The organism is Stenotrophomonas sp. CASM106 (assembly GCF_049384825.1).
GTDB classification, from domain to species: Bacteria; Pseudomonadota; Gammaproteobacteria; order Xanthomonadales; family Xanthomonadaceae; genus Stenotrophomonas; species Stenotrophomonas muris.
The window spans coordinates 227,498-284,526 of record NZ_JBMRFS010000004.1; the positions used below are offsets into that span (position 1 = coordinate 227,498).

The 57,029-nt window shown below is 66.0% G+C and carries 48 protein-coding genes, 1 tRNA gene and 3 pseudogenes (2 of these 52 running past the window's edge); 32 read left to right on the forward strand and 20 right to left on the reverse strand.

Annotated features, from left to right (window positions below):
- The 3 genes from bioH to bioB all read right to left on the reverse strand — a co-directional run.
- Positions 1-756, reverse strand: the 5' portion of a protein-coding gene (bioH, locus tag VG556_RS11550) for a pimeloyl-ACP methyl ester esterase BioH (RefSeq protein WP_032957531.1). 24 nt of this gene lie to the left of the window's left edge; 756 of the gene's 780 nt are visible here — the first part of the coding sequence; the start codon lies at positions 754-756; its stop codon lies off the left edge, out of view.
- Positions 757-774: 18 nt separating this feature from the next.
- Positions 775-1,998 carry an 8-amino-7-oxononanoate synthase gene (gene bioF, locus VG556_RS11555; protein ID WP_423179988.1) on the reverse strand — a complete coding sequence of 408 codons (1,224 nt, stop codon included), beginning with the start codon at positions 1,996-1,998 and terminating at the stop codon, positions 775-777.
- Between the two features lie 67 nt (positions 1,999-2,065).
- Positions 2,066-3,109 (reverse strand): biotin synthase BioB, encoded by a 1,044-nt coding sequence (gene bioB / locus VG556_RS11560; RefSeq protein WP_014648762.1) that lies wholly within the window; start codon positions 3,107-3,109, stop codon positions 2,066-2,068.
- Between the two features lie 160 nt (positions 3,110-3,269).
- On the opposite strand from bioB, the gene VG556_RS11565 reads away from it, so the two are divergent.
- The 6 genes from VG556_RS11565 (at position 3,270) to VG556_RS11590 (ending at position 7,839) form a co-directional block, all read left to right on the forward strand.
- A complete protein-coding gene (locus VG556_RS11565) occupies positions 3,270-3,833 on the forward strand; it encodes a DUF3658 domain-containing protein (protein ID WP_100450755.1) in 564 nt (187 codons plus the stop codon).
- A gap of 115 nt (positions 3,834-3,948) precedes the next feature.
- On the forward strand, positions 3,949-4,509 hold the full coding sequence (locus tag VG556_RS11570) for an HAD family hydrolase (RefSeq protein WP_202909973.1): 561 nt from the start codon (positions 3,949-3,951) through the stop codon (positions 4,507-4,509).
- A gap of 123 nt (positions 4,510-4,632) precedes the next feature.
- Positions 4,633-5,973, forward strand: coding sequence for a chloride channel protein (locus VG556_RS11575; RefSeq protein ID WP_014648760.1), 1,341 nt, complete (start codon positions 4,633-4,635; stop codon positions 5,971-5,973).
- A 93-nt stretch (positions 5,974-6,066) separates the two neighbouring features.
- Complete coding sequence (locus VG556_RS11580) at positions 6,067-6,762, forward strand: ComF family protein (RefSeq protein ID WP_053495196.1); 696 nt, start codon at positions 6,067-6,069, stop codon at positions 6,760-6,762.
- 58 nt (positions 6,763-6,820) lie between these two features.
- On the forward strand, positions 6,821-7,372 hold the full coding sequence (locus VG556_RS11585) for an HdeD family acid-resistance protein (RefSeq protein ID WP_014648758.1): 552 nt from the start codon (positions 6,821-6,823) through the stop codon (positions 7,370-7,372).
- Positions 7,369-7,839, forward strand: a complete 471-nt coding sequence (locus tag VG556_RS11590) for a SecDF P1 head subdomain-containing protein (protein WP_046433045.1) — start codon at positions 7,369-7,371, stop codon at positions 7,837-7,839. Before VG556_RS11585 ends, VG556_RS11590 begins: the two co-directional genes overlap by 4 nt.
- Positions 7,840-7,891: 52 nt before the next feature.
- Here the strand turns inward: VG556_RS11590 and VG556_RS11595 are convergent.
- The 6 genes and pseudogenes from VG556_RS11595 to VG556_RS11620 all read right to left on the reverse strand — a co-directional run bounded on the left by VG556_RS11595 (position 7,892) and on the right by VG556_RS11620 (position 15,216).
- Positions 7,892-9,668: pseudogene (locus tag VG556_RS11595) on the reverse strand (MFS transporter).
- 189 nt (positions 9,669-9,857) lie between these two features.
- A complete protein-coding gene (nagA, locus tag VG556_RS11600; RefSeq protein WP_032957517.1) occupies positions 9,858-10,973 on the reverse strand; it encodes an N-acetylglucosamine-6-phosphate deacetylase in 1,116 nt (371 codons plus the stop codon).
- On the reverse strand, positions 10,970-11,746 hold the full coding sequence (locus tag VG556_RS11605; protein ID WP_014038836.1) for a DeoR family transcriptional regulator: 777 nt from the start codon (positions 11,744-11,746) through the stop codon (positions 10,970-10,972). The genes nagA and VG556_RS11605 overlap by 4 nt, the downstream gene beginning before the upstream one ends.
- 33 nt (positions 11,747-11,779) lie before the next feature.
- On the reverse strand, positions 11,780-13,114 hold the full coding sequence (locus VG556_RS11610; protein WP_032957515.1) for a D-tagatose-bisphosphate aldolase, class II, non-catalytic subunit: 1,335 nt from the start codon (positions 13,112-13,114) through the stop codon (positions 11,780-11,782).
- Between the two features lie 16 nt (positions 13,115-13,130).
- Entirely contained in the window at positions 13,131-14,069 is a 939-nt protein-coding gene (locus tag VG556_RS11615) for an ROK family protein (RefSeq protein WP_046433033.1), read from the reverse strand.
- Complete coding sequence (locus VG556_RS11620; RefSeq protein WP_100450753.1) at positions 14,062-15,216, reverse strand: SIS domain-containing protein; 1,155 nt, start codon at positions 15,214-15,216, stop codon at positions 14,062-14,064. Before VG556_RS11620 ends, VG556_RS11615 begins: the two co-directional genes overlap by 8 nt.
- A gap of 323 nt (positions 15,217-15,539) precedes the next feature.
- Here VG556_RS11620 and VG556_RS11625 point away from each other — a divergent pair, with 323 nt between their 5' ends.
- The 15 genes and pseudogenes from VG556_RS11625 to VG556_RS11695 all read left to right on the forward strand — a co-directional run bounded on the left by VG556_RS11625 (position 15,540) and on the right by VG556_RS11695 (position 32,725).
- Entirely contained in the window at positions 15,540-18,899 is a 3,360-nt protein-coding gene (locus tag VG556_RS11625) for a TIM-barrel domain-containing protein (RefSeq protein ID WP_279923297.1), read from the forward strand.
- Positions 18,900-19,033: 134 nt separating this feature from the next.
- Entirely contained in the window at positions 19,034-22,009 is a 2,976-nt protein-coding gene (locus tag VG556_RS11630; protein ID WP_100450751.1) for a TonB-dependent receptor, read from the forward strand.
- Between the two features lie 65 nt (positions 22,010-22,074).
- Positions 22,075-23,430 carry a Gfo/Idh/MocA family protein gene (locus VG556_RS11635; RefSeq protein ID WP_100450927.1) on the forward strand — a complete coding sequence of 452 codons (1,356 nt, stop codon included), beginning with the start codon at positions 22,075-22,077 and terminating at the stop codon, positions 23,428-23,430.
- A 316-nt stretch (positions 23,431-23,746) separates the two neighbouring features.
- Entirely contained in the window at positions 23,747-24,283 is a 537-nt protein-coding gene (locus tag VG556_RS11640; RefSeq protein WP_238381502.1) for a hypothetical protein, read from the forward strand.
- A gap of 562 nt (positions 24,284-24,845) precedes the next feature.
- A pseudogene (locus VG556_RS11645) lies at positions 24,846-25,413 on the forward strand (RHS repeat protein); the annotation flags it as partial.
- 52 nt (positions 25,414-25,465) lie between these two features.
- Complete coding sequence (locus tag VG556_RS11650) at positions 25,466-25,921, forward strand: hypothetical protein (protein WP_049420889.1); 456 nt, start codon at positions 25,466-25,468, stop codon at positions 25,919-25,921.
- A 262-nt stretch (positions 25,922-26,183) separates the two neighbouring features.
- Positions 26,184-26,561: a DUF6869 domain-containing protein gene (locus tag VG556_RS11655; protein ID WP_134967363.1), complete on the forward strand. Its 378-nt coding sequence runs from the start codon at positions 26,184-26,186 to the stop codon at positions 26,559-26,561.
- Between the two features lie 673 nt (positions 26,562-27,234).
- A pseudogene (locus VG556_RS11660) lies at positions 27,235-27,531 on the forward strand (hypothetical protein); the annotation flags it as partial.
- Between the two features lie 773 nt (positions 27,532-28,304).
- The gene (locus VG556_RS11665; RefSeq protein ID WP_100450749.1) at positions 28,305-28,670 is read left to right on the forward strand and encodes a hypothetical protein; all 366 of its coding nucleotides are present in this window, start codon (positions 28,305-28,307) and stop codon (positions 28,668-28,670) included.
- Between the two features lie 139 nt (positions 28,671-28,809).
- The gene (locus tag VG556_RS11670; protein ID WP_100450748.1) at positions 28,810-29,199 is read left to right on the forward strand and encodes an ankyrin repeat domain-containing protein; all 390 of its coding nucleotides are present in this window, start codon (positions 28,810-28,812) and stop codon (positions 29,197-29,199) included.
- A 28-nt stretch (positions 29,200-29,227) separates the two neighbouring features.
- Positions 29,228-29,647 (forward strand): hypothetical protein, encoded by a 420-nt coding sequence (locus VG556_RS11675; protein WP_100450747.1) that lies wholly within the window; start codon positions 29,228-29,230, stop codon positions 29,645-29,647.
- Positions 29,648-29,662: 15 nt separating this feature from the next.
- Complete coding sequence (locus VG556_RS11680) at positions 29,663-30,259, forward strand: hypothetical protein (RefSeq protein ID WP_238381492.1); 597 nt, start codon at positions 29,663-29,665, stop codon at positions 30,257-30,259.
- Positions 30,260-31,215: 956 nt separating this feature from the next.
- A complete protein-coding gene (locus VG556_RS11685; RefSeq protein ID WP_100450746.1) occupies positions 31,216-31,650 on the forward strand; it encodes a hypothetical protein in 435 nt (144 codons plus the stop codon).
- The gene (locus VG556_RS11690) at positions 31,647-32,096 is read left to right on the forward strand and encodes an adhesin (protein ID WP_100450745.1); all 450 of its coding nucleotides are present in this window, start codon (positions 31,647-31,649) and stop codon (positions 32,094-32,096) included. Before VG556_RS11685 ends, VG556_RS11690 begins: the two co-directional genes overlap by 4 nt.
- Positions 32,097-32,266: 170 nt before the next feature.
- Positions 32,267-32,725 (forward strand): hypothetical protein, encoded by a 459-nt coding sequence (locus tag VG556_RS11695; protein ID WP_100450744.1) that lies wholly within the window; start codon positions 32,267-32,269, stop codon positions 32,723-32,725.
- 77 nt (positions 32,726-32,802) lie between these two features.
- Here the strand turns inward: VG556_RS11695 and VG556_RS11700 are convergent, their stop codons facing one another.
- The 3 genes from VG556_RS11700 to VG556_RS11710 form a co-directional block, all read right to left on the reverse strand.
- Positions 32,803-34,680: an aspartyl protease family protein gene (locus tag VG556_RS11700; RefSeq protein ID WP_111144162.1), complete on the reverse strand. Its 1,878-nt coding sequence runs from the start codon at positions 34,678-34,680 to the stop codon at positions 32,803-32,805.
- 82 nt (positions 34,681-34,762) lie between these two features.
- The gene (locus VG556_RS11705; protein WP_069117967.1) at positions 34,763-35,887 is read right to left on the reverse strand and encodes a helix-turn-helix domain-containing protein; all 1,125 of its coding nucleotides are present in this window, start codon (positions 35,885-35,887) and stop codon (positions 34,763-34,765) included.
- 72 nt (positions 35,888-35,959) lie between these two features.
- A tRNA-Arg gene (locus tag VG556_RS11710) sits at positions 35,960-36,036 on the reverse strand.
- A 149-nt stretch (positions 36,037-36,185) separates the two neighbouring features.
- Here VG556_RS11710 and ubiA point away from each other — a divergent pair.
- From ubiA to VG556_RS11725, 3 genes are all read left to right on the forward strand, one after another.
- Positions 36,186-37,079 carry a 4-hydroxybenzoate octaprenyltransferase gene (gene ubiA / locus VG556_RS11715; protein ID WP_014648747.1) on the forward strand — a complete coding sequence of 298 codons (894 nt, stop codon included), beginning with the start codon at positions 36,186-36,188 and terminating at the stop codon, positions 37,077-37,079.
- Between the two features lie 478 nt (positions 37,080-37,557).
- Entirely contained in the window at positions 37,558-38,982 is a 1,425-nt protein-coding gene (locus tag VG556_RS11720; protein WP_014038818.1) for a short-chain fatty acid transporter, read from the forward strand.
- Positions 38,983-39,255: 273 nt separating this feature from the next.
- A complete protein-coding gene (locus tag VG556_RS11725; RefSeq protein ID WP_005414774.1) occupies positions 39,256-39,420 on the forward strand; it encodes a hypothetical protein in 165 nt (54 codons plus the stop codon).
- Between the two features lie 54 nt (positions 39,421-39,474).
- Here VG556_RS11725 and VG556_RS11730 read toward each other — a convergent pair whose 3' ends face one another.
- Positions 39,475-40,101, reverse strand: coding sequence for a YiiX/YebB-like N1pC/P60 family cysteine hydrolase (locus VG556_RS11730; RefSeq protein ID WP_049408871.1), 627 nt, complete (start codon positions 40,099-40,101; stop codon positions 39,475-39,477).
- A gap of 82 nt (positions 40,102-40,183) precedes the next feature.
- Between VG556_RS11730 and VG556_RS11735 the strand changes: the two genes are divergently transcribed.
- The 3 genes from VG556_RS11735 (at position 40,184) to VG556_RS11745 (ending at position 44,011) form a co-directional block, all read left to right on the forward strand.
- Positions 40,184-40,696 carry a hypothetical protein gene (locus VG556_RS11735; protein ID WP_032958753.1) on the forward strand — a complete coding sequence of 171 codons (513 nt, stop codon included), beginning with the start codon at positions 40,184-40,186 and terminating at the stop codon, positions 40,694-40,696.
- 73 nt (positions 40,697-40,769) lie between these two features.
- The gene (locus tag VG556_RS11740; RefSeq protein ID WP_049408870.1) at positions 40,770-42,608 is read left to right on the forward strand and encodes a M3 family metallopeptidase; all 1,839 of its coding nucleotides are present in this window, start codon (positions 40,770-40,772) and stop codon (positions 42,606-42,608) included.
- A gap of 2 nt (positions 42,609-42,610) precedes the next feature.
- Positions 42,611-44,011, forward strand: a complete 1,401-nt coding sequence (locus tag VG556_RS11745; RefSeq protein ID WP_049408869.1) for a TPM domain-containing protein — start codon at positions 42,611-42,613, stop codon at positions 44,009-44,011.
- A gap of 1 nt (position 44,012) precedes the next feature.
- On the opposite strand, the gene VG556_RS11750 is transcribed toward VG556_RS11745, so the two are convergent.
- Genes VG556_RS11750 through VG556_RS11760 form a run of 3 tightly spaced genes read right to left on the reverse strand, consistent with a single transcriptional unit; the run spans position 44,013 to position 46,659 of the window.
- Positions 44,013-44,684, reverse strand: coding sequence for a VOC family protein (locus VG556_RS11750; RefSeq protein ID WP_049408868.1), 672 nt, complete (start codon positions 44,682-44,684; stop codon positions 44,013-44,015).
- Positions 44,685-44,738: 54 nt separating this feature from the next.
- Positions 44,739-45,818: an alpha/beta hydrolase family protein gene (locus VG556_RS11755; protein WP_049408867.1), complete on the reverse strand. Its 1,080-nt coding sequence runs from the start codon at positions 45,816-45,818 to the stop codon at positions 44,739-44,741.
- Positions 45,819-45,831: 13 nt separating this feature from the next.
- Complete coding sequence (locus tag VG556_RS11760) at positions 45,832-46,659, reverse strand: AraC family transcriptional regulator (RefSeq protein ID WP_049408866.1); 828 nt, start codon at positions 46,657-46,659, stop codon at positions 45,832-45,834.
- A gap of 185 nt (positions 46,660-46,844) precedes the next feature.
- On the opposite strand from VG556_RS11760, the gene VG556_RS11765 reads away from it, so the two are divergent.
- From VG556_RS11765 to VG556_RS11775, 3 genes are all read left to right on the forward strand, one after another.
- On the forward strand, positions 46,845-47,246 hold the full coding sequence (locus tag VG556_RS11765; RefSeq protein ID WP_014648738.1) for a hypothetical protein: 402 nt from the start codon (positions 46,845-46,847) through the stop codon (positions 47,244-47,246).
- A 217-nt stretch (positions 47,247-47,463) separates the two neighbouring features.
- Entirely contained in the window at positions 47,464-49,866 is a 2,403-nt protein-coding gene (locus tag VG556_RS11770) for a TonB-dependent receptor plug domain-containing protein (RefSeq protein ID WP_100450742.1), read from the forward strand.
- Positions 49,866-51,167, forward strand: a complete 1,302-nt coding sequence (locus tag VG556_RS11775) for an aminotransferase class V-fold PLP-dependent enzyme (RefSeq protein WP_100450741.1) — start codon at positions 49,866-49,868, stop codon at positions 51,165-51,167. Before VG556_RS11770 ends, VG556_RS11775 begins: the two co-directional genes overlap by 1 nt.
- 446 nt (positions 51,168-51,613) lie before the next feature.
- Here the strand turns inward: VG556_RS11775 and VG556_RS11780 are convergent, their stop codons facing one another.
- The 4 genes from VG556_RS11780 to VG556_RS11795 are packed head-to-tail and all read right to left on the reverse strand — an operon-like array spanning position 51,614 to position 55,486.
- Positions 51,614-53,128 (reverse strand): PLP-dependent aminotransferase family protein, encoded by a 1,515-nt coding sequence (locus VG556_RS11780; RefSeq protein ID WP_100450740.1) that lies wholly within the window; start codon positions 53,126-53,128, stop codon positions 51,614-51,616.
- A gap of 9 nt (positions 53,129-53,137) precedes the next feature.
- Complete coding sequence (locus VG556_RS11785; protein WP_032958773.1) at positions 53,138-53,737, reverse strand: DUF6436 domain-containing protein; 600 nt, start codon at positions 53,735-53,737, stop codon at positions 53,138-53,140.
- Positions 53,737-54,015, reverse strand: a complete 279-nt coding sequence (locus tag VG556_RS11790) for a hypothetical protein (RefSeq protein ID WP_238381491.1) — start codon at positions 54,013-54,015, stop codon at positions 53,737-53,739. The genes VG556_RS11785 and VG556_RS11790 overlap by 1 nt, the downstream gene beginning before the upstream one ends.
- A 55-nt stretch (positions 54,016-54,070) precedes the next feature.
- Positions 54,071-55,486: a PLP-dependent aminotransferase family protein gene (locus tag VG556_RS11795; protein WP_100450739.1), complete on the reverse strand. Its 1,416-nt coding sequence runs from the start codon at positions 55,484-55,486 to the stop codon at positions 54,071-54,073.
- A gap of 182 nt (positions 55,487-55,668) precedes the next feature.
- Between VG556_RS11795 and VG556_RS11800 the strand changes: the two genes are divergently transcribed.
- On the forward strand, positions 55,669-56,418 hold the full coding sequence (locus VG556_RS11800) for a COX aromatic rich motif-containing protein (protein ID WP_111144160.1): 750 nt from the start codon (positions 55,669-55,671) through the stop codon (positions 56,416-56,418).
- 5 nt (positions 56,419-56,423) lie between these two features.
- On the forward strand, positions 56,424-57,029 hold the 5' end (the start) of the coding sequence (cyoB, locus tag VG556_RS11805) for a cytochrome o ubiquinol oxidase subunit I (protein ID WP_032958781.1). The gene runs 1,371 nt beyond the window's last position; 606 of the gene's 1,977 nt are visible here — the first part of the coding sequence; it begins with the start codon at positions 56,424-56,426; its stop codon lies beyond the right edge, outside the window.

Below are 57,029 nucleotides of genomic sequence, written 5' to 3' on the forward strand. Positions count from 1 at the left end.
CAGGCCGGCAACGAAGTGTTGCAGGGCGGCGGCCACCTCGTCGGCATGGCCGAGGAAGGGCGCATGGCCGCCGTGGGCGATGGTCAGCGCCTGCGCACCGGGGGCCAGTGCCGCGGCGGCCTGCATTGCCGCCGGAGACACCAGCCGGTCACGCTGGCCGGCGATCCACAGGCTGGGCTTGGCCAGCGTCGGCAGTGCGCCACGCAGGTCGGTGCTTTCCAGCAGGCGCAGGCCTTCCAGCAGGGCGCGTTCGGTGGGTGCACCGCGCTCGACCAGGCGCTGGCGCAGCGTGCGCAGCTCCTCGCGGGCGTGTGCCGAGCCCATGACATCCAGCGCCAGGAAGCGTTCCAGGGTGCCACCGAAGTCGGTGGCCAGCTCGCGCCCGAACTGCTCGAACACCGCCGGCTCCACCGCATGCGGCCAGTCGTCGCCACGCACGAAGCGCGGCGTGGCCGCGATCATCGCCAGCCCGCGCACCTTCGGCAGTGTCGCGGCGGCGTGCAGCGCGAACAGGCCGCCCAGCGACCAGCCGCACCACACCGCAGGCGGCGTGGCCGCGGCAATGGCATTGACCACGAACGGCAGGCGCAGCGGCGTGGTGTCCTCGCGGCTGTGGCCATGGCCCGGCAGATCAACCAGATGCAGGGTGAAGTGATCGGCCAGGCGTTGCACCAACGGCGCGAACACGCCGCCCTGCAGGGCCCAGCCATGGATCAGTACCAGGTCCGGCCCCTGGCCGGTGACGTCGATATGCATGGGGAAACGGCAACAGGCTCAGGCAAAGACAGGCAGCGGCGGTGGCGCGGCCTCACGCGCGGCCAGGTCGACGCGATCGCGCGCGCTGGCAATGGCTTCGACCAGGCCACGCACCTGCTCGGGGGTGTGCAGCGCGGACAGCGTGACGCGCAGGCGCGCCTTGCCTTCGGGAACCGTGGGAGGGCGGATCGCGCCGACCAGCCAACCGGCCTGTTCCAACGCCTGGGACATCGCCACGGCGCGATGGTCGTCGCCACACAGCAGCGGCTGGATCGGCGTTTCCGAGGCCATCAGGTCCAGGCCATGGTGGCGGGCTTCGCCGCGGAACAGCGCGATCAGATCGGTCAGTTTCGAGCGCCGCCAGTTGTCACGGCGCGCCAGGCGCACCGCTTCCAGTGCTGCTGCGGCCAGCGCCGGCGGCATCGCAGTGGTGTAGATGTACGGGCGTGCGGTTTCGGCCAGGTGCTCGACCAGGTCGTCGCGGCCCAGCACCAGCGCGCCGGAACCGCCCAGTGCCTTGCCCAGCGTGACCAGCTGCAGCGGCACATCGTCCACGCCCAGCCCGGCGGCGGCCACGGCACCACGGCCATCACCGACCACGCCCACGCCGTGTGCATCGTCCACATAGAACAGCGCCTGCTGCAGGCGTGCCACCAGCGACAATGCACGCAGCGGTGCGATGTCGCCATCCATGCTGAACACACCGTCGGTGGCCAGCATCGCCGCGCCGTCGGGCGCGTGCTTGAGCTGGCGCATCGCGCCTTCGGCGTCAAGGTGCGGATAACGGCGCAGGCGCGCACCCGCCAGCCGCGTCGCATCGAGCAGGCTGGCGTGGTTGAGCTTGTCCTGCACGCACACATCGTTCTCTTCGCTCAGCAGCGCCTGCTGCACGGCCAGGTTGGCGGCGAAGCCACTGCCGAACAGCAGCGCGCGCGGGTAGCCCAGCCACTCCGCCACTTCGCGCTCCAGTGCCTCATGCAGAGCGTGGTGGCCGCAGACCAGATGCGAGGCGCCCGCGCCGGAGCCTTCGCGTGCGGCCGCATCCTGCAATGCGTTGACCACGCTGAACTGCTGGGCCAGGCCCAGGTAATCGTTGCTGCAGAAGCCGGTCAGCCACTGGCCGTCCACCTCCAGGCGGACACCATCACGACGGCTGACCGTGCGCCGCGTGCGGCGACGGCCTTGGGCATCGCGCAGGGCGCGTTGGGCGTGGAGGCGGGCGGTCAGGTCGGGGCGGGCCATGGCGGCTGAATGCGGCGACGGGGCGGCTAGGGTAGCGCGTTGCCGCGGCGCCTGCTTGCGGCCCGTCTCAGGCCGCGTGAGCGCAGCCACAGGCGGGCGCATCGGCGCTGATATCAGCGTGCACGGTGCCGCCGTGGTCGTGGCCCTCGGCATCCACCTGCACCGCCATCGGCTGCAACCCCAGCCGCGCGAACAGGGCCAGGTCGCGCTCGCTCTCCGGGTTGCCGGTGGTCAGCAGCTTGTCGCCGTAGAAGATCGAGTTGGCACCGGCCACGAAGCACAGCGCCTGCAGTTCGTCGCTCATCGCCTCGCGACCGGCCGACAGCCGCACCATCGAACGCGGCATGGCGATGCGTGCCACCGCGATCATGCGCACGAACTCGAACGGATCCAGCTCGGCGCTGCCATGCAGCGGCGTGCCCGCCACCTGCACCAGCTTGTTGATCGGCACCGAATCGGGATGCGCCGGCAGCGTGGCCAGCGCCAGCAGCAGGCCCACGCGCTGCGCGCGCGTCTCGCCCATGCCGACAATGCCGCCGCAGCAGGTTTTCAGACCGGCATCGCGCACGTGCGCCAGCGTGTCCAGGCGGTCCTGGTACTGGCGCGTGTGGATGATCGAATCGTAGTAGTCCGGCGCGGTGTCGAGGTTGTGGTTGTAATAGTCCAAGCCCGCATCCTTCAGCGCACGCGCCTGCTCGCCACTGAGCATGCCCAGCGTGGCGCAGGTTTCCAGGCCCAGCGCCTTCACCCCGGCGATCATCGCCGCCACCTTCGGGATGTCGCGGTCCTTCGGCGATCGCCACGCGGCACCCATGCAGAAGCGCGATGCGCCGGCAGCCTTGGCCTGGCGTGCCTTGGCCAGCACCGCGTCGGTGTCCATCAGCTTCTGCGCGTTCACCCCGGTGCTGTAGCGCTGTGCCTGCGGGCAGTACGCGCAGTCTTCCGGGCAGCCGCCGGTCTTCACCGACAACAGCGTGGACACCTGCACCTGCGCTGGGTCGAAGTGCTCGCGATGGACTGCGGCGGCGCGGAACAGCAGCTCGGGGAACGGCAGATCGAACAGCGCCTGCAGTTCGTCGTGTTGCCAGTCGTGGCGGATGGCAGCAGCCATGGCGGGACCTTGGGTACGAGTGGAGCGAGGGCGGCAGTGTGGGTGGGTTGGTGAGCCCTGTCAACTTGGTTGCTTCCAATATGGTTTACATAGATTGACCGCCATGAATGGGCGCTACGGTGTAAGTTCATTGCTGCATACGGACGCGCGAGCACGTGCCATGAACAGCTACCAGTCCTACCCGATCCGCCGCGACGCGGTGCTGTGCAGCCTTGCCGAGCTGCCCGACGGCGGCCTGCGCGTGGTGCTGGATGATCTGCGCCAGTCCGACACGCCAGGGCAGTGGAAGAACCACGTCTTCGTGACCTTCAAGGACTACCCGGCAGGGCAGTTCGATCCGGCGACGTTGCCCAAGGAGGAACTCGAGGCTTTCGGCCACTATGTGCTGGTTCGCCTGTTGGCCATCAATGGCTGCCTGCGCGATACGGACGAGCGCTCCGACAACGATGCCCATCGCACTGACCAGGCGCGGCAGAACATCGCCGCGCTGACCAGCGAGGACATCGCCTCGATCGATGAGCAGCTGTTCTCCCTCTGCGACGGGCAGTTCCGAAAGATCGCCTACATTGTGGGCATGGTCATGTCGCTGCAGCCGAAGTGCCGATCGGGAATTCCCGATGTGTTCTATGCACGGCGTGTACGCATGCTGGTGGAACGGGGCATGTTGCAGGCGCAGGGCGACCTCACGCGGATGGGCTGTTGCGAAGTGCGCGTCCGGCAGTAGGCTTGCGCCTACCAGGACCTCATTGGAACTGTGCTTACATCTACCTGCTGGAAGGACACATGCTGAAGTCCATCCAGAAGATGGGGGCATCTGAGGCAATGAAAGAAGGATGCGCATGGAACCGGATACGATGCCGCAGGGCGGAAAGCTGCTGATACTCGATCTGGATGAGACGCTGGTGCATGCCAGCGAGCGTGAACTGGAGCGAGCCGCGGATTTCCGCCTCGTCGGCTACCACGTCTACCTGCGGCCCCATCTGCAGGCATTCCTCGACTATGCCTTTGCCCATTTCACGGTGGGTGTGTGGACGTCGTCCGGGCAACTGTACGCCGAACCGCTGGTGGATCGGCTGATGCCGGGGCGTCCGCTGGCATTCCTGTGGTCCGCGCCGCGGTGCAGCACGGCCCGTGATTGGGAAACCGGCGGTTACACCTCGCAGAAGCGGCTGGGCACGCTGAAGCGCCACGGCTTCCGTTTGGAGCAGATGATCGGTATCGATGACACGCCCGGCAAGTACGCCAGAAACTACGGAAATCTGGTCGCGGTGCGTGAGTTCACCGGTGATCCGGCTGATGACGAGCTGGCCCATCTGCAGCTGTATCTGGAGTGGCTGCGGCAGCAGCCCAACGTGCGTGCGGTGGAGAAGCGCCGGTGGCGGGAGCGCCTGCAGGCATAGGTAGCTGCACAGGGCAGGTGCTATCGGCGAGCACCCGCACTCGCGCGTTTCACCGCATCCTGCAAGGCCTGCAGCCACAATAACCGCTGCCCAACGCAAGCGCTGGCGCGCAGACTGTGCCCCATGACCGATCTCCATCGCCTCCGCGGCCGCATCACCGCGCTGGTTCTCAGCGAGGCCTGGCGCCGCCGCGCCGCGCTCTGGGGCGGCGCTGTGGCCGTAGCGCTGGTGGCCATCCTGTTCGCCAAGGCCAGCGACGCGGCCTTCCATCTGTTCCAGCGCATCACCGCGCACTCGCCGTGGTGGGCCCTGCTGCTCACGCCGGGCATCTTCGCGCTGCTGGCCTGGTTGACCAGTGGCGTGCTGAAGCCCACGCGGGGCAGCGGCATTCCGCAGGTCATCGCTGCGTTGGACAAGCCCGATGAGCCATTCCGGAAGACCAATCTTTCGCCTGCGGTCTCAGCCGGCAAGCTGCTGCTGACCTCGTTGTCGCTGCTCGGCGGCGCGTCGGTCGGACGCGAAGGTCCCACGGTGCATGTGGGTGCCAGCCTGATGTATCTGTTCGGCCGCTGGTTCGGCTTCAAGGATCCTCGCGAGCTCTCGCACTTCCTGCTGGCCGGCGGTGCAGCGGGCATTGCCGCGGCGTTCAACACGCCGCTGGCCGGCATCGTATTCGCCATCGAGGAGCTCAGCGGCCGTTTCGAGCATCGCTTCTCCGGCACCCTGCTGACGGCGGTGATCGTCGGTGGCGTGGTGTCGCTGGGCCTGCTTGGCAACTACACCTACTTCGGCCATGTGAGCGCGCGGTTGCCGCTGGGGCAGGGCTGGCTGGCGATCCTGCTGTGCGGCGTGGTGGCCGGGTTGCTGGGCGGCCTGTTCGCGCGCGCGGTGCTGGCCAGTGCGGCGGGCCGCCCGCGTTGGCTGGGCCAGCTGCGCCAGCGGCATCCGGTGCTGCTGGCCGCAGGCTGCGGCCTGGCGGTGGTGGCACTGGCTTTGACGTTCGGCGACGGCGCGTTCGGCACCGGCTACGAACAGGCGCGCAGCCTGGTGCAGGGGCAGGCGTTGGTCGGCCACGAGTTCGGGTTGATGAAGCTGCTGGCCAACCTGGCATCGTACGTGGCCGGCATACCCGGCGGCCTGTTCTCGCCCGCGTTGGCGGTCGGCGCGGGGCTGGGCCACAATCTGGCGGTGCTGATGCCGGGCGTGGATCCGCGCGCGTTCGTGCTGCTGGGCATGTGCGCGTACCTGACCGGCGTCACCCAGGCACCGCTGACCTCGGCGGTGATCTCGCTGGAGCTGACCGACAGCGGCGATCTGCTCCTGCCGATCCTGGCCACGGTGCTGATCGCGCGGGGCGTGTCCGGTCTGGTATGCCGGGTGCCGATCTATCGTGGGTTGGCGGAGGTGTTGACGGCGTCGGCCGTTGCATCAACCGGGCCTGGGCAGGGCGGACGCCTTTCCTGATCGGCAGCACCCTCTGCAGTTGCGGGCAGTCCCGACACTGCGATCGGTGCTTCGCCGATGGCCGCACATGGGCAGCGCGATGAAGCATGGGCAATGCGCATTGATCTCCTGCGTTCGGCAACCCGTGTCTCCCGCGCACTGCTGGGTGTCCTGCTGCCACTGCGCTGCCTGGTCTGCGGCGATCCGGGCCATGATGATCTCGATCTGTGCCGCGCCTGCCTCGCCGGACTGCCCTGGGCCGGTCGCGCCTGCCTGCGGTGTGCACTGCCGTTGCCGGATGAGGGCCTGATCGTCTGCGGCAGCTGCCGCGAGGAAGCACCACCGCAGACGGCCACGCACGCCAGCCTGCTGTACCTGCCGCCGGTGGACCAGCTGCTGCTGCGCTACAAGTTCCATCAGGACCTGGCGGCCGGTCGCCTGCTGGCGCAGTTGATGCAGCGCGCACCACCGCCCTGGTCCTGCCCGCCGCTGGTGCCGGTGCCGCTGCACCGCCGGCGCCTGCGCCAGCGCGGCTACAACCAGGCTGCCGAGCTCTGCCGGCTGCTGCCGTTGCCGGTCTGGCAGGGGCTGTACCGGCGGCGGCACACCGCACCGCAGTCCGAACGCACGGCCGAACAGCGCAGGGAAAACCTGTTCGATGCGTTCGATGTCCACGGGCCGGTGCCCACGCATCTGACCGTGGTCGACGACGTGATGACCACCGGCAGCACGGTGATGGAAATCGCCGAAACCCTGCGCTGCGTGGGCGCCAGAGAGGTGCGGGTATGGGTGTGCGCGCGGGTGCCGTGATCGCTCCCTTCATCGCAACGGGCTAGGATGAACCCGGTTCCGGATCGAAGAAGTGACCATGAATTCCCCCTTGTCTCCCTTGTTGTCAGCGGTTGGCCGCAGCTGGTGGATCCTGCTGCTGTATGGCCTGGTCGCGCTCGGCTTCGGCATCATCGCCATCGGTTGGCCGCTGTCCGCAGCCATGGCATTGGCCTGGACGCTGGGGGTGATGGCCATCATCGAAGGGGTCATCAGCCTGTTCGCACTGATCAGTGGTGGCAGCGGCGCCTCGCGCGGCTGGCTGGCGCTGTATGCCATCGCTTCGCTGGGCTTCGGCATCCTGGCGGTGATCAACCCGCTGGCCACCGCCAGCGTGCTGGTGCTGTTCCTGGCGGCGTGGCTGCTGGTAGCCGGCATCTATCGCATCGTCTTCGCGATCCGCGTGCGCAAGCAGATCCAGGGCGAGTGGCTGCTGATCCTCAGTGGCGTGCTGGCGGTGGTGCTGGGGCTGCTGTTCGCGGCCAATCCATACGCAGGCGTGGCGGTGACCACGCTGTGGATCGGCATTGGCAGCCTGCTGTACGGGCTGCTGCAGGTGCTGGTGGCGTTCAAGCTGCGGAAGCTGAAATGAGGGGCGCGCTTCCGCTCCTGCTCGGCGCGGCGCTGGTGCTGGCCGGATGCATGCCGGGTGCCACGCCCGGTGCGCTGGCAGGCAAGGATCATGCGCCGCGCGCCGGCGTGGACGTGCGCCTGAGCGCGGTCGATGCGGCTGGCAACGGCACTCCGGCGCACTGGCAAGGTGAAACCCTGGCCCTGCGCGAGCCGCCGATTGCCGGCAGTGCGGACATCGCCGATGTGCGCTACGTGCTGGACGATGCCAAGCAGCCAGGCCTGCAGATCCGCTATCGGCCAGAAGCGCATCAGCGCATCCACGATGGCACCTCGGCCCTGGTGGGCCAGCGCGCGGCGATCAGCGTGGACGGCCGCGTGCTGATGGTGGCGACGGTGAAAGGCCCCTTCGGGGAATCGATGATGCTGAGCGGGCTGCCGAGCATTGCCGAGGCGCAGGCGCTGGCCAGGCACATCACCGGTCAGTGACGGGCGCGCCAACACCACCGCGCTACGCGCGGAGGTCGACCAAGGTCGACCGCTACCGTGCGAACCGTGCCTCGATCTCCTCCAGTGACTTGCCCTTGGTCTCCGGCAGCCAGAACGCGGCTACCAGGAAGAACACGAACGTGCACGCCGCCCAGAACAGGAACATGCTGGCGTAGCCGTAGTGGCCCACCGTGGGCAGGAAGATGGCGGCGATGGTCGTGGACACGAACTGGTTGATCAGCAGGGCGATGCTCATCCCATTGGAGCGGATGCGATTGGGCATCAGTTCCGACAGTGCCAGCCACACGCAGACGCCGGGGCCGACCGCGAAGAACGCGACGAACACCAGGATGCAGGCGGCTACCGCCCAGCCATGCGCCGGCGGCGGCACCGGGCCGATGCGGGCCTGCTCGATGCGCAGCGGTGCCTGTGCGGCCTTGGCCGGGTCGGCGAACGGGTTCAGATGCAGCTTGCGGAAGAACGCGCCGATCACACTGTCCGGCTGCACGGTCCCGGCACGCTCGATGCGCAGCTCGCGGTCGGTCAGGCTGTCGCTGCGCAGGGCGCGCACATTGGTGAAGTCACCGTAGGCGTACGACACGGTCAGCTGCATCGGCCGGCCTTCGCTGATTATGCCACCGCCCAGGCGCTGCCACTGTGCGTCGTCCAGCACCAGCTGCAAGCCATCGGCGCTGACCGCCGCGTGCAGTTGCGGCTGCACGTCGGCGCGGCCACGCTCGGCCTGGAAGAACAGCGTGGCGGCAGCCAGCAGGGCCACGCAGATGCCGCCGCTGCCGAGCATCAGCAGGAACTTGCGGCCCTTGCGGTCGACCAGCAGCAGCGCGACCACGGTCATCACCGCGTTGAGCAGCTTGATCGCCACGTCGGCGCCGTTGGCCACCGAGCCGGACAGGCCGGCCTGGTTGAGGATGTTCACCGCGTACGCCAGCACCGAATTGATGCCGGTGGCCTGGGTGCAGGCCAGCACCACGCAGGCCAGCACGAACGGCACCACGTAGCGGCGGCTGAGCAGTGGGTCGCGCTTGCCGTCGCTGCTGCTCGATTCCGGCGCCTGGATCTGTGCAAGGGTGGGTTCCACGTCGGCAGCAGGCAGCACCCGCTGCAGGCTGCGGCGGGCATCATCGACGCGGCCGCGGCGCACCAGCCAGCGCGGCGATTCGGACAGCCAGAAGATGCCGGCACAGAACAGCAGGCCGGGCGCCAGACAACTCCAGAAGATGGTGCGCCACGCATGATCCTTCACCGTGAACAGTTCCTGCGCCTGCTGCGCCAGCGGCAGCGAGCGCACGGCTTCGGCGGCGGCATCCACCGCATGTGCGTGGTACAACCCGATCAGCCGCCAACACCAGGCCGATGGTCAGCAGCAGCTGGAACATCGCCGCACCGCGTCCACGCCGCTCGGGGCTGAGCACTTCGGCCAGGTACAGTGGAATCACCACGCCGATCAGGCCGCCACTGATGCCCTGCAGCAGCCGCCCGAGCAGCAGCGGCGTATAGCCTGAGGCCAGCGCCATGATCGGAATCGACGCGGTGAACAGCAGGCCGGCCAGCAGCATCGCACCGCGGCGACCGATCAGGTCGGCGACCATGCCGGCGAACAGCGAGGACAGCACGCTGCCCAGCAGTACCGCCGCCACCACGAAGCCGAGTTGCTGGCTGCTGAGCTGCCAGGCGTGGCTGGCCGTTGCCTCCAGGTAGGGCAGGGCACCGGCGATGATGCCGATGTCGATGCCGTACAGCAGGCCGCCGAGGCCGCCGATGAAGAGCAGGTAGCGTACGGGCCAGCGCGGGGCGGTGCTTGCAGTCATCGGCAGTTCCTGTGGTAGCGCCGGGCCAGGCCCGGCGGTTCGTCGCAGAGTGCATTCTGTAGAGCCGAGCCATGCTCGGCTGCTTTCCGTTCCGATATCGAGGTTCCCCATGCCGCGCTTCGCGCGGTGAGCCGAGCATGGCTCGGCTCTACAGGGAGCCCGCGCGGCATCCGGGCCGCATCGCTTGCGTCAGGTCAGATCGACCACGCGCCCACCAATGACCACCTGCTGCAGGCGCAGTTCGGCGTCCAGCACCACCAGGTCGGCGCGGGCGTCGGGCGCGATGCGGCCGCGATCACCCAGGCCCAGATAGTCGGCCGGGAAGGTGGAAACCCGCTGCGAGGCGTCGGCCAGGTCCAGGCCGACGCGCACCAGGTTGCGCAGCGCCTGGTCCATGGTCAGTGCGCTGCCGGCCAGCGAACCCGTCGCCAGGCGCACGCAGCCGCCGCACTTGTGCACGCGCTGCTCGCCCAGCGCGTACTCGCCGTCGGGCATGCCGGTGGCGGCAGTCGCGTCGGTCACCGCGTACAGGCGCGGGATCGCGCGCGCGGCCAGCCGGATAACGCCGGGGTGGATGTGCTGCAGGTCGGGGATGATCTCGGCGTACTGCGCATGCGCCAGCGCCGCCGCCGCAATGCCCGGGCGATAGTGGTCGACGCCGGTCATGCCGTTGAACAGATGGGTGAAACCGGAGGCACCGGCCTGCAGCGCCGCCACGCCCTCCTCGTAGGTGCCGGCGCTGTGGCCCAGCTGCACGCGGATGCCCATCGCCGAAAGCGCGGGTATCAACGCGGTGTGCTCGCCGATCTCCGGCGCCAGCGTCATCACCCGGATCGGCGCCAGCGCGTGCAGCTGCTGCACCAGTGCCACCGTCGCCTCGATCGTACGATTGGGCTGTGCGCCCAGCCGCTGGGGGCTGATGAACGGTCCTTCCAGATGCACGCCGACGATGCTGGCGGCGTCGGCATCGGGCGCCGCCATTGCCGCAGCGACGCCGTGCAGCGCGTGCTCGATCTCGTCCAGCCCGGCGGTCATGGTGGTCGCCAGCAGCGTGGTGGTGCCGAAGCGCAGATGGGTGCGGGCGATGGTGCGTGCCACGTCGCCGCCCTGCATCAGGTCCACGCCGGCCGCGCCATGCACATGCAGGTCGACGAAGCCGGGCAGGATCACCGGCAGCTGCAGGTCGTCGGCGCCGCTGTGGTCGTCCACCTGCAGCTGGCGCACGCGTGAATCGAAGTGGACGTGCCCGCGCCGCCAGCCCAGCGGGGTGAGGATGCGGCCATGCAGGGTGCGGGTCTCGGTCATGCGGTGGGCTCGGCGATGATCACTTCGATGCCCAGCCGCTGCAGCCCTTCGCGGGTTGCATCGTCGATGCCGGCGTCGGTGATGATGGCGTGGATCTGATCCAGCAGGGCGATGCGGTGCAGGCTGACGCGGCCGAACTTGGAGGCATCGGTCAGCACCACGATGCGGCGCGCACGCTCGACCATGCGGTGATTGAGGCGGGCTTCGGCCTCGTCGTGGGTAGTCAGGCCGAACTGCAGGTCCAGGCCGTCCACGCCCAGGAACAGGGTGTCGAAGCTGTACGAGTTGAGGCTGGCTTCGGCCTGGCTGCCCTGCAGCGACAGCGACTGCTGGCGCAGCAGGCCACCGGTCAGCAGCACGGTGATGCCCGCGGCATTGGCCAGTTCCCAGGCGATGTTCAGGCCGTTGGTCATCACCGTCACGTCGCGATGCGCGCGCAGGTGGCGGGCCAGCGTCATCGTTGTCGAGCCGGAATCGATGATGATGTTGTCACCCGGCTGCACCAGGCGCGCAGCGCGCGCACCGATCGATTCCTTCAGTGGCAGGTTCAGCGCGTCCTTCTCATGGATGTCCTGTTCCTGCGGCGGCGTGCGCACCAGGGTCGCGCCGCCGTGGGTGCGGTTGGCCAGGCCCTGCGATTCGAAGTGGGTCAGGTCGGCACGGATCGTCACCGCCGACACGCCGAAGCGCTCGACCAGATCGGCCACCTGCACCGAGCCGTGCTCGATCAGCAGCTGCAGGATCTGTTGCCGGCGGGAGCGGGTGTTGCGCATGGCCATTCTCGGTTTTGCGGGAAAAGGTAGAGATTAGCCGTTCGCAGGAACGCCGGCAGCCGAACCTGCGTTCTGCGTGCGGGGGCCGGCCTGGTTGGCGCTGCAGGCACGGGCGTACTCACCCAGGCACAGGCCGATGCGGTGCTGCACCAGCGCGGTGGGGGTGTTGGCCAGGCTGCCTTCGCGCACGGCGCGGTACTGCTCCGGCAGGTACTGGCTGAGCAGCACCAGCGGCGGCGCATGCTGCTCCAGGTTGGCGAACAGGGTCTGCACCGCCTGTACCAGCGCCGGCTCGCCCCAGTAGTAGCGGCAGCGGTCGCTGAAGGAATAACGGCGCAGCAGGCGCAGCGCGGCGGCATCGCCCTGGTAGTAGGACTGCCAGTACTTCGGCTGCGCCACCATCACCTCGTCCAGCACCTGCGGCAGGCGCGAGCACTGTGCGGCCGGCAGCAGTTCGGCCTCGATCGCGGCCAGCGCGAACAGCGCCTCGCGGTAGGCGAAGGTGGCCGCCGGGCCGACCTTGAGGATGGCGAAGTGGTCGCGTACCAGCGCATGCAGGCCGCTTTCGCGCTGGTAGTCGGTGGAATGTGCTTCGAACACGATGCGCGGCTGCCGCTCGAGGAAGTCGGCCAGCGCATGGGCGGCGTCCGGGTTGTACTCATGCACGCTGCTGTGGTCGAAGTCCACGCCGGGCTGCACCACCATCGCGATCACGCGCTGCCACGCATCGCGCAGCTGTGGCGTGTCGAACGCCTGCTGGTGGATGGCCAGGGTCTGCGCGGCGGCAGCCGGCGTGGTCACCTGCAGGCCTTCGGCCAGCGAGGCTTCGCCGCCGGGAATCGGCACCTCGGTACCGATCACGTAGACCGGCGGCGGCAGGCCGTGTTCGGCGGCGGTGCGTTCGGCGATCTCGGCAAGCTCGGCCGAACGTGCAGCGACGATGGCATCGGGCAGCGGCACCGGGTCATCGGCGCAGGACATGCTGCAGTCGAGGTGGATCTTGTGGAAACCGGCGGCGACGTAGGCTTCGATCAGCACGCGCGCGTGGGTCATCGCTTCGGCCGCCGGACGCTTCTGCCAGGCATTCGGGCCGAGATGGTCGCCGCCCAGGATCAGCCGTTCGCGTGGGAAGCCTTCCTCATCGGCCAGGGTGCCGACGTAATCGCGGTACTGCGGCGGGGTCATGCCGGTGTAGCCGCCGAACTGGTCGACCTGGTTGGAGGTGGCCTCGACCAGCAGCACGGTGCCATGTGCCTGTGCCACGTGCATGGCCGCGCGCAGCACCTGCTCGTTGCTGCAGCAGACGCTGTACAGGCCGACATTGGCACCGGCGCGGTGGGAAGCAAGCAGGGTCTGCAACGGGGACATGGTCAGGCTCCGGACATCAGGAAAACGAGGGTTGGCAGGCGAGCAGGGCGGCACCACGTGCGCCACCGGCATCGCCGAAGCGTGGCGGCACGATCGGTGGCACCTGCACACCCTTGAACAGGTGGGCGGCGATGGCGGCGGGCAGGTGCTGGTACAGCGGCGCGTACTGCGAAAGGCCGCCGCCGAGCACGATCACGTGCGGGTCCAGCGCCAGCACCAGCGCGGCCAGGCTGTGGCCGAGCAGGTCGCGATGGATGTCCAGCGCCTTGCGCGCGCGGGCATCACCGGCTTCGGCCAGGGCGATCACCGCGCTGGCGTCGGCGGCGCTGCCACCAAGGTGGCGCTCGATCATCGCCACGCCACTGCCGGACACATAACGCTCCACGCAGCCCTGCAGGCCGCAGGCGCAGTCGATCAGCGGCAGGCCGTGGCGCTGCAGCAGATGACCGGGCACGCTCCAGTGGCCCCATTCGCCGGCCAGCCCGTTGAAACCGGTCAGCAGGCGGCCCTGCACGCAGAAACCACCGCCAGCACCGGTGCCGAGGATGGCGCCGAACATGCTGGGGTAGCCGTCGGCGGCACCGCCGTGTGCTTCAGACAGGGCAAAACACTGCAGGTCGTTGCCGAAATGCAGCGGGCGTTGCAGCCGCGCCTGCAGATCCGCGGCCACGCTGTGGCCGGTCAACGCAGGCACGTTCGCGCTGAGCTGGCGGCCACTGCGGCGGTCGCGCACGCCGGGCAGGGCGATGCCGATCGCCGCATCACTGCGGCCCAGTGCGGCATCGGCCTCGGCGACCAGCGCCACGACTGCCTGCAGGAAACCGTCGTAGTCACCCTGTGGGGTGGCCACGCGGCGGCGCCAGGTAACCTGCATCGCCACATCGCACGCCACCAGCTCGATCTTGGTGCCGCCGATGTCGATGCCGTAGCAGGCGTGGGCGATCAGCTCAGCCATGGTGGATGGTGACGCCCTTGACGACGCGGTTGACGGTGCCGTCCGGGAACGGGTTGTCCGGGGTCAGGCCCAGCGCGGCCGAGCGCTGCAGTGCGAACAGCTGCGCAAAACCCAGCCACACCGGTGCCAGCCACGGATCGTCCAGTGCCGGCACGGTGAGGGTGTATTCGTCGTCGGCGCCGATGTTCGAATGCGGACCGATCGCCAGCACCTGGCCGGCCACGCCGTCGCGGCGCAGTTCTTCCAGCAGGTCCTGTTCGTAGCGGCGCGCCAGCGGCTCCACGCTGCGCAGCACCACCACCAGGGTGTTGCCATCCAGCGTCGACTTCGGGCCATGACGGAAGCCCAGGGGTGTGTTGGCCAGCGCCAGCACGCGGCCAGCGGTGAGCTCCAGCACCTTCAGCGCGCACTCGCGTGCCAGTGCTTCCAGCGGGCCGCTGCCGAGGTAGATGATGCGGTTGAACGGGCGCTGCGCCAGTGTCGCCACCGGTGCATCCCACTGCGCCAGGCCTTCGCGGGCCAGCGCGGCGATCTGCTTCAGGCGCGTCACGCGCGCATCCCACGGCGAACGATCGAACACGGTCAGCGCGGCCAGCAGCATGCAGGTCAGGCTGCTGGTCATGGCGAAGGCGCGGTCGCAGCTGGCCGACGGCATCAGCAGGGTGCAGGTGTCGGCACGGCCGGCGCCACGGCGGGCCAGCTCGCCATCGGCGTTGCAGGTGATGTCGAGGAAGCGCGCGTCATCCACGTCGCTGCGCACGCGGTCCACCGCCGCCACGCTCTCCGGGCTGGAGCCACTGCGGCCGAACGAGACCAGCAGGGTCGGACGGTCGCGCTGCAGGTACAGCGCCGGGTGGGTCAGCAGGCTGGTGGTGTGCACCACGCGCACCTCGGCAGGCCATTGCGCGTTGATCGCGTCGGCCACCATTTCGGCGATGAAGCCGGAGCTGCCGGCGCCGGTGAACAGCACGCGTTGGTTGGGATCGTTGAGGCTGTCGCCGAGGAAGGCCTGCAGGCGGTCGCGGGCACGCGACAGGTCCTGTGCCAGGGCGTCCCACAGCGCAGGCTGCTGGGCGATTTCGGTAGCGGTATCGGCTCCGCCAAGGCGCTGCCAGGCGGACACATCGGAAAGCAGGGTGACGTCCATTCGGAGGTTCCAGTTGGGCCAGCGCACCATCTGCGTTTTCTTTCGAAATGTCAAACATCGAAAGTAAAAAGAAAGAAAAAAAGGTGGGTGGCTTTGCCCTGTGCGCAATGCCGGGAAAAACGAAAGGACCCACTGAATTCCGTATCGCACAATGCTTAACAGGTACCTGCAAGCGCTTACACAAAGTATTGCGGCGCAACAACTTTCGTTTCAACGGAATATATCTTCCTTTTTTCTTTCAATTTGTTGACATCTTTCGAATCGCTGCCCTAGAGTCGGCCCAATCGCTTTCGAAACGCCCGGTGAACGGGTTGGGAGTCCGCGTGGAAAACTGCGTTCGTCGCTCGCCGCTGATGCTGGCCCTGGTGCCGGCCTTGATGCTGGCGTCCATGACGGCCCGCGCCGAGCCGGTCGGCAACCTGCGTACGGTCAGCGCCAGCGCCAGCCGCGACGGCGTGCAGGGCTGGGACCTGCAGACCGACAAGGGCGCGCGCATCCGCATTGAACTGCCGGCGACCGACATCATCCGCGTGCAGGCCGGCCGCAACGGCACGTTGACCGGCGCCGGCGACAAGGCCGCGCCGATCGTGCTGCCGCAGCCCAAGGCGAGCGTGCAGGCGCAGCTGGAAGAAGACGCACAGGAAATCCGCGTGCGTACCGAGGCACTGGTACTGCATGTACAGCGGCAGCCGCTGCGCCTGCGCCTGGAACGGCTGGACAATGGCCAGCCCACCGCGCTGTGGCAGGAACTGCAACCGCTGGACCTGGATGCCACGCAGAGCGTGCAGGTGCTGTCCTCGCAGGCCGATGAGGGCTACTTCGGTGGTGGCCAGCAGAACGGCCGTTACCAGTTCAAGGGCCGCGAGCTGGAGGTGTCCTATTCCGGTGGCTGGGAAGAAGGTGATCGGCCGAGCCCGGCGCCGATGCTGCTGAGCAGCCGTGGCTGGGGCATGCTGCGCAATACATGGAGCGATGGCAGCTACGACCTGCGCCAGAGCGACCAGGCCACGCTGCTGCATCGCGAAGACCGCTTCGATGCGTACTACTTCGTGGGCGCCGACCTGCCCAAGCTGATCGAACGCTACACCCAGCTGACCGGCCGCCCCAACATGGTCGCGCGCTGGGCGCTGTCCTACGGCGATGCCGATTGCTACAACGACGGCGACAACAGCAGGAAGCCCGGCACCGTGCCCGAAGGCTGGAGCGACGGCCCGACCGGCACCACGCCCGATGTGATCGACAGCGTGGCCAAGCAGTACCGCGCCCACGACATGCCCGGTGGCTGGATCCTGCCCAACGATGGCTACGGCTGCGGCTACAAGCAGCTGCCGGAAACGGTGAAGGGGCTGGCCGGCTACGGCTTCCGCACCGGCCTGTGGACCGAGAACGGCGTCGACAAGATCGCGTGGGAAGTGGGCAAGGCCGGCAGCCGCGTGCAGAAGCTGGACGTGGCCTGGACCGGCAAGGGCTACCAGTTCGCGATGGACGCCAACCGCCAGGCATTCAACGGCATCCTCGACAATTCCGATTCGCGCCCGTTCCTGTGGACGGTGATGGGCTGGGCCGGCATCCAGCGCTACGCGGTGGCATGGACCGGCGACCAGAGCAGCAGCTGGGATTACATCCGCTGGCACGTGCCGACCCTGGTCGGTTCGGGCCTGTCCGGCATGGCCTACGCCAGCGGCGATGTGGATGCGATCTTCGGCGGCAGCGCCGAGACCTTCACCCGCGACCTGCAGTGGAAGGCGTTCACGCCGGTGCTGATGGGCATGAGCGGCTGGTCGTCGAACGCGCGCAAGCACCCGTGGTGGTACGACGAGCCCTACCGCAGCATCAACCGCGACTACCTGAAGTTGAAGATGCGCCTGACGCCATACATGTATGGGCTGGTGCACGAGGCCGCGCAGACCGGTGCACCGCCGGTGCGTGGCCTGATGTGGGACAACCCGCGCGACCCGCATGCGCAGGATGAAACCTACAAGTACCAGTTCCTGCTCGGCCGCGACCTGCTGGTGGCGCCGGTGTACCGCAGCCAGGCCGCCAGCCGTGGCTGGCGCCGCGACATCCACCTGCCGGCCGGCGGCTGGATCGACTACTGGGATGGCCGTCGCGTGCAGGCCGCCGCCGATGGCCGCCAGCTCGACCGCCAGGTGGACCTGGCCACGCTGCCGGTGTTCGTGCGTGCCGGTGCGATCCTGCCGATGTACCCGTCGATGCTGTTCGATGGCGAAAAACCGCTCGATGAAGTGACCTTCGACCTGTACCCGCAGGGCGACTCGCAGTACACGTTGTACGAAGACGATGGCAACACGCGCCGCTATCAGCAGGGCGAGTCGAGCACGCAGGTAATCCGCGTGCAGGCGCCGGCGCAGGGCAGTGGCCCGGTGCAGGTGCAGATCGACGCCGTGCAGGGCCAGTACAACGGCCAGCTGGCGCAGCGCCGCTACGGCCTGCGCGTACTCAGCCGGCAGGCACCACGTGCGGTGCAGGCCGGTGGCCGCGCGCTGCCGGCGCTGGCCGATGCTGCCGCCTTCAACAGCGCCAACGAGGGCTGGTACTTCGATGCCAAGGACCGCCGCGGCACCGTGCATGTGCGCACTGCCACCCAGGACATCCGCCAGCCACTGCAGCTGCAGCTGGACTTCGCAGTCGCTGCCGCAGCCACCGATGATGCCTATCCGGCCGCACCGGTGCTGGGCCGCGAACTGCCGGCCGACAGCCTGCTGGTGGTCAACCGCCCGGCCGAAGAGCCTGGCCATGCGTTGGAGAACGCCTTCGACGACGATCCGGCCACCTGGTTCCGCAGCGTGCGCAACCAGGCCGTGCGCACCGGCGCCCACGAGTGGGTGATCGGCTTCGGCGAGCGGAAGATGATCGATGGCATCGACATCGCGCCACGCAATGACAAGAACTGGAAGCACGGGCAGGTACGTGACTATGAGGTCTACCTGGGCGACAGCAACGGTGAGTGGGGCGAGCCGATCGCCCGCGGCCGCCTGCAGTTGAAGGAAGGCGTGCAGCGCATCGACTTCCCGGCCCACGCCGGCCGCCTGCTGCGCTTCCGCGTGATGAGCGTGCAGAACCCCGAAGGCGACGGCGCCAGCAGCACCGACCCGATGGTCACCGCCGCACAGGGCAGCGCCCGCGCATTCGATGCACTGCAGCCGCGCGACGTCGGCCCGATCGCCCTGTCCACCTTCCACATCCTTGAACACCAGGAACCGGAGCGACCGGCCCGGCAGCGCTATCTCTCCGAGCTGCCGGTGCCGGCCGCGCTGGCCAGCCAGGTGCGCACCGACCAGTCCTTCCGTGGCGACGCCGGCATGCGCATGAACGGCCTGCAGTTCCGCCGTGGCCTGGGGGTCGGCGCCAACAGCCGCATCGACCTGCGCCTGCAGGGCGGCTGGCACCTGCTGCGTGCCGACCTCGGCATCGACGACGCCTGCCGCAGCGCCGGCGGCCTGCAGTTCCAGGTCTGGGGCGACAACCGCCTGCTGTACGACAGCGGCCTGGTGAAGGCGCCCGGCGTGGTCAAGCCGGAGCTGGACATCCGTGGCCTTTCCACCCTGAGCCTGCGCACGCTGGGTGCGCAGGGCAGCCAACCCGCCCAGGTCTGTGCCAACTGGGCCAACGCCGTACTGATCGGCCAGGAGGGCGACTCCGCCAGCATCGTCGCCCCATGACCCCCACGTAACACCGCTCCTCCCCCGCCCCATCCCGACTACGGCCCTCATGGCCGTGGCCCGGGAGCGTTTTGCCCGCCGAACGCCCACGCGCTCACCCAGTTGCGCCGCACCCTTGCCAGGAGAGAACCCCGATGTTGCCCGCCCGCCACCACCGCCCCCCCTGCCGCCCGATCGCTCCGCTGACGCTGGCCATTGCCGGCGCGCTGTTCTCGCTTGCCGCTCCTGCCTTCGCCCAGGAGAGCAAGGACAACGCCACCGACCTGGCCCGCATCGAGGTCACCGGCTCCAACATCCGCCGCACCGACGTTGAAACCGCCTCGCCGGTGCAGGTGATCAGCAAGCAGGACATCCAGAACATGGGTGCGCGCACGCTGCTGCAGGTGCTCGACAACCTGCCGGCCGCACGCCCGGCGCAGCAGGATGCGCGCTCGCTGTTCACCGGTTCCGATGGTGCCTCGCAGGCCAACCTGCGCGGGCTCGGCGCACAGGGCACGCTGGTGCTGCTGAACGGTCGCCGCCTGTCGTACTACGGTGCGCCGGCCGGCTTCCAGACCCAGTTCGTCAACATCGATGCGATCCCGGCGGCGGCCATCGAGCGCATGGAAGTGCTGACCGACGGTGCCTCGGCGGTGTACGGCACCGACGCGGTGGCCGGCGTGATCAACGTGATCACCAAGCGCAACTTCCAGGGGGCCGAGGTCAGCTTCACCAACGACACCTCCTCGCGCATCGACTCCTACGGCGAACGCCAGGCCAGCATCACCGCCGGCTTCGGCGACCTGGCCGAGAACCGCTTCAACATCTACGGCGCGGTGAACATGTACCGCCGCGACGCGATCCCGCTGAGCGATTTCTACGACAAGCGGCCCGACCAGTACTACGTCAACAATCCGAACTACCTCAACAACCTGCGCCTGGGCGTGGGCAGCAAGCCGGGTGAATTCAATCCGGGCACCTACTTCGCCTTCGATCCGGTCACCGGCCGCCGCGTGCAGGAAGCTGCGCCGGGCTGCAGGAACGTGCTGACCAGTGAAGCGGCCGGCCCGCGTTGCGTCTGGGAAACCTGGATGAACAACGAGATCGATGCCGGCGCCAAGTCCGAGCGCAACACCGCCTACCTCAACGGCACCTTCCTGGTGGGCGACAGCACCGAGATCTTCGCCGAGGCGACCTATACCGACATCGACCTGCGCGCCAACGGTGGCACGCCGCGCACCTATGGCACCACGACCGGCAACCCGACCAGCTGGTTCTCGCGCAACACCGGCAACACCGTCAACCAGTTCCTGTACCCGTTCCTGGGCCCGAACAACGAGTACAACCACGCCAGCCCGCAGTTGAGGGCCATGATGGGCGGCGTGGTCGGCCTGAACTACCTGCTGCAGGATGCCGGCCCGAACTACTTCGGCCAGCGCAATACCGACAAGAGCTACCGGGTGCTGGCCGGCGCACGTGGCAATGTGGGTGACTGGAACTGGGAAACCGCCTTCGCCAGCGCGGGTACCCACTCCACCACCTACCAGACGATCAACGTCAACACCAAGGGCTTCGAGAAGGCCTTCGGCCCATACACGATCGATCCGGGCACCGGTCGGGTGATCATCTCCGACCACCCGGCTTACAAGTTCGGCGAGATCAGCGAAGCCAACGCCGCGTTGATCCGTGAAGCGTTCCCGACCTTCGACATCCAGTCGTGGACCCGCCTGCATACCCTGGACGGCAAGATCGAAGGACCGCTGTTCCAGCTGCCGGCCGGCGAGATGCGCGCCGCGTTCGGTTTCAACGCCAGCCGTGAGACCTTCTACACCCCGGGCAACGCCGATGCGGCCAATGGCCTGATCACCCAGCAGGGCGGCTCGTGGTTCGACGGCAAGCGCAACACCTACGCGCTGTTCGCCGAGACCGTGGCGCCGATCACCGACAAGCTGGAACTGGATGCGGCGGTGCGCGTGGACAAGTACCCGAACTTCAGCGCCAACATCGCGCCGAAGATCGGCTTCAAGTACCAGGCGTTCGATCAGCTGATGCTGCGCGGCACCTACTCCACTGGCTTCCGCGCGCCGAGCCTGGCCGAGTCCGGCAATGGCGGCGTGTTCGCACAGCTCGGTGGCTTCCGTGACGAACTGCGCTGCGGCGAGACCAATGCCATCGCCAACCTGCTGCTGAAGTCGCAGCGGCCGGGCGATGTCGATCTGGGCAAGAGCCTGCTGAACGTCGATTGCAGCCGCACCGTGGCGCGCATGACCCAGCCGAACAAGGACCTGAAGCCGGAGAAGGCGAAGATCGCCACCCTCGGCTTCGTCTACGAGCCAGCGAGCTGGCTGTCGGTGTCGGCCGACTACTGGTTCATCTACCGCAACAATGAAATCGTCGCGCCGGATTATCGCCGCATGGAAGACATCATCTCGATGTCGCGCTCGCCGATCACCGACAGCGACCGCGCCAACCTGGCGCAGCTGGCGGCAATGTGCGCCGATCCGGCCAGCGGCGTGAGCTGCCCGGCCACCCTGCCGGGCTACTCCGCCGGCAACGTGGCCAGCGTGGTCGGCCAGTACAAGAACCGCGGCAAGACGCTGATCGACGGCTTCGACATCGACGCGCGCAGCCGCTTCTCGCTGGGCGACTGGGGCAACCTGAACATCGGCCTGGCCGCCACCATCGCCAACCGCAACCGCTTCTACATGGACGCCGAGAACGGCTGGTACTACGGCGACGTGGTGGGCTACTACAACAACCCGCGCCTGCGTGCCACGCTCAATGCAGACTGGACCTACAAGCAGGTGACCACCAGCATGTTCGTCAACTACGTGGGTGGCACCAAGTGGGCTACCGACCAGATCGACGAAGAGAGCAACAACAGGGAAACCTGCACCGGCGGCTACCTGGCCCTGCAGAAGAGCAAGTGCGATGGTGCACCGTCGTGGTGGACCGCCAACATGAGCGTCACCTGGCGCCCGGACGATGCGTGGAACCTGAGCTTCACCGTCAAGAACCTGTTCAACCGCCTGCCGTTCTACGATCCGAACAGCTTCCTGGGTGACTCCAGTGACTACGCAACCATCTTCGGTCGTGGTTACAGTGTGACCATCGGCTACCGGTTCAAGTAATTCCGTTTGCGTGACCTGGCGTGCCGGCTGCGGCCGGCACGCTGCCAAGAGGAGAGATGTTTGCCATGAAGCGTAGGGAATTCATCGCGGCCAGCGCCGCTGTCGCCGCCAGCAGCCTGCTGCCGCAGACCCCCGCCTGGGCACGCGGGCGCAAGGTGCGCCTGGCCATGATCGGCACCGGCATGCGCGGGCTGGTGCTGCTGAAGGAACTGGTGCGTCGCGACGACGTCGAAGTGGTTGCCGTCTGCGATATCGAGCCGATCATGCTCGGCCGTGCCACAGAGATGGTGGCGAAGGCCGGCAAGCCCGCGCCGAAGACCTATGGCCAGGACCGCGACACCAACGCCTGGAAGCGACTTCTGGAACAGAAGGGCATCGATGGCGTGATCATCGCCACGCCGTGGGAATACCACGCACCGATGGCGATTGCCGCGATGCAGGCCGGTGTGGCCGTCGGCTGCGAAGTGGTGGCTGGCATCACCCTGCAGGACCACTGGGACGTGCTGAAGACGCAACTGAGCACCGGTACCCCGTACATGCTGCTGGAAAACGTCTGCTATCGCCGCGACGTGATGGCGGCATTGCAGATGGTGCGCCAGGGGCTGTTCGGCGAGCTGGTGCATCTGCAGGCCGGCTACCAGCACGACCTGCGCGGCGTGAAGTTCAATTCCGGTGACCCGAACCAGCCCTACGACAGCGGCGTGGAATTCGGGCCCAAGGGCTGGAGCGAAGCACGCTGGCGCACCGAGCATTCGGTGCAGCGCAACGGCGAGCTGTATCCCAGCCACGGCATCGGCCCGTGCGCGATGTACACCGGCATCAACCGTGGCAACCGCTTCACCCACATCAATGCCTTCGCGACCAAGGCACGCGGCCTGCACGAATACACCGTGGCCAAGAGTGGCGGCACCACCCACCCCAGCACCCAGGTAAAGTTCAAGCTCGGCGACATCGTGACCACCACGCTGGCGTGCGAGAACGGCGAAACCATCCTGCTGCAGCACGACACCTCGCTGCCGCGCCCGTACTCGATGGGCTTCCGCGTGCAGGGCACCAACGGCCTGTGGATGGACGTGAACCATTCGATCCACATCGAAGGCCGCAGCCCGCCGCACCAGTGGGAAGAGTTCAAGAAGTACCAGGACCAGTACGAGCACCCGCTGTGGAAGCAGAATGCCGACACCGCTGCCAGCGCCGGCCACGGCGGCATGGACTGGTTCGTCATCCATGCATTTGTTGAAGCGCTGAAGGCCAAGGCACCGATGCCGATCGACATCTACGATGCGGTGACCTGGAGTGCGATCACACCACTGAGTGAGCAGTCGATCGCCAACGGTTTCCAGACGCTGGAGTTCCCCGACTTTACTGCTGGTGCGTGGAAGACGCGCAAGCCGATCTTCGCGTTCGACGGGAAGTATTGAGGTTTACACCCTTCCACGCTGTGACGGAGACGCCGGGCACTGCCCGGTGTTTCTGTTTCTGGAAGCATTCGTCTTGTAGAGCCGAGCCCACGCCCGGCTGCTTGTTCGGTCGGTCGCTCGCTTTATCAGAAAACTCTGAAATCCGACCCACTCCACAGTTTCTGACTTGAATGTGTAAACCACATCGGAGATAACGTTCACCGTGCGGTCAGGCCGCATTCCGGACCAGGGACGATCCGAAGCATGACGTGGCGAGGCATTAGCCCCACGTTCTCGTTCCTGCCGGTGCTGCGTTCGTCCAGGAAGGAGAACAGGGATGTTGGAACGACTGAAGACCATTTCGTGTGCCGCACTGGCGATGATCGCGCTGGGGAGCTTGGCTCCTTGGGCTGCGCAGGCGCAGGAGGTGCAGAAGAAGTGGGAGAGCTACCTGTCGATGGGCCAGCCGCGAGCCACCGAAGCGGCGGTGCAGAAGGACATCAAGTCGCTCTTTTCCCAGTACGAAAAGGACAAACCCTTCAATTGGCATGTCAAACGCCAACGCGTCCTTGGAAAGAAGGTCATCTACGATTACCGGGTGAGACCCGAGAAGATCGTTACTACCGACTGGGTCTACATCCACTCAGGGCAGGAGTACTCCTCCGAAGATCAGATTCGTAGCGTGATCCTCGCTACCCGCGTCAGCGACCCGCGGGCGGTGGGGCGTATCTTGGCGCAGGGACGTCAGCCAATGCTTCGAAGAGCTCAGGGCCGCTGCCAAAGAAATCTTGGGGCGTCTATCGATACTCTGAAATGGCGGGCGGTTGGGGGCCATCGATTGGCGGCTCCATTCAAGGTTCAGATAATCTTATGAAGGGCAATAAGGACGGTGATAATTGGGCGTGGTTTCGTCGCCTGTTCTCACTGGACGATATGGGAAGAGATAAGGTGGGTGGTGGATCCCTTTCTGTTCCTCCGCTGCCTGGAGTTGGGTTTGGCGTCATGTCGGGATCTGGTTACACAGTTTCTGGGCAGATAGCTACGCCGACTGGAAATGGGTGCGGGTGTCCTTGAGATGAATAAATACAATCGATTCCTTCGGGCTTACTACATCATGTTCTTCTGGGTACTCAGGCTAGTTGCTTGCCTTGGAGTTGCCGTGAATTTAGTAATCCTTGCTTTTGTGCTGATTGATCTTGCTGATGGAGGCCGAGACTATGGATTTACGGGCTTGGCGTTTGTCGCTTTCTCTATTTGCATAGCTTTTGCCATGTGGAAAATCGGGTCTGTCGGCCTGCTCCGTCTCCGGCAAGCGAAGGCGTCATAGATCTTGCGAGGTCGTCGGTCGCGGGAGCGAGTGTGAGGGCTTTAGGCCAGCGCGCCCGTGTCGTGATCTCCTTCCACAGCTGCGATGCGCTTGCCTGTCGAATCCTCCGGATATGGGCTATAGCTGTGACGTAGCACCCGCTGCCTGGGCCGCAGACAAGCGGCTTCGCCAAGGGGCGTCTGGGGCAGGTGCTGCACGCCAGTGGCTGCACCCAGTACTGCCACGACCGCTTCGGCCAGGTCACCCGCAAGGTGCAGACCGTCAACGGCGTTGCCAGCACGCTGCGCTATGCCTACAGCAAGGCGGGCCGCCTGGCCGCGCTGACCTACCCGGGTGGCAGCGTGGCCGACTACGTGCGCGATACCCAGGGCCGCATCAGCCAGATCGGCCTGACCCGGCCCGGCCAGGCGCGCCAGTTCGTGGGGAACAACGTGACCTACGCGGCCTTCGGTCCGGCCACTGGCTGGACATATGGCAACGGCCGCCAGCTGCAGCGTCCGCTGGATCTGGATTATTGCCCGCAGGCGGTGCATGACCCGGCCGCCGGTGGCCTGTCGCTGGGCTATGGCTATGATCCCGTCGGTTCGATCACCGAGCTGAAGAACGGCACAGGCTCGACGGCGCTGGCCAAGTACGCCTATGACGCGCTGGGTCGCCTGACCCAGACCCAAGACGGATAAAAAGCAATCCTGGAGAGTGGGTGAATTTCATGAAGGAGGGTGGGGTCAAATGAGCATGTTCAAGAAGACTGGTCTTCTCCTGTATCTGGTGGGTGCAGGGTATGTAAATGCGCAGGTGCCCCCTCAGCCGGAAAGGCCGGTGGTTGAGCTTGACGGCTCGATCGCGACGGATAGTGGCGCTGAGCTTGATGATAAGCAGCTACTTGCGTTGACTGGCCGCGCAGACGCGGGCGACGCTGAGGCAGCGTTTCGAATCTCACGCCACTTTGAGGGCAGAGGCACGGCTGGCAGCTCCCACATGTGGCTTGTCTATGCCGCAGCACTGGGGCACCCGATTGCACAGTACAACGTGTTCTTCATGTTGAAGGACAAGAAGGACTGCGCGTCATCAAGTGAGGCATACGCATGGCTCAAGAGTGCCGCGTTGAAGGGGGTGAGAGGCGCGGACTCTGAACTTGAGCAAGCGGCCCGCATAGCAGCTCAACGATGCGGTAGTAAACGATAGGGAGAGAGAGGTCCCTTGCCGATTGAGGGCTAGCAACGTCCAGCTACGCACTAAGTCCCCAGGCTCACATGGTGCGCAGAGGATGGGCGTGGGCTTCCGGCTACCGGTCGTATGTCAATAGATGGGCATGTGCAGCAACTTCAAAACAAGCAGGCGCGGTTGAGGCGATTGCTTGCTGATTCTGCAGCAAAGCGCTGTGCAGGTTATAGCAATGAGGCTTGGCAATGGGTGACTATGGCTCAACCAATTTGAGATATACATAATGTTTGATAAAGAGCGCGTGGAAAAAATAGCTGAAGCTTGGGTCAATTTTAATCGGCTCGCAATCGATGCGATTGAGCGGGATCCGCTCACAGGCGGGCTGGATGAAGTTGATGACATCATCCAGCGAGATCCTGGCGAAGGTTGGAAATTCATTGAGGCTGTCAGGCGGATGGATGTAGATGCGCACCTACTTTCCAATCTTGCTGCCGGACCTTTGGAGGACTACCTGGTTGCCCACGGCGAAACCGAGATCGAGAGGGTTGAACGCTTGGCAAAACACGACCCGTCTCTTCGGGATCTCCTCGCTCAGACGTGGAAGAACTCGATGTCGGATGAGGTGTGGCGGCGGGTACAACGTGCTGCCACATCAGGTTAGGCTGCCATGGGTAACGCTCGAACGCCTTATGACTACGCTTGGCAGCTTCGCTATCGGCATGGCCCGCGAGGCCGCAGGGGGAGTGCAGTGCAATAAGTAATAAATGCGGGAGGCCGTTGCGGAAGTGCATGCGGGAGATTGGCAAGGAGCTTCAGCCCGCGAAAATGAATCTTCCGGAATCAATAAACCACCTGCTTTGGTGGATGTCTGATGACTCAACCATTCAGCGCGGGCAAAGATGATGAAATTTATTCCTATTATTTTTATCTGCTCAGTCTTCACTATCACCTCTTGCGATCGCAAGGGCAGGGAAGTTGTGCCGGAGGACGTGATCGAAGTCTATGATTCGGCAGAGGGGGGTGCCGTAATTGGTACAAGTACTACTCCGGTTCCGGTTGTTGGATATGTCTATCCGGACAAGACTCGTTACGTGCTGAAGGTTTGCCATCTGGGTCACATAGGATATGTGCGGGATGGAATACGGGAGCTAAGGGCAGCAGTAAACCCGAGGTCATGCTGCCCGGAAACCGCGAGGAGCGCGGACTAGAGTTAACTAAACGAGGCGAAACTGAGATCATCAAGCTGGAGACTGTGGCGAAACAGGAGCTGCCACTGCGTGAATTACCTAGTTGGATGTGGGCCAGGGCGTACCCCAGCCAGGTTGGGAAGACACAGTGATGGCAGCGCACCTCGGAGCGGTCCCGCAACCGGCCATCGTGACTGCGGTGGATGGCGAAGCGCGCAACCATGACGCAGTGGGCAATACCACCAGCACCGGCAGCTACAACCACCGCGGTGACGCGTACTGTGTACTCAGGCTAGTGGCGCAGCACAGATCACGTTGTACGACGAGGCTGGGTATTGGCTGGGGAACCATTCGGGCACGGGCCAAGCGCAACGGCAGGCCATCTGGCTGGACAACTACCCGGTGGCGTTGATCAATGTGCCGGGCCCCGGTATACCGGAGCTAGATCAGCACTTTCGGATACGCAGGTGGCGTCCCGTCGTCTTTGGTAGATCAACTTGGTATGTGTCCCTGCGACGAGTGCGTTGACTACCTAAGCATAACGTTCGGTGTGGCAGGCCTCACCTTTGGAGGCTTGGAAGCTGTGAATGGCGCAGGAGTCACCATTGCCGGTGTTTTGTCTCTGCAGCCCGAAGTTGCAATCCCCGGATTTCTGGTAATGGTGAATGGTGTGGCAACGGCGTACGATGGAGTGTCAGCGATACAAACCGCACAGGATGGAAAGGGAAGAGAATCCACCTACACCGAGGCGGCGGGGGATTGCTGTGGTATTTGGCGCGAATGCGGGAGAGCTGTTGTCATTCGGCTTCACATTGAGCAGTTGCCTTCAGGTCACACCAGAACTGCTGCAACGCGTAGCTACTGACAAGGATGCCATGAAGGTGGTGAAGGATGTTAGGGGTGGGTCTGGGTGCAATTGCAGATAATTGAGATGATATGCATATGCGCAATAGAATACTGAATTGGCTCGGTTTGGTGTTTTTTTCGCTAATTTTTCTGAGGTCATCGTCCTATCTCGCATTGAAGGTGTATGCGATTGGTCACCTTGAGAGGGGCGATTATTTTGTAATGTTGCCTCTGGCGCTGGGTTCGCTCCTGATCTGCGGCATGTTTGTGGCAATTGTTCTTAAGAACGTAAAATCCAATCAATAGATTCCACCTGGAAGTTCACGCGCGACGTATGGATCCGTCAAGTGATTGGCCAAGGAGATGAGCCGATGGGTATCACTATCCATGATTTCAAGATGACCGGAATTCGTCTTGATCCGGTGTCCGGAGTGACTGTTTCTCTGTTTGATGACTCTGTGCAGGGATCCTATGATTTGGTCTTTGGTCGAGTCAGGAAGGCGAGCATTGATGGTTTCTCTAGCCAGAATGTCGTGCTCGATCTTAAGGTCTTCCATCGAAAGGATGATTCCTTTGAATTCCAGCGGTGTTGCTTCCTCCTTGGTCTAGACCCAGTGGCTGCCCGGGAAATTGTCGATGGTGACACCTTGGTCTTCATTGAGGCCTCTGTCGGCGCAGAGATTGCACTTCTAGTAGAGGGCACTTGGGAAGGCCGGTTGATTCCTGTCAAATCATGATTCTTGATCTGTCGAATGCATCGCTCCAAGACGCACGCACCGCCTGGCTTGTAGGTCGACAGGGAGCTGACAGAGAGATGGATTACAGGACGGATCACCATCGGGCCAACGCAATGGGCTCTACCGTGCGTGCAGCCCGATGAACATCATCGATCCTGTACTCCGCGAACTGCTTTCCCGGCTCAGTGTCGACACTGACTTCGGCGATACGGTGCTGACTTGTCCGGAGACCCAAGGGGCCTATGAGGACACGCCCCTGCATGTGGTGGCCTATTACAACGATTTGGCCCTCCTCAGCGCATTGATGCCCTTCGTGACCAACATCGATGTGCGTGGTGATCTTGATCTGACGGCGCTGGCAAGTGCGGTGGCACATGGCAGCGTCGCGGCAGCGGCCTATCTCCTCTGGTGTGGTGCAGACCCGCACGCAGGGAATGAGCTTGATCGGACACCACTGGAAATGATGTGCCAGGACCCGAGGTTTGATGATGCGGTGCGTATGATCGACACCGCAGATGGAGCCTGGTGATGGAAACTTCTGAAAAGAGGTTCTACCGATGCGCCTGATGACCTTCATCTGCCCACTTTGTGGCGCTAGCGGGCAGCGCTTTCCGCTGCGATCTGCTGGAAAGCGTCAAGCGAAGACGTCCTGCCGGGGGTGTCACGTCGAGCTTCGTTCAGACCCGCGGTTGGGCACGTACACGTTCTATCTTCTGTACGCACAGGTCATCATCCTGGTGGCGGCATTGCCGCTGGTCGGGGCCGGTGTCGCGGGTGAATGGGCACGGCTGGGAATGATCTGTCTGGTAGTGCTGGTGCTGTGCTGGTTCCCCGGCGTGATCAGGCACGTACGAAGTCCGATCGTGCGCGCCTGCCAAGATCCCGATTACAGCTATGCGCGCAGGCCGGGTGCTTCGACTACGCACGCTGCCGCAAACCCGGAGCAGAGTAGCGACACGCCAAGCGCCAGCCCGTGATAGGGAAGTCAAGAAATGACATACCATCTCGGCACGAGGTACAGTTCCTGGATCGTATTGCAGAACGGGTTGCAGATGGTAATTGACATTTGGCCGGCCCATTCTGGGGCTGTCCTGTCTATGCCTAAGGCTGCCATCTTGCGTGCAGCGGTGCTGCTCTTGCCAATGCTAGGGGGCTGCAGCATTCACCAGTTTCAACAGACGGAATGGAAGTCGGACTGGGTAGATGTTTCGTCCGGTGCGATTTTCCCTGGCAATTCAACGACTCTGCCGCTTGACCGCATTTCCATACTTGATCCTGATAGTGAAGCAGCCATTGCGGAGTGGATGTTGGAGCATTCGCTGGTCGTGGTATCGGCATCAGAGGTTGAAGGGAAGATCGGTCCAATGCCGTTGAGTGACCTGAAGCCAGCGGCCGGGGAGAGCGTCTATCTCGTCAGGGCCGCTTCGGATGAAAGTAGGGGCAAGTTCATCGGCTACGTCAACGACAAGGGACTTCTCATCATGTATGGGGTGATGGGGGGCTGCGGTGAGCAGAAGCAACGGGTGGTTGCCGTGAGCCTTCGGGAGAAGCCCGCCAACGTATTCGGTCGATGCTCGGCGGCGCTATAGTGCGCTGAAGCGCCGAGCTCCGCCTACTGCCTGGCGGATGACGCCAGGTGTGCGACCAATGGCGCGCTCGGCAACCGCAAGGGAGATCGGCGCAGCGCGACCAATGCGTTCGAGCAGATCGTTCTGGGGAGGTAATGGAAAACAGTCAAAGGAAATCGGGGTTGCTCAAGAGTTCTCTCGATGCCAAAGGCTTCTTCCTGTGCGCTTTGTCTGTCGCGTCCGTCTGTGTGCTCGCCCTGAGCGCATGCGAGAATGACCGCTTAGGGGAGCTGCAGCTGAAACCCATCTACGCGGAACTGAGTAGTGCGTACTATGGTGGGATGTGCGAGGGTGCAGCCGGTCCAGACGCCAGTATCGAGAAGGTTCGTGCGGTGCGCATTGGTACGATCGCTGGTGATTGCGCAGTGCTCTATTTGGACGGAGTAGATAGGAAGGGTGAGCCCGTGATCTATGGAGCGAAAACTGGGGATCGGCCTGAATGTGCTGGATTGATACGGAAGCTCGAAGTCGGACGGGCAAGCGCGGCAGTTCTCGGCAGGGCGCGGGAAATATGCAGATAGTGATTTTCAGATATTCTCCGTATGACCTCCACTGTTGGGGGGCGCAGATGCCCGCTGTGGGCCGGCAGTCGCAATCTTCTTCTCAGTGCCAGCCTGGCCTTAAGAAACTCGAATTCGGCGTCTGGTATGAAGATGAATTTGGATACCTTGGAAAAGGTCTCATCAATATTGTTCGACGCGCTCCGCTCCAGGGGCTTGCAAGAGAACTGGCCGCATTGTTCAGGAGGTATCGGATTCCACTGGCCCAGCTGCGAACGCTGGAGGCAGGCAGGTACTCTCGAGCGCTGCGCGATGCGTTGCGCGAGTAGGGCGCCAAGCGGGAGGCAAGGTGCATGAGCTCCCGCACTCCTCCACAAAAGAACGCGATCGGTCTGCACGCCCTCGGAGAGGTACAAGATGAAAGCCAGGCAGATTCTTCGGTACGGGCTGGCCTACGCGGTGTCGTGTGGAGCACTCTGGCTGTTCCTGCACTTTGTGGGCAGGGCGCTTTACGCCTTCGACTCACATCAGGTTTTCTTCTGGCTGTATGCCGTCAGCCTTCTGTTGCTGGGAATTGGCGCACGGGTTCCCGCCGCTGGCCGCCTGACGATCAGGCGGCTTGCCGAGGGGGCTGGCTTGGGGCTGCTCGCGGGCCTTCTGGCCCAGGTCGTGGTGCTTGTACTGGAAGCCTATAGATTCAGCGGATTCAGGCCATCGCTGCTCTGGCAGGTACCGGTTTCGCTGATGGTGATGAGCGTCGTGCTGCTCACGCCGCTCTGGGGCGTAGTGCTGGTTGCCCTCACCGTCGCATGCCGCCGCGACAACAACCCACATCAGGCCTCGAACCCATGAAGCGCCTGACTGCCTTTTGCCTCGTGGTTGCACTGACATCCTGTGCGGCGCATCCGAACCGCACCACGAAGTGTCCACCGGCCCATTTCACCTACGTCGGCACCGAGAGAGTCGACGGACTGACCTACGGGCGCTTCCAGATCACCCACAACGCTGATCAACCGCTTCAGCTGTGGGTGGATGAGAGACGCAGGTTGAACTCAAGGACCGCTCGCGCAGAGATGAGGCGTAAAGGCGAGGATGCCTGGCGACCTTACAACGTGATCCTTGAGGAAATCACACCGGGAGCGATCGGGCTGTCGATCGGGCAGGGTGAACAGCAGAGCGTTTTGTTCGATGGTGATGGCGTGTTCCTGCCCGGCCAATCCAGTGCGGACACGGAGTACTCCATCGTGGTACGGGATGCAGCCGGTTGCGAACATCGCACCGCGTCATTCATTCCCTGACGTTGCCGCCGCTGTGCGAGATTCTCGGTCACCCCCGCTCAGCGGCACCCACTGCATGCGCAGCGGGTGCCCCACAGCGGTCTGCGCGATCTCAATCGGCACGCCATCCCGCAGCCACGCGGCCCGCCAGCACCAGCTCGGTATCTGAGGTCAAACTACAGCAAATGCCAATGTCCCGCGAACTGATTTTCATAAGGTGCATGAAGGGCGCAGCTGCAGTTGGAGCGTTGGCGATCTGCTGCGCGCTGATTGCGTCCATGATGAATATGGGCTGTCCAGTCGTTGGGTACTCTCCAGCAGTCATGTTTGCTCTTTTTTTCGCATTGCTGGTGCTGCTTGTGTATTCCAAGTTCGAACTGGCGGGGAGGGGAATTCTGTCGGTTGAGGTTGGGCGAGTGCGATTCGCATTCGCTATGGCTTTCCTGGCCGAGATGTTCATGATTGGGTTGCTGGTCGCCCGCAACCTCGAATGCGATAGCTTCGTTCGCGCGATTCCCATTCCTGGGGCACTACTTGTCTTCTATACAGCTGCTGCCTTCTCATTTGTATTCAGTGACTTCTACCTTGGTGCAGCACGAAAAATCATCAGACTTGGTGCTCGGCCGAGGAACTTCTTAAGAGACAAATAGTTGGAACTGCCTTTGTGGTGCGTGAGCATCCGCCACGTGAGTGGCGGGTGCTCCGCAGGGATAGCGCCAGTGCTGACTCAATCGGCACGCCATCCCGCAGCCACCCGGTCCGCCAGTACCAGCTCGGTATCCACCTGCCGGCCATCGCGCAGATAACGGATGCCCACGCGCGTCCCAACCGGGCGCTCACGCAGCAGCGCACGCCAGTCCGCCAGCTTCCGCGTGGCAATCGGCTCGCCTGAAATCATGACGATGCGATCATCCCTTCGCAGCCCCGCGCGCGCACCAGCGCTGGTCGGCGCCACATCGGCCACACGCAGTGCAGAGTCCTCGGCCTGAAGCCACAGCCCACTGCGGTCGAAGGCATCGGCCTGCGTGCTTTCAGCGTTGGGCACCAGATAAAGGCGCTTGGCGTCGTAGTCGATGCCCATGGAGAAGCGCCGCAGCACGCCGCCACCGAGAATCGCGCCATAGTCGGCCAGGGCCAGTGCACCCTTGTCGGTGCTGGACAGATCACCGACCAGGCCGGTGACCTTGATGTAGCCCATGCGCAGCACACCGAGCCGGGCCGGTCGCGCCCGCCCCGGGCCACCCAGGCCCCATCCAAGCACCGCCTCCTCACTGGCGTGGTACTTCTCCAACAGACCATGGGTACGCACGAACGGGCTGCTCAGGCTCAGCGAGTTGCGTGAGCCGGTGTCCAGCCACAACCGCAGCGGAGTGCCGTCCAGCTCGCCATTCAGTACCGGTGCGCGGTCGTCCTGTTCGAACGGCAGCACCACCGCGTTGGCGGGCGGCTGGTAGTGGCCCGGTCGGGTGAAGCTGAGCACGCGCGCGCCATAGTCGAAGGTGGTGACGAAGCGCAGGAAGGTCTCGTAGCCGATGAAGCCATCGTGTGGCACGCCCATCGAGTTGATCTGCTGGCCGAGGTCGATGATGTGGAACACCGGGTTTGCAAGGTGCGCGCCACCGATGCGCAGGTGGCGGGCCTGCGCCAGGCCCAGGTCGCTGGCGTTGTCGCCGGCACCATGCACGCTCAGGCGGCCCGTGGTGGTCAGCCCCAGGCGCTTGGCGGCGGTCGGTGTCAGCAGATTGATGGCGCCCGTATCCACCAGGAATCGCGCCGGCTGCCCGTCCACTTCGGCCTCGATGTAGACATGGTTGTTGATCAGGTCGAACGGAATGCGGGTGGTGCCGCTGGCATCCTCGATATAGCTGTCATGGGCCATCATTGGCGGTGCATACACGGTGTCTGTTACCGGGCCATCCACCTGGTAGCGCTGCACCTGTACATCGCTGCGCAGTCGCGGATCAGCACGGCCCCGGGCATCGAGGGTGTCGGTGATGATGCGATGGGGCAGCAACAGGCCTTCGACCGCCCGGTAGTCCTCCAGTGCGGTGGCGGTGGGTGTGCGAGCGGATGCAATGACCACGCGGCCGAGCAGGCCGCTGCCCCTATCGAACCAGAGCTCGATCGGGTCGGCGCCCTCCGGCTTCGTGGCCAGGACGGTATAGCGCCGGCCATCCAGAGCCTCGGTGCGGGGCGCGGCAAAGTGCGTGGTCGGATAGGCGTTGGACCAATAGGCACGGGTCGCCAGCCACGACTGCGTGCGCGCGGTCCGACGTGGCACGGTGCCATCCAGCAGGCCGACCTCGCCGCCATAGTCGCGCCGCCAGGACAGTTGCCCATCAAAGCCCTGCGCGACGGTGAAGTCTCCCAGTTGCGCCTGTTCGGCATAGCGCCCGGCACGCAGGTCCTGGTTGAGCTGCCAGCGCCCGTGCAGGCCGCCCACCGACTGCTCGCCCACCGCCTGCAGACGCTGTACCGACAGCCACTGCTCGCCACCACTGGCTACGCGGGCCTTGGCCAGCACATCGGCAGCATCCACCCCCGCGGCGTGTGCCGGAACCGCCAGCATCCACAGCAGGCCACCTAGCATCCATCGCAAACGCATCGCCTCACCTCCTTCGTTGGATCAGGAGGTGATGGCAGCGCACGGACCGGGGATATTCGACCGGGCGTGAAGGATTGGACGTTCAGTTGGACGCGGTGAGGCGGCGGTACTCGCTCGGCGTCTGTCCGGTGGCGCGCTTGAACGCGCTGTTGAAGGTCGATTTGCTGCCGAAGCCGGCGGCAAGGCCGATGTCCAGCACGCTGCGGAGGTCGGACGGATCGGACAGGCACGCCCTCGCGGCAGCGACGCGGAAGCTGTTCACGAACTCGGAGAAGCTCTGGCCCACCCCTTGGTTGAGCGCCTGCGAGACCTGGTTGGGTGACCAGCCGCTGCGCTGGCTGAGGGTCTGAAGATCCAGCCCGGGCGCTTCATGCAGGCGTTCGTCCTGCATCAATGCGGTCAGCGCGCTGGCGATGGCCGCGCATTGTGCTGCGTCGATGCCCGAGCGTTCGTAGCGTGCGTGGGTCGTATCCTCGGCGGACGCGGTCATGTCCACCATGATGGGTGCCGCAGTGCTCGCACGTACGCGCAGCTGCTGGCGTACGACCCGGCACGCCAGCAGGTACATGCCCATGGTGGTCAGCAGGCTGAGCCCGATGCTGGCCAGCAGTGGAGCAGCGTCCGGCGGCCACCGGTTCATTGCGCTGGCAAGCCAGCATCCCGCCATCACGATCGCCAGCCCGCGCAGTCCGCTGCGTTGGATGGCGGCTCCGGGCGGGGCGGGCGGCGCACGCAGCGAGAGCCACAGCGCGGCCAGCAGGTAGGGAGCACCCTGCAACAGCCAGCCGTGGAAACTGAGCTGGAACAGCACATCGCCCAGCGGTGAGGCCTCGAAAGGCGCGAGTGCGTTCAACAGGGAAATGGCGAACGCGAGGCCAGCCGGCAGCAGATGCGCGAGCGGCAAGGGTGTTGCAGCGGCCTGCGCGGGTGTCAGCAGCGCACGCGCATGGCCATACAGCAGTGGACCGAGCAGATAGACCAGAGGCACTTCGATGACCCGCAGCCAGCGCACGGCGTCGGGCGAGAGCCAGGCCTGGCCACCCAGCAGCACCAATCCGAACAGATTGGCGGCGGCGAAACAGGCGAGGAATGCGGTGAGCAGCGGGTTCCCACGCGATGTGCGACCGACGCTCACGCCGGTGGACAAGGTGGCCAGGCCGAGAATCGCAGCACCCGCGGCCAGCTTCAGCAGATCCGGTGGCGTCATGCGCGCAGTGTTGATGAAGCACGTGGCAACGTCCAGCGCGGGCTGGCGGCGTGCAGGCAACACAGGGAAAAATGGCGCGCCCGGAGGGATTCGAACCCCCGACCAATGGCTTCGGAAGCCACTACTCTATCCGGCTGAGCTACGGGCGCGTTGTAGAACCGCCGCGCCGTCGGCCAGTGCCGGGGCGGGCATCGCAGCGCCATGAAGCGGTGCGGGACCGGCATTCTATCCAGTTTCGCCGAACAAATCTCCCCCCACCGGCAAAGCCCTGCCGGAGGGGCAGGAGTATCCTATCGCCATGGCTGATACCCCCCTCACTTCGCCGCAGTCGCCGGCGACGCCGCGTTGGCGGCATTACTGGAGTCTGATGCGCGCTGATCGCCCGATCGGCACGCTGCTGCTGCTGTGGCCCACCTGGTGGGCGTTGTGGCTGGCCGCGGGCGGCCTGCCGCCGCTGTGGACGCTGTTCGTGTTCACCGCCGGCGTGTGGCTGACCCGCTCGGCCGGTTGCGTCATCAACGACTACGCCGACCGCTGGCTCGACCCGCATGTGGAGCGGACCAAGGCGCGCCCGCTGGCCACCGGTGCGATCAGCGGCCGCGCCGCGCTGGCGCTGTTCGCCGTACTGATGCTGGTGGCGTTCGGCCTGGTGCTGACCCTGAACGGGCTGACCATCGGCCTGAGCTTCATCGGCGTGTTCCTGGCTGCCAGCTATCCGTACCTGAAGCGCTACACCCATCTGCCGCAGGTCTACCTGGGCATGTCGTTCGGCTGGGGCATCCCGATGGCGTTCGCCGCCGTGCAGGGCGAGGTGCCGATGCTGGGCTGGCTGCTGTATGCCGGCAACATCCTGTGGTCCACCGCCTACGACACCTGGTACGCCATGGTCGACCGCGAGGACGACCTGAAGATGGGCTCGCACTCCACCGCGATCCTGTTCGGTGATCTCGACCTGGTCATCCAGGGCGTGCTGTACGCACTGTTCCTGGCCACGATGGCGCTGGTCGGCGTGCGTGGCGGGCTGGGCGGGTACTACCTGGCCGGCGTGGCCGTGGCCACCGCGCTGGTGGTGTACGAGTTCTGGATCTGCCGCAACCGCGAACGCGGCCCGTGCTTCAAGGCGTTCCTGCACAACAACTGGGTGGGTGCCGCGCTGTTTGCCGGCATCGCCGCGGACCTGGCGCTGCGTTGATCCCAAGGCCTGGTAGAGCCGGCCGCTGGCCGGCTGCGCCCGTGCGCGATCCCGAGGTTGCCGGCCAGCGGCCGGCACTACCGCCTTCCACCACCTGCGATGATGCCTGGATCTGGTAGAGCCGGCCGCTGGCCGGCTGCACCCGTGCGCGATCCCGAAGTGGCCGGCCAGCGGCCGGCACTACCGCCTTCCACCACCTGCAATGATGCTTGGATCTGGTAGAGCCGGCCGCTGGCCGGCTGCACCCGTGCGCGATCCCGAGGTTGCCGGCCAGCGGCCGGCACCACCGCCTTCCACCACCTGCGATGATGCCTGGATCTGGTAGAGCCGGCCGCTGGCCGGCTGCACGACCATCCCGATTAGGAAATTGCCGGCCAGCTGCCGGCACTACCGTTCTGTGCCGCCTACGACCAATAGGTGGCTGACAGCCCGCACCCCACCGCCCAGAATCGGGCCATCGAACCTGGGAGGGTAGGCGATGGCCTCTACGGCAGCAGTACAGGACGGCTGGATGGCGCGCGCAGCGCTGCGTTCGGCCGCCTGGGCGGAAAAGTGGTTCCCCGACGCGTATGTGTTCGCGGTGCTGGGCGTGGTCATCGTCGCGCTGGCCGCGATGGGCTTCGGCTCGACCCCGCAGGCCACCGCCAGCGCCTTCGGTGACGGCTTCTGGAGCCTGATTCCCTTCACCATGCAGATGGCCTTCGTGGTCATCGGTGGCTACGCCGTGGCGACGGCGCCGGTGGTCGCGCGCTTCATCGACTTCCTGGCCCGGGTGCCGCGTACCGGCCGCGGTGCGGTGGTGTACGTGGGCCTGGTCAGCATGCTCGCCTCGCTGCTCAGCTGGGGGTTCTCGCTGGTGTTCGGTGGCCTGCTGGTGCGTGCGCTGGCCCGTCGTACCGAACTGCGCATGGACTACCGCGCCGCCGGTGCTTCGGCGTACCTCGGCCTGGGTGCGGTGTGGGCAATGGGGCTCAGTTCCTCGGCCGCACAGCTGCAGGCCAACCCGGCCAGCATGCCGCCGGGGCTGGTGGAGATCACCGGCGTGCTGCCGTTCACCGAAACCATCTTCCTGTGGCAGTCGATCGCGCTGACCTCGGTGCTGATCCTGGTCTCGCTGCTGATCGCCTGGCTGACGGCACCCGCGGCGGGTAGTGCGCGTACCGCCGAGGAGTTCCCCGGTGCTGCACAGGCCGAGCCGGAACCGCTGCAGCGACGCACGCGCCCGGGCGAATGGCTGGAATACAGCCCGCTGCTGACCGTGCTGCTCTCGCTGCTGGCGTTCGGCTGGCTGTTCAACGAGTTCGCCAACAAGCCGGTGATCACCGCCATCGCCAACCTCAATACCTACAACTTCCTGTTCATCTCGTTGGGCCTGCTGCTGCACTGGCGCCCGCGCAGCTTCCTCAACGCGGTGGCCAAGGCGGTGCCGAGTACCACCGGCGTGCTGATCCAGTTCCCGCTGTACGGCGGCATCGCGATGATCCTCACCCACGCCGCTGGCGGTGACGGGCAGACCCTGGCGCACCGGCTGTCGAGCCTGTTCGTGCACGTGGCCAGCACCGATTCGTTCGCGCTGGTGATGGGCGTCTATTCGGCCGTGCTGGGCTTCTTCGTGCCGTCCGGTGGCGGCAAGTGGATCATCGAGGCGCCGTACGTGATGCAGGCCGCCAACGAACTGAAGGCGCACCTGGGCTGGGCGGTGCAGGTCTACAACGCGGCCGAAGCCCTGCCCAACCTGATCAACCCGTTCTGGATGCTGCCGCTGCTGGGCGTGCTGGGCCTGAAGGCACGCGACATCGTGGGCTTCACCTTCATCCAGCTGCTGGTGCACATCCCGCTGGTGCTGGGCCTGCTGTGGCTGCTGGGCATGACCCTGGCGTATGTGCCACCGGTGATGCCATGAATGCAGAGCTGGCTTCCCTGCATGCGCCGGGAAACCAGCCTCGTTCAGCGCGTGTTTCCGGCTGCGAGCGCCATGAATACGAGCAACGCTGGGGATGGCATGAGGACATGCGGAACCCGCATGAATCCTTCAGCGGCTTGTGCCGCAAGGGCTTTCGCGCGTTCATTCACGCGCGTACACACAGGTGTAGCCGTCCGCCAACGCGCGATTAACTCTTCGCTGCAGACGATGGCCCCGTCCACCGCATTCCGCGCGTGGCTTTGGAGATCGGACATGGCACAGCAGAACCAGAACCCGAACCAGAAGCAGCAGGGCCAGCAGAACCAGCAGGATCAGCAGCAGGGCCGTGGCCGCGACCAGCAGCAGCAACAACAGCAGGAACAGCAGCAGCGCAACCAGCGCAATCAGCAGCAAGGTGGGCAGGACGAGGAAGAGTGACGTCGGTACCCACCCTGGGCAACCCCCGAAGCCCCGCCGCGCGCGGGGCTTCGCTTATTCCAGCACGCCGATGCGTTGCAGCACCGGCGCGGCCGACATGTCATTGGGATTGGTGCCGGGCTGATCCTGCGGCACCTCCATGCCCATGCCGCGGTACAGATCGACCCAGTGCTGGGCGATCTGCCCGGTCTGCGGATTGCGGAAGTTCATCGGCTGCAGCGCGAACACATGGTGCGCACGGAACGCACGCTCGATGAAGTCGGAACAGTAGTAGCTGTCCTCGTTCAACACATACGACGTGTTGTACGGCTTGCCCAGCATCATGCGCGCGGTGGCGACCGCATCCTTGATCGCCGCCTGCTGCGGTGCCCGCAGGCGATAGACCACGATCTGCCGCTGCTTGGCCCGGGCGTCCTGGCGGAACTCGACCAGCGATTGCCGACGCGATCCCTTCTCGTCCGCATGCAGTACCTCCCAGCCGTTTGGCGCCACAGCGACCAGGGCCACATGATCGAAGCTGGGCGCGCCCTGCTTGCCGGTGGCATCGTCGATGGCCGCACTGAGGCCGCTGCGGCCGGCGGTGACGAACAGCAGATCGCCTTCGTGGACATCGACGGCCATCGCCAGCGCTGGCCACAGGGCGGGCAACAGCAGGCCGATCATGAGCAGGAGGCGACGCATGGAGAGTCTCGGTCAGGCGGAATGCCGGAATTGTAGGGCGCGCGGTAGCATGGGACGACCCAACCGGATTCAGGATGAGCCCATGCGTCGAAACCGTTCCGCTGCCGTGCTGATGCTTGCCTGTGGCGTGGCCCTGGTTGCCTGCACGCCCGAGCCCCAGGTGACGCCCACGGAAGTGGCGCCTGCACATCCCGCGCCGTCGTCCACGGCGGCAGCGGTCCAGCCCGCACCGGTGCCTGCCAGCGGTGAATGCCCCTACTCGCAGTTCGATGCGTTCCTGAAGCACTTCGGCAACGAGATCGCGCTGCAGGAAAAAGCCACCGCCGATCCGCTGCTGGACAGCTACATCGATGCCGAGGCCGAGCCGGAACCGCGCAAGGTGGAAAGCCGCCTGGCGCTGGCCGATGTCGAGTGGCCGGTGATGCCCGATCCCGCCGCGTTGGCCGGGCAGGGCCGCGAGATGCAGGTCAGCACGCTGGCCGATGGGCAACGACAGGTACAGATCCGCACGCCGGACAGCAGCGACCAGCAGACCTACACCTTCGCGCAGTCGCCCTGCTGGACGCTGGTCAAGCGCGAGGATGAGTCGATCTGATGCCTGTCCCGGCACAGGCGCGGCCGGGCGGGGGCTGCTAGGCTCGGAGCCTGATCCAGGCAGGGAGACGCCGATGCAGGCTCGCAGGATGTGCACCATCACCGCCACCATGACTGTCATGCTGGCAATGGCACCCTTCACCGGCGTCCAGGCGCAGTCGCTGCCGGCCGACGATAGCGCCTACTTCGCCAGTGCGGCAGCCGAACAGGCCGCGCGCGGCGAGCTGGGCAAGCGTGTCGAGGCCCTGCAGCAGGCTTCCGCGCTTGCACCTGCGCAACGCTTCCATCAGGCCGAGGCACTGCAGGCGCAGTGCCTGCGTCATCACAGCTATCTGCATCTGCAGGCCGCACGCAATGCCCGTGACCATCGCCCGACGCAGGCGCTGGACCAGATGATGGGGCTGTGCAGCCGCATCGCCCACACCGGCCGCGCGGCGCTGCGCGAAGCGCCCGCAGACGCGGCGTGGGCCGCACCGTATGCCTTCCTGCGCGCGCGTGCGCTGAAGGACGCTGCAGCACCGGCCAGTACCGCACTGGATGAGGCCGTGGAGGCCCTGGCCGATCCGGCGCTGGACAGTTTCGCACGGCTGCGTGGGCAGATCCTGCGCAGTGCCGAGTACCCGCAGATCGAGCGTGATGGTCGGCACTGGGACACCGGGCACGACAAGCAGGCACTGGCCCAGCAGCAGGACCGCGCGTTGCGGGAAGCGGGCTGGAAGGGTTATTGGCAGGGCCTGCACTCGCGCCGCGAGCCGATGGCCTCGGTGCTGCTGGGCCTGGTGCAGGTGAACGATGCCGCCGCGCGCCTGCAGGGCGATGGTTCTGCACCGGCGCGGGGCTACCAGCGCATGGGCCTGGATGCATCGGCGGTGGATGCTACGCTGCAGGCGATCGAACGCCATGCACGGGACCGTCGCGCCTACCAGGACATGCTGCTGCGCCACGCCGCGCGTTCAGGCATCGATGCGCCGCAGCTCTGGGATACCACGTTGCCCGATGCCGGCTATATGCCGCCGGTACTGACGCTGGCGCAGCTGCGCGACAATGCCGCCGATGCCATGCAGCACCTGGGGCCGGCATACGTCAGTGAGCTGCGTGCGCTGCTCGATCCGGCCAACCGGCGCATGGATCTGGCCACCGAACGTGGTGACCGCAGCCAGGACGCGTTCTCGGTAAGCGCTCCCGGCGTGCCGGCAATGCTGTTCGTTGGCGTGCGCCGTGGTGATCTGGAAAGCGATGTCGAGATCGCCCATGAGGCCGGTCATGCCATGCACGGTGAGTGGATGCAGCGCGGCCATGCCTCGCCGCTGCAGCGCAATGGCAGCCAGTGGCTGACCGAGGCCTTCGCCATCTACAACGAACTGCGCTTCCGCGACCAGCTGTACCAGCAGGCAGAGGACCCGCGGGCCAAGGCCTATTACCTGAAGTCACTGCTGGACGATATGGTGCTGCAGCTGTTCACGTCTTCCGAAGAGGCGCAGCTGGAGCAGTCGATCTACGAGGGCGTGGCGGACAACACGCTGGGTACCGCCGATGACCTGGACGCGTTGACCGGCCGGGTGCTGGCGCGCTTCGGGCAGGACCCGGAGCGCTATCCGCAGCTGCGCAACGGCTGGATCGGCAAGCGCCTGATGTATGACGACCCCAACTATCTGGTGAACTACCTCTATGCAGGGCTGCTGGCCGTGCAGCTGTTCGTGCAGGATCAACGCGACCCGGCAGGGTTCCGTGAACGCTATCTCGCGGTGCTGGGCGAAGGCTTTGATCGTGCGCCGACCGAGCAGGTGGCGCAGTTGCTGGGGCACGCGCCCGACTGGCCGGCGCTGGTCGATGCCGATATGCAGGTGTTCAATCAGGCGGCCGCGCAGCTGCAGGCGCTGCATGCGCGGATCGAGGCAGGGCAGGGCACGTGAAGATGCTGCGCAGGACGACGTGCACCCGGGCCACGGCATGGCTGTTGATGCTGTTGTGCCTGTTGCCGATGGTGGTGATGGCCGGTGCTGCGGTCCCTGCGCTGGATGACCCGGTGGTGGACGCCGCCAACGCACTTTCGGCGGATACCCGCGACATACTGCGCACGCAGGCCTTCAAGTTGCAGGCACGCACCGGCGCGCAGCTGCAGGTGCTGGTGGTCGACCATGCTGGCGACGAGGGCATCGAGGCCTACGCACAGCGGGTGTTCGACCAGTGGCAGCTGGGCCGCGAAGGCGTTGACGATGGCGTGCTGCTGCTCGTGGCCGTGCAGGACCGCCGGGTACGCATCCAGACCGGTTACGGTCTGGAGGGCGCGATTCCAGATGCCTATGCCGCCCGCATCATCGACAAGGCGATCGTGCCGCGTTTCCGCGATGGCGACCTTGACCAGGGCCTGCTGGATGGAACGAAGGTCGTGGTCGCGCTGATCGATGGCGAGGACCTGCCGGCCTGGGAAGCGCCAGCGATGCGCAACGTGTTGCCGGCCGATTGGCGCAGCGCGGATTCCGTGGTTGCACTGACGCTGCTGGCCGGCTTCCTTGCGGGTCTGTGGCGCTCACCGCCCTCGGCGCCCGCGGCCAGGATGCCGGACGACCTCGCACGCAGGCACCGCGAGCGCCAGCGTGGAGCGCCACGCGAGGTCACCACGCCGCAGGCGCGCCCGAAGCGATTGCCGGCCTGGGGTCGCCCGCTGCTGGTGACGGCTGTGGTAGCCGCGGGTCTGCTGTCGGCGGCTATGTGGGCGCCACGCCAGGCATTGGCAGCGGTCTGCATCGTATTGGCGTTGTGCGTACCGGTGGCGAGCCTGCTTGGCTGGTGCTGGCGCCGCAGCCGAGGTGTGCGCGTGGTGCTGCTCGGCATGCTCGGGGTCAGTTCGGGGTTCTTGGTGGTGATGCTGCTGCGTGGCCAGTTGCCGCCCAGTCTGGCCCTGCACACGTTGCTGGACCTGGCGGCAGGCATCGTAGCCATGCTGCTGTTCTTCCTCGTGCAGGCGTGCCGCGCGCGCTGGCACAAGGACCGCAGCAGCTTCGGGGTGAGGTTCGCAGTGCTCTTGCTGCTGACCGCTGGCTACGTGCTCTTCGCACTGCTGGCCATTGATCGCGCCGACCCGGTGGCACGCCTTGCCGCGACGATCGGGTGGAGTGCCGGCACGGTCGTGCTGTACTTCGCCTGGATTTTCACCATGCTGCCCGGTGAGAAGGCACGCGGCAGCCGCAGATCATCCGTCGGCCACCGCAGTGCGTCCAGCACCCCGTCGTCAAGTTCGTCTGCGAGCAGCTCCAGCAGCTGGTCCGGAGGCGGCGGCCGCAGCGGCGGAGGTGGTGCGTCGGGCAGCTGGTAGTTCAGGCTGCCTGTACCCGCCAGCCGAGCACAACGTCCTCCACGACACCGGGGCCAGCCACGTCGCCCACCTGCAGCAACAGCCCCTGCGCATTGGGCAGGTCCTTCTGCTCGGGAAACCACCGTCGATCGGCCGCGACCACGATCAGCAGGCCCTCGTCGTCGCCCATCGGTGCGAACTGCGGCGAAGCCGGGCTGATCGGCTGCAGGCCGAAACGTTGGTTGGACAGTTCGCGTACGGCCTCGACATCGCGGCTGGGCAGGCCGACTTCGCTCAGGCAGGTCAGCTCGCTGCCATGGAACACGCCTTCGCAAGCGCTGGCCGGCAGGCGGCGGCGGCCGATCAGTTCAAGGATCAGGCCGTCCGGGCCGGTGAAGTACACCGACTGCGACTGCCAGCTGCTCTCCAGCGCGAAGTAGTCCAGCCCCGCCGGATTGCGCTGCAGCGGCGTGCGCTCACGCAACCACGTCATTGCCTCGCTGAAGCGGTTGTCCGGCACGTTGAAGGCCAGATGCACGCCACCCACCGGACGCCCCGCCGCAGGCTGAAGTTCGAGGGTGCTCCAGCCGACGTGCACATGGTTGCCGACCACGCGCTGCTGCAGCACATCGTGGAAATATGTGGCCACGGAAGCGACGTCGGATACCGGCAGAGTGAGGTGCAGCAGGCGCATGATCGATTCTCCGTGGACGCGCCCACTGTAGCGCCGGGCGATGCCCGGCGGCCACTAGCGCAGCGAATGGTTGAAGAACCGTATTGCCGCCTCCGCTGCCTGCGCGTGGGTCTGCGCCTTCGGCACCGATGTGCTGCACAGGTCCTGCAGCCGCTGTTGTCCGGCCGGGGTGCATGCGGCGAGGAAATCGTAATGGCCGACACCGGGCAGCACCTGCAGTGCAGCGCCCGCAATCACCGCACGCGCAGCCTCGCCATTGGTCTGTGGTGGCGCGACCGTGTCCGCCTGGCCCAGCACGATCGACACCGGCTGTTTCAGCGAGGAGAGCTGCTCGGGCGCAAAGGCCTGCACGATTGCCGGCGCCAGCAGGAACACCGCGCGCACGCCGGGAATGGCGCGTGCGTCGTTGGCGTGGGACATCCATGGCGACAGCTCGGGCGACGCCGCAGCGGCAACGCGCGCCTCCATCGTGTGCGTTGCCGCCTCCTGTTGGGGCCGGCAGACGCCGTCATCCGGATGTGCGGTGCAGAAGTCCCGCAATCGCTGCAGGTCCGGTCGCGCACCGGCTGCCAGCAGCGCGGTGTAGCCACCGGCCGAGAAGCCGGCGACCCCCAGGCGCTCAGGATCGACATGCGGGCCCAGCACCGGATCAGCTTGCACGGCCGCCAGTGCGGCACGCAGGTCATCGGCGCGCAACCAGGTCAGAAGGCTGCCGGGCAGGGTCATGGTGTCAACGCCGTTGTTGCCTGGATGATCCACCGCAATCACCAGATATCCGGCCCGCGCCAGCGCCGTGCCCAGCCAACCCATCATGCGCGCGCTGCCGCCGTTGCCATGCGAGAGCAGCAGGGTCGGCAGGCGATCACCCGCGACCGGCGCATCCTTGGCCGACCGGCCGGCGTCGAACAGCGGCGCGTCGGGAGGACCGATGGTCAGCGCGTTTTCGCGGCTGCCGGCCTGTGCCGGATACCAGGCCGTGTAGCGCAGCGCGTCGCGGTGCCCTGCGTCGCGCACGGCGGCGCTGGCCAGCGTCGTCGTGCCGTGGCGCTCGCCGGCGACGCCGCTTTCGCGGGCGGCGCCGACGCTCGCGAACGCCAGCAGCATTCCTCCCAGCACAGCAGCGGTCATGCGCATCTTCAACTCCTTGTCAGTGGGGACGTTCTTCCACCGGCAGCCAGATCTCCACGCCGCCGTTGCCGCTATGCTCGTCGAACCGGGCGTCGTAGCGCTCCAGGTCCGGCGCATCGGCAAGGCTCAGGTTGGACGCAGGGAGATAATGATCCAGCAACCAGAACCAGGTCGAGCGGATGGCCGAGATGTGTCCGCCGTGCCAAGCCACCAGGTAGCGGCGCGCCGGGATGTCCACGCGTCGCCAGTGCGCAGGCACGCTCGGCACCGTGCTTGCCGGTAGTGCCGCAATGTAGTCGAAGCCACCATCGTCATCACTGTTGCAGCACACGCCGAAGCTGACCGGTGCCGGCGTCGGCCACTCGCGGTTGAGCTGGGCCCATTGGCCCGGAATCGCGCCGCTGCTGTCGCGGGTGTGCCGCATGCCGACGCCTGCCAGCTGGAACGCGGACGTATCGAGCAGCCGCGGGGCTTCAATGCAGGCTGACGGGGCCTCGTCCAGGCGGATCGCCTGCACCAGCGTCAGCCCATCGGTGCCCTGTTCGCGTACCCGTTCCGGTGTCTGCCCGAACTGTTCGCTGAAGGCACGGGTAAAGGCAGCATGGGTGGTGTAGCCGGCCCCCAGCGCCACCTGCAGGATGTCGCCCGCGCCGTTGGCCAACCGCTGCGCGGCAGCGCTCAGGCGGCGCCCGCGCAGGTAGCGCACCACCGAGGTGCCGGTGCGGGCCTGGAACAGGCGTGACAGATGAAACGGCGACAGGCCGGCCGCAGCGGCGATATCGGCCAGCGCCAATGGCTGGTCCGCATGGGTTTCGATGTACCACAACGCCTTGCCTGCCGCGCTCATCCTGCCGTTCCCCGCATCCAATGCCGGCACAGTAGCGGATCGGCAGGCGCGGCGTTTAGCAGTTCTTGCGCTGCCGGGCTTTGCGTCTGCCTGCGTACCGGCAACAATGCGTGCTTCATGGACGTGATGGGGGGCAGGGAGATGCGATCGACGACGGGGGATGCCAGGCCAGCGGAGCCCGGCCGATGATCGAGATGATCGAAATGCTGCTTGCCCTCTGGGTACTTCCCAGTCTGTTGACCCTGGCGCTGATGCTGCTGATGTTGTTCGGCGCGCCACGGTGGCGCGGCAACCCCTGGGTGTACCGTGTCGGCTTCGCGTTGCTGGGCGGGTTTCTGACACCGACGTTGTTGGGGGCCGGTCACGGTGGGTTGCCGTGCGCGACTATCGGCGGGCTGGTGATGATACTGACGCAGCTGCAATGGATCGGCGATCTGCAGGTCGACTTCATGGGGATCGGGATTCGCAACAGGGGCATCTGGATCATGTCCACCCCCGCCTTGGTGGTGTTCGCTGCCATGATGTTCGTTCCGCTGCGAACGGCACGGCCGGCCCGTTTCGGCTTTGGCGACGACGCCAACGGCTAGCCGCTGTGTGCGGAGATGGGGCGTGGGTCTGCATTGCCACCCATGCATGGCGTGGATCTACGGATGAGCCCTGGCAGGGGCCAACCTTGGTTGGCGCATCAAGCTGTCGTACTGACGTCATGCCTCCTTCACACATCGCGCCGAGACTGCGCGCCTTGTCCAGGCCTGTTGTGTGCGCACAGGTGCTGGCCCTGTCGCGTCCTCCCGGAGCCCTGCCGTGCATCGTTCGAAGCTTTCGCGTTCCATCCTCCTTGCCCTTTCCATGGCCAGCGCAGGAGGCGCGATCGCAACGGAGGCCGATGCGGTCGATGCCGCCGGCGGCAGCCGCGCCGCGCCCACCCAGCTCGACGCGATGCTGGTCACCGGTACCCGCGCGTCCAACCGCACCCAGTTCGAAACGCTGGCGCCGGTGGATGTGTTCAGCAAGGAAGACATCAGGTCCGTCGAATCCACCGACCTGAAGGACGTGCTGGCCCAGCTGGTGCCGTCGTTCGTGGTGCAGCGCCTGCCGATGGCGGACGGCCAGGTGTTCGTGCGTCCGGCCACGCTGCGTGGCCTGTCGCCGGACCAGACCCTGGTGCTGGTCAACGGTCGCCGCTTCCACCGCAGCGCGCTGCTCGGCAACCGTGGTGCACAGGCCGCTGATCTGGCACAGATTCCAACCAGCGCGATCAAGCGCATCGAGGTGCTGCGTGATGGCGCGTCGGCGCAGTACGGCTCGGACGCCATCGCCGGCGTCATCAACATCATCCTGGAGGATGGGCCGGGTAGCGAGATCACCGCCGGCTACTCGCAGTACGCGCAGGGCGACGGTGCTTCGCGCGATTTCAGTGCGCGCACCGGCTGGTCGCTGGGCGACTATGGCAGCCTGGTGCTGTTCGCCGAATCGTCCACCTCCGACGCCACCTCGCGCACCCGCCAGCGCCCCGATGCCATCGCCTTCCAGGCCGCGCATCCGGAGCTGGAGGTGCCCAACCCGGTGCAGCGCTGGGGCCAGCCGGAACTGGAAAGCCGCCGCGTCGGCTTCAACGTAAAGGCCAACGCCAGCGATACGCTGGAGCTCTATGCCTTTGGCCTGTACAGCCACAGCGATGGCGTCAGCGATTTCAACTGGCGCAACCCGGACACCACCACCGGCGCGTACCGCACCACCGCCATCTTCCCGGGCTGGAACCTGCGCTCGCTGTATCCGGTCGGCTTCAGCCCGCAGTACGGCAACGTGCAGAACGACCTGCAGCTGGTCGGTGGCCTGCGCGGCGAGATCACGCCGAAGCTGCGCTGGGATGTCAGCGCCTCGTATGGCCGCAACGCCATCGACTATCGCCTGAAGAACTCGATCAATGCCTCGCTCGGTCCGGCCAGCCCGACCGACTTCGATCTCGGCCGCCTGACCCAGACCGAGAAGAACGCCAACGCCGACTTCAACTACGAATGGGACGTGGCTGCGCTGTCCAAGCCGATCAACGTCGCCTTCGGTGGCGAGTTCCGCCAGGAAACCTACCAGGTGCGCGCCGGTGATCCGGCCTCGTACGCGGTGGGTCCGGGCGCGGCCGCGGGCCTGGAGGCCAACTCCAATGGCGCGCCGGGCTTCTCGGCCAGCCAGGCCGGGCAGTGGAGCCAGCGCAGCAAGGCCGCCTACGTGGACATGGAAGTGCCGCTGGGCGAGCGCTGGAGCATCGGTGCAGCCAGCCGCTATGAGGACTTCTCCAGCTTCGGCAGCACACTGGACGGCAAACTGTCGGCGCGCTTCGCGATCACCCCGGACGTCGCCCTGCGCGGCACCGTGTCCACCGGCTTCCGCGCGCCGACGCCGGCGCAGCTCAACACCACCAGCACCACCCAGGGGTTGGATACGCGCACGCTGCAGATCTTCACCAGCGGCCGCCTGTCGCCGAACGATCCGCTGGCGCAGCTGCTCGGTGCCAGGCCGTTGAAGCCGGAAGAATCGCGTACCGCATCGCTGGGCCTGACCTGGCGCACCGACCTGGGCCTGTCCGGCTCGGTGGATGTCTACCAGATCAAGCTCACCGACCGCTTCAGCCAGTCGGCCAGTTTCGCCATTCCGGCCGGTACGCCCAATCCGCTGGGCTATACCTCGGTGAACTACTTCACCAACGACTTCGACACCACCACCACCGGCGTGGACGTGGTCGGCAACTACCTGCGCGACCTCGGCGAGGGCCGCATGACGCTGACCCTGGCCTACAACTACAACCGCACCCGCGTGGACAACGGCAGCACCTCGGTGGCCACCAACGAGACCCAGCGCGTGCTGTTTGAAGACCGCCTGCCCGAGCACAAGGGCAGCTTGACCGGCAGCTGGGACATCGGTGCCTGGTCGCTGATGGCGCGCATGCGCTACTACGGTGCCTGGACCGATTCCAGCGGCAATGCGGTGGGCGATATCTACCAGCGTTTCGGTGCGATGAGCTTCCTCGACCTGGCCGTCGGCTATCGCATCAACGAACATCACAGCCTGCGCGTGGGTGCCGACAACGTGTTCGACCGCTATCCGGACGAAGCCACCTTCCAGGCCAGTCGCGGCCTGGTCTACTCGCGCAACGCGCCGTACGACACCGACGGTGCCAACCTGTACGCACAGTACCGGCTGAGCTTCTGATGGACCGCAACCGCCGCGTCCTGTTGTGTGCCGGTGCACTGCTGCCGGCTGCAGCTGCGCTGTCTTCACTGCCCGCCATGGCGGCCGCGGGTTACGCTGCGCCCATGCAGATTCCCGCAACGACCGTAGCGCCGGACGCGCTGGCCCGCGATGAAGGCTACTGGGCCGCCGTGGCCAGCCACTTCGACATCACCGATGAAGTGAACCACCTGGAGAACGGCTACTGGGGCGCGATGGGCCGCGAGGCGCTGGCCAGCTACCAGCGCCACACCGCCGAGGTGAACCGTGGCAACGCCTGGTACGGCCGTCATGAGTTCCCGGCGCAGTACATGGCGGTGCAGCGGCAGGTGGCCGAACTGCTGGGCGTGGGCGCCGACGAGATCGCACTGACCCGTGGCGCCACCGAAGCGATGCTGGCGCTGATCGGTGGCTACAACCGCCTGCGGCCCGGCGACCAGGTGCTGTACGCCGACATCGACTACGACAGCATGATCGGTGCGATGCGTTGGCTGCAGCAGCGCCGTGGCGTGCAGGTCGAGCGCATCGCGCTGCCGGTGGTGCCCGACCATGCGCAGATCCTGCAGGCCTACGAGGCCGCGTTCGCGCGGCTGCCACGCCTGAAGCTGGTGCTGCTGACCCAGGTCAGCCATCGCCATGGGCTGGTGCTGCCGGTGGCCGAGATCGCCGAGCGTGCACGCGCACGTGGAATCGACGTGATCGTCGATGCGGCGCACGGGTTCGGCCAGATCGACTACGCGGTGCCGCAGCTCAAGGCCGATTTCGTCGGCATCAACCTGCACAAGTGGATCGGCGCACCGGTCGGTGTCGGCGCGATGTACGTGCGCAGGGGCCGCGTTGCGGACCTCGACCCGTACATGGGCGAGACCGACGACGGCCGCGTGGGCAGCCGCGTACACACCGGCACCGTCAACTTCGCCGCTTACCTGGCACTTCCGGAGGCGATTGCCCTGCACCAGCGCATCGGTGCGGACAACAAGCAGGCGCGCCTGCGTTACCTGCGCGAGCGCTGGACGCTGCCGGCGCGGCAGATGGCGCACATCGAAGTGCTGTCTTCGCCGGATCCGGCGCTGGCGAGTGCATTGGCCAGCTTCCGCCTGCGCGGGCGCACCAGCGTGGCTGACAACATCGCGCTGCAGAAGCGCCTGTTGGATGAGCATCGCGTGTTCACCACCCATCGCGACGGCTTGGACTCCGGCGCCTGCGTGCGGGTGACGCCGTCGGTGTTCACCCGGCCGCAGCAGATGGATGCGCTGGTGAAGGCCCTCTCCGCCTTGGCCTGACCCTGCTTTGGTGGGTGCCAACCTTGGTTGGCACATTCCAACCGTGCCGGGGAATCTTCCGCCGGCCAGCGGCCGGCGCTACCGGTCGGGTGGGTGCCAACCTTGGTTGGCACATTCCAACCGTACCGGGGGATCTTCCGCCGGCCAGCGGCCGGCGCTACCGATCTGGTGGGTGCCAACCTTGGTTGGCACATTCCAACCGTGCCGGGGAATCTTCCGCCGGCCAGCGGCCGGCACTACCGGTCGGGTGGGTGCCAACTGTTGGTTGGCACATTCCAACCGTGCTGAGGAATCTTCCGCCGGCCAGCGGCCGGCACTACCGGTCGGGTGGGTGCCAACTGTTGGTTGGCACATTCCAACCGTGCCGGGGAATCTTCCGCCGGCCAGCGGCCGGCACTACCGGTCGGGTGGGTGCCGACCGTTGGTCGGCACATCCCATTCCAGGGCTACCGCTCGATCGCCGGCAACGCGTCCGACAACAACAACCGGTCAATCCGCCGCAACGCGCTCTCCAGCTGCCGGCGATCGGCCGCCAGCCCCAGCGACAGCCGCACGCCGTTCTGATGCTGCACCCCCGGCGGGCAGAATGCCGATGAAGGCGCGATCGCCAGCCCCTGCAGCTGTGCGGTACGCACCAGGGTGGCGTCAGTCCATGGCGCTGGTACCCGGCACCAGGCATGCAGGCCTTCGGCGCGCAGCAGCAGCGAAGGCGCCAGCAGGTAGCGCGCCATGCGCATGCGCTCGTGCGCTTCGCTGCGCACCTGCGCCAGCAGCGACTGCGCCGAACCATCCAGCAGCAGCTGGCTGGCCAACGCCGAGACCAGCGGATGACCCATCAACCGCGTCGCCCGCAATGCAGCCGTCATCGACTCGGCGTGCGCAGCGCTTGGGCACTGCACGAACGCAGTGCGCAGGCCGGGGCTGATCACCTTCGACAGCGTCGCCACGTAGAACACATGGCGCGGTGCCAGCGCCGCCAGCGGTGTCGGTGCATCCTCGGCGAGGTGCCAGTAAGGATCGTCTTCGATCGCCAGCAGGCCTTCCCTCTCCAGAACACGCGCCAGCGCTTCGCGCCGCTGCAGCGGCAGGGTCAGCGCGGTCGGGTTCTGGCAGGTGGGGTTGAGATAGACCAACCGCGCGCCGCTTTCGCGTGCCAGCCGGGCCAGCGCATCGGGGCACATGCCGTGTTCGTCGCTGTCCACCGGCAGCAGCCGCCGGCCCAGTGCGGCGGCGGCCTGCAGCAGGCCCGGATAGACCAGCGCATCGCAGAGGATCGCATCATCGTCGCGGCCCTGGCTGACCAGGATCGCGGCAAGCGCCACCTGCGCGCCTTCGGTCAGCAACAGGCTGGCATCCTCCACCGCGCCCAGCATCGGTTGCAGCCAGCGCGCTGCCGCGTGGCGGTCGGTGGGATTGCCGCCGCCCAGGTGGTAGGTCATCAGGTTCGGCGCGTTGCTGCGCGCAAGCACGGCGGCGGCACCGCGGCGCAGGGTTTCGGCCAGCGCATCGGCATCGGGCACCGGCGGCACGTTCATGCTCAGGTCCACCACCTGGTCGAAGCCGGCCTTGGGTGGTGCGATGAAACTGCCTTGTGGCCCGCGCGCCTCGATCAGGCCGCGCTTGCGCGCTTCGTCGAATGCCCGCGTTACCGTGGTCAGGTCGACGCCGAGCTGCTGCGCCAACGCGCGCTGCGAGGGCAGGCGTTGTCCTGGTGCAAGCCCACCGCGACGTACCGTGCGCTCCAGCGAATTGACGATGCGCAGGTAGATCGGCCCGTTGTGCGCGAGCACGTCCTGCACCCATTCGCGGGCTGCGACATCCGGTCGCGGCATGTACGGAGCATGTCGGGGCGTATCGTTGCTTCCAACGGCGGGAGCCTGTCCATAACCATCGGTCGGTTCGGACAGGTGACCGCCGTTGTTGCTTGTGGCGGCCACAGCGGCCAGCGTCAGTGGTGTCATTGCGCGTCCTCAGCGCTTGGCCTGCCAGGGGCAGTAGCAGCCCACGGCAAGCAGTCCTTTCGGGCGCACGGTTTCGCCGCGCACCAGTCTGTCCAGCAGTGGTTCGACGAAGCTGTTGGCCGAGTTGCAGACCATGCCGATGCTGTACGGGCCGGCATAGGCGAGGTGGCCCTGCCGGTCCCAGATCGCCACGGCAGGGCTGGCCGGGATGTGTTCGATGCCGTCGATGGTCGGCAGGTTGATCACCTTGTTGCGCAGCGGCTCAGGCAGTTCGCCGTGGGTACCGGGGCGGCGGATCGCATAGAAGTCGATGCCGGCGCGGCGGTACATGCTGATCAGGTAGCTCAGGTGTGCGCCGGTTTCGCGGTTGCAGACGGCACACGCCGGGTCCCAGAAATGCACCACGCGGATGCGGCCGGTATCACCGGCCAGATCGGACGGCAGGCGCAGCTGCGAGTCGTCGAAGACGATGGCCTGTTCGGTAAACGTCGACTGCGCGCTGTAGCCGAAGTACTGCCACAGCGCAGCCGCCACGCCGGCCATGAACAGGCAGGCGAGGGCGATCATCGTCGGCAGCAGCCAGCGGCGGCGCGGCGCGGCTGCGCCCATCAGGACGCGTCCCCGCCGAACTTGTGCACGTACTGCTTGCGCATCTCGCGGCAGGAGTCGGCCTGCGCGCGGCGCTGGATCTCGCTACGCGACGGATCCTCGCTGCGCTGCATGCATTGCTCGATGGCGTGGCGTTCGGCGGCCTGCACATCCACGGTCTGCGGCTGCAGGCAGACCCAGGCCAGCGCGGCCAGCATCAACACCACGAAGGCACCACAGCCGGCCATTACCACGTGGAACTTCAGTTTCTCGGCGCGCATCGATGCACGTCCCTTCATCCATACATTGCATACAAAATATCATCTTGTATGGATGTGGCGCCATGCGCCCGGTTCAGACGATGGCGTTGTGCCGGGCCTCGGGGGCTTCAGACAGGATCTCGTTCAATTTGGCCAGCGCCCCGGCCAGCGCATCCTGGTCAACTGCGCCGCCCAGCGACAGGCGGATCGCGTTGCCCGGTGGCGGTTCTTCCACGCTGAAGGCGTCCGAGCTGGCGATGCCCAGCCCCTGTTCCTGTGCGGCCTGGATCAGCCGGTACTGGTCCAGCCGCGGCGGTAGCGGCAGCCATACGTGCAGGCCGGCCGGGTGCGCCCGCGCGCGGGATGGCAGGTACTGCGCGGCAATCGCCTGGCGCTCGCGCAGCTCCTGCTGGAAGCGCTGCACCATGTCCTCGGCCTGGCCGCTGCGGATCCACTGCGACGCCACCGCCACCATTGACTGGGTCGGCATCAGCGCGATCGCACGCAGGGCGTCCAGCACCGGTTCCATCGGTTCGCCGGCCGGCACCACCAGGTAGGCGGTGCGCAGGCCCGGTGCCAGGCACTTGGACAGGGTGGAGATGTAATACACCGGGCAGCCGGCGTCGCGGTGGGCGGCCAGCGGCGGTGCGGCGTCCCCGGCCAGCAACCAGTAGGGATCGTCTTCGATCACGGTCAGATCATGGCGCTTGGCAACCGCCAGCAGGGCCTGCCGGCGTTGTGCCGACATCGTCGCCGTGGTCGGGTTCTGGACGGTCGGTACCAGGTACAGCAGGCGCGGGCGGCGCAGCTGGCAGGCCTCTTCCAGCGCGTCGGGCAGCATGCCTTCGGCGTCCATCGCCACTGGCACCACGCCCCGCTGCAGCACGCGCGCGGCGGCCAGCAGGCCCGGGTAGGTCAGCTGCTCGGCGGCGATCAGCTCGCCCGGCTGGGTGCGGGCCAGGATCAGTGCGCACAGTGCGGTCTGCGCGCCGGGGCAGATCACCACCTGGTCGGCACCCACCGTGCCCAGCACCGGTGACAGCCACTGCACGGCGGCGGCGCGGTCCTCGCGGGTGCCGGCGCCGACGTGGTAGCTCATCAGTTCGCCCTGGCCCAGCTGCTGGCCCACGTGCTGGAAACCGGCCTCCATGCCCTGTGCGAACGGCGCGCTGCCCAGCAGCGGCGGGATGTTCATGCTCAGGTCCACCGAGGTGCTGCGGTTGCCGGCCGACAGCGCGATGAAGGTGCCGCCGGCGCCCTGCGCATCCAGCAGGCCAGCCTGGCGCAGCTCGGCAAAGGCCCGGGTGACCGTGGTCAGGTCCACGCCCACCTGCTGGGCCAGGTCGCGCTGCGGCGGCAGCCGGTCGCCCGGGCGCAGCACGCCGTCATCCACTGCCTCGCGCACCTGCTGGGCGATCTGCAGGTACAGCGGGCCAGCGCCCTCGCGGAAGGGGCGAACCCAGGTGCGATTGGGGTGTTTCAGGCGGCGGCCGGCGGCAGGTGGCGTCATCGGTCAGTTTTTCCATACGTGCAGATGCACAAGTCCATACAATGATGTATCTTGTATGGGCTTGATTGGAGTGGATCGCTCTCTTGTAGGCGACCTCGTACCCACAGTGTAGCCGCTCCACGCCCGGGCGCTGCGCGCAGGCGAGCCGGTCAAGCGCGCTTCTTCAACAGGGTTGACCTCCAATGAATATCTGCTGGAACCGCATCCGCCTGGCGCTGGTCGCCCTGGCCTGCGTCGGCCTGTCGGGCTGTGACTGGGTGCTGCTGGATTCGAAGGGCATGGTCGGGCTCGCCCAGCGCGACCTGATCCTGATCTGCATCGGCCTGATGCTGATCGTGGTGATACCGGCCATCGTGCTGACCTTCGTATTCGCCTGGCGCTTCCGCGCCGGCAACACCAAGGCGAAATACACGCCGGAATGGTCGCACTCCACCAAGGTGGAGATCGTGGTCTGGGGCATCGCCACGGTCAACCAGCTCAACTTCCCGGCCAACCGCCCGCTGGCGTTCAACATCACCTCCAACTCGACGATGAATACCTTCTTCATCCCGCAGCTGGGTGGGCAGATCTACGCGATGGCCGGCATGCGCACGCAGCTGCACCTGATCGCCAACGAGCCCGGCCAGTTCCGTGGCATGTCCGGCAACTACAGCGGGCATGGCTTCTCGAACATGAAGTTCATTGCCACCGCCAGCAGCAACGAGGAGTTCGAGCGCTGGGTGGCCGAGGTACGCAGCGCACCACAGGCGCTGGACTTCAACCAGTTCAAGGCGCTGGCCGCACCGTCGAAGAACGCGCCGGTGCAGCACTTCTCCAGCGTCGAACCGCTGCTGTTCAAGAAGGTCATCGACCAGTTCATCGGCGTCGGTGAGAACACCGCTGCTGCGTCCCCGGCGGGTGCTGCCGGTGGTGCCCAGGTTTCCCAGGAGTAACGAACATGTTGGGTAAATTGACGTGGGAGGCCGTGCCGCTGCACGAGCCGATCGTCGTGGTCACGCTGGCGGCCATGGTGCTGGGTGGCCTCGCGCTGCTTGGCGCGGTGACGTACTTCAAGCTATGGGGCGTGCTCTGGCGCGACTGGTTCACCACCGTGGACCACAAGAAGATCGGCATCATGTACGTGGTAGTGGCGCTGGTCATGCTGGTGCGTGGCTTCGCCGACGCGCTGATGATGCGCGCGCAGTTGGCCGCGGCCGGGCCAGGCAGTGATGGCTTCCTGCCACCGGAGCACTACGACCAGATCTTCACCGCGCATGGCGTGATCATGATCTTCTTCGTGGCCACCCCGTTCGTGGTCGGCCTGATGAACATCATCGTGCCGCTGCAGATCGGCGCACGCGACATGGCGTTCCCGTTCCTCAACGCCTTCAGCTTCTGGATCTTCGTGGTTGGCGCTGCGCTGATGATGATCTCGCTGGGCGTTGGCGAGTTCGCCATGACCGGCTGGGTGGCCTATCCGCCGCTGTCGGGCATCGAGTTCAGTCCGGGCGTAGGCGTGGACTACTACATCTGGGCGTTGCAGGCCTCGGGCATCGGCACATTG

What these genes read in the sequence shown, in the direction of transcription:
- bioF (WP_423179988.1), bottom strand. Translation starts at nt 1,998, where the DNA reads ATGGCCCGCCCCGACCTGACCGCCCGCCTCCACGCCCAACGCGCCCTG.
- bioB (WP_014648762.1), bottom strand. Translation starts at nt 3,109, where the DNA reads ATGGCTGCTGCCATCCGCCACGACTGGCAACACGACGAACTGCAGGCG.
- VG556_RS11565 (WP_100450755.1), top strand. Translation starts at nt 3,270, where the DNA reads ATGAACAGCTACCAGTCCTACCCGATCCGCCGCGACGCGGTGCTGTGC.
- VG556_RS11570 (WP_202909973.1), top strand. Translation starts at nt 3,949, where the DNA reads ATGGAACCGGATACGATGCCGCAGGGCGGAAAGCTGCTGATACTCGAT.
- VG556_RS11575 (WP_014648760.1), top strand. Translation starts at nt 4,633, where the DNA reads ATGACCGATCTCCATCGCCTCCGCGGCCGCATCACCGCGCTGGTTCTC.
- VG556_RS11580 (WP_053495196.1), top strand. Translation starts at nt 6,067, where the DNA reads ATGCGCATTGATCTCCTGCGTTCGGCAACCCGTGTCTCCCGCGCACTG.
- VG556_RS11585 (WP_014648758.1), top strand. Translation starts at nt 6,821, where the DNA reads ATGAATTCCCCCTTGTCTCCCTTGTTGTCAGCGGTTGGCCGCAGCTGG.
- VG556_RS11590 (WP_046433045.1), top strand. Translation starts at nt 7,369, where the DNA reads ATGAGGGGCGCGCTTCCGCTCCTGCTCGGCGCGGCGCTGGTGCTGGCC.
- nagA (WP_032957517.1), bottom strand. Translation starts at nt 10,973, where the DNA reads ATGACCGAGACCCGCACCCTGCATGGCCGCATCCTCACCCCGCTGGGC.
- VG556_RS11605 (WP_014038836.1), bottom strand. Translation starts at nt 11,746, where the DNA reads ATGCGCAACACCCGCTCCCGCCGGCAACAGATCCTGCAGCTGCTGATC.
- VG556_RS11610 (WP_032957515.1), bottom strand. Translation starts at nt 13,114, where the DNA reads ATGTCCCCGTTGCAGACCCTGCTTGCTTCCCACCGCGCCGGTGCCAAT.
- VG556_RS11615 (WP_046433033.1), bottom strand. Translation starts at nt 14,069, where the DNA reads ATGGCTGAGCTGATCGCCCACGCCTGCTACGGCATCGACATCGGCGGC.
- VG556_RS11620 (WP_100450753.1), bottom strand. Translation starts at nt 15,216, where the DNA reads ATGGACGTCACCCTGCTTTCCGATGTGTCCGCCTGGCAGCGCCTTGGC.
- VG556_RS11630 (WP_100450751.1), top strand. Translation starts at nt 19,034, where the DNA reads ATGTTGCCCGCCCGCCACCACCGCCCCCCCTGCCGCCCGATCGCTCCG.
- VG556_RS11635 (WP_100450927.1), top strand. Translation starts at nt 22,075, where the DNA reads ATGAAGCGTAGGGAATTCATCGCGGCCAGCGCCGCTGTCGCCGCCAGC.
- VG556_RS11640 (WP_238381502.1), top strand. Translation starts at nt 23,747, where the DNA reads ATGTTGGAACGACTGAAGACCATTTCGTGTGCCGCACTGGCGATGATC.
- VG556_RS11650 (WP_049420889.1), top strand. Translation starts at nt 25,466, where the DNA reads ATGAGCATGTTCAAGAAGACTGGTCTTCTCCTGTATCTGGTGGGTGCA.
- VG556_RS11655 (WP_134967363.1), top strand. Translation starts at nt 26,184, where the DNA reads ATGTTTGATAAAGAGCGCGTGGAAAAAATAGCTGAAGCTTGGGTCAAT.
- VG556_RS11665 (WP_100450749.1), top strand. Translation starts at nt 28,305, where the DNA reads ATGGGTATCACTATCCATGATTTCAAGATGACCGGAATTCGTCTTGAT.
- VG556_RS11670 (WP_100450748.1), top strand. Translation starts at nt 28,810, where the DNA reads ATGAACATCATCGATCCTGTACTCCGCGAACTGCTTTCCCGGCTCAGT.
- VG556_RS11675 (WP_100450747.1), top strand. Translation starts at nt 29,228, where the DNA reads ATGCGCCTGATGACCTTCATCTGCCCACTTTGTGGCGCTAGCGGGCAG.
- VG556_RS11680 (WP_238381492.1), top strand. Translation starts at nt 29,663, where the DNA reads ATGACATACCATCTCGGCACGAGGTACAGTTCCTGGATCGTATTGCAG.
- VG556_RS11685 (WP_100450746.1), top strand. Translation starts at nt 31,216, where the DNA reads ATGAAAGCCAGGCAGATTCTTCGGTACGGGCTGGCCTACGCGGTGTCG.
- VG556_RS11690 (WP_100450745.1), top strand. Translation starts at nt 31,647, where the DNA reads ATGAAGCGCCTGACTGCCTTTTGCCTCGTGGTTGCACTGACATCCTGT.
- VG556_RS11695 (WP_100450744.1), top strand. Translation starts at nt 32,267, where the DNA reads ATGTCCCGCGAACTGATTTTCATAAGGTGCATGAAGGGCGCAGCTGCA.
- VG556_RS11700 (WP_111144162.1), bottom strand. Translation starts at nt 34,680, where the DNA reads ATGCGTTTGCGATGGATGCTAGGTGGCCTGCTGTGGATGCTGGCGGTT.
- VG556_RS11705 (WP_069117967.1), bottom strand. Translation starts at nt 35,887, where the DNA reads ATGACGCCACCGGATCTGCTGAAGCTGGCCGCGGGTGCTGCGATTCTC.
- ubiA (WP_014648747.1), top strand. Translation starts at nt 36,186, where the DNA reads ATGGCTGATACCCCCCTCACTTCGCCGCAGTCGCCGGCGACGCCGCGT.
- VG556_RS11720 (WP_014038818.1), top strand. Translation starts at nt 37,558, where the DNA reads ATGGCCTCTACGGCAGCAGTACAGGACGGCTGGATGGCGCGCGCAGCG.
- VG556_RS11725 (WP_005414774.1), top strand. Translation starts at nt 39,256, where the DNA reads ATGGCACAGCAGAACCAGAACCCGAACCAGAAGCAGCAGGGCCAGCAG.
- VG556_RS11730 (WP_049408871.1), bottom strand. Translation starts at nt 40,101, where the DNA reads ATGCGTCGCCTCCTGCTCATGATCGGCCTGCTGTTGCCCGCCCTGTGG.
- VG556_RS11735 (WP_032958753.1), top strand. Translation starts at nt 40,184, where the DNA reads ATGCGTCGAAACCGTTCCGCTGCCGTGCTGATGCTTGCCTGTGGCGTG.
- VG556_RS11740 (WP_049408870.1), top strand. Translation starts at nt 40,770, where the DNA reads ATGCAGGCTCGCAGGATGTGCACCATCACCGCCACCATGACTGTCATG.
- VG556_RS11745 (WP_049408869.1), top strand. Translation starts at nt 42,611, where the DNA reads ATGCTGCGCAGGACGACGTGCACCCGGGCCACGGCATGGCTGTTGATG.
- VG556_RS11750 (WP_049408868.1), bottom strand. Translation starts at nt 44,684, where the DNA reads ATGCGCCTGCTGCACCTCACTCTGCCGGTATCCGACGTCGCTTCCGTG.
- VG556_RS11755 (WP_049408867.1), bottom strand. Translation starts at nt 45,818, where the DNA reads ATGCGCATGACCGCTGCTGTGCTGGGAGGAATGCTGCTGGCGTTCGCG.
- VG556_RS11760 (WP_049408866.1), bottom strand. Translation starts at nt 46,659, where the DNA reads ATGAGCGCGGCAGGCAAGGCGTTGTGGTACATCGAAACCCATGCGGAC.
- VG556_RS11765 (WP_014648738.1), top strand. Translation starts at nt 46,845, where the DNA reads ATGATCGAGATGATCGAAATGCTGCTTGCCCTCTGGGTACTTCCCAGT.
- VG556_RS11775 (WP_100450741.1), top strand. Translation starts at nt 49,866, where the DNA reads ATGGACCGCAACCGCCGCGTCCTGTTGTGTGCCGGTGCACTGCTGCCG.
- VG556_RS11780 (WP_100450740.1), bottom strand. Translation starts at nt 53,128, where the DNA reads ATGACACCACTGACGCTGGCCGCTGTGGCCGCCACAAGCAACAACGGC.
- VG556_RS11785 (WP_032958773.1), bottom strand. Translation starts at nt 53,737, where the DNA reads ATGGGCGCAGCCGCGCCGCGCCGCCGCTGGCTGCTGCCGACGATGATC.
- VG556_RS11790 (WP_238381491.1), bottom strand. Translation starts at nt 54,015, where the DNA reads ATGAAGGGACGTGCATCGATGCGCGCCGAGAAACTGAAGTTCCACGTG.
- VG556_RS11795 (WP_100450739.1), bottom strand. Translation starts at nt 55,486, where the DNA reads ATGACGCCACCTGCCGCCGGCCGCCGCCTGAAACACCCCAATCGCACC.
- VG556_RS11800 (WP_111144160.1), top strand. Translation starts at nt 55,669, where the DNA reads ATGAATATCTGCTGGAACCGCATCCGCCTGGCGCTGGTCGCCCTGGCC.